Origin of the sequence: Acinetobacter kyonggiensis, assembly GCF_900107285.1 — a bacterium.
GTDB classification, from domain to species: domain Bacteria; phylum Pseudomonadota; class Gammaproteobacteria; order Pseudomonadales; family Moraxellaceae; genus Acinetobacter; species Acinetobacter kyonggiensis.
On the sequence record NZ_FNPK01000022.1, the window covers coordinates 1 to 45,190 of the forward strand.

The 45,190-nt window shown below is 40.7% G+C and carries 47 protein-coding genes and 3 pseudogenes; 47 read left to right on the forward strand and 3 right to left on the reverse strand.

Annotated features, from left to right (window positions below; all coding sequences use genetic code 11):
* The coding region (locus BLV99_RS14195; RefSeq protein ID WP_131725231.1) for a transposase at positions 1 to 236 on the reverse strand (236 nt) is incomplete at its 3' end.
* 211 nt (positions 237 to 447) lie between these two features.
* On the opposite strand from BLV99_RS14195, the gene BLV99_RS14200 reads away from it, so the two are divergent.
* From BLV99_RS14200 to BLV99_RS14410, 43 genes and pseudogenes are all read left to right on the forward strand, one after another.
* Complete coding sequence (locus tag BLV99_RS14200; protein WP_092691871.1) at positions 448 to 1,338, forward strand: hypothetical protein; 891 nt, start codon at positions 448 to 450, stop codon at positions 1,336 to 1,338.
* Positions 1,339 to 1,551: 213 nt separating this feature from the next.
* A complete protein-coding gene (locus BLV99_RS14205) occupies positions 1,552 to 1,905 on the forward strand; it encodes a hypothetical protein (protein WP_092691874.1) in 354 nt (117 codons plus the stop codon).
* A complete protein-coding gene (locus BLV99_RS14210; protein ID WP_092691876.1) occupies positions 1,902 to 2,237 on the forward strand; it encodes a hypothetical protein in 336 nt (111 codons plus the stop codon). Before BLV99_RS14205 ends, BLV99_RS14210 begins: the two co-directional genes overlap by 4 nt.
* Positions 2,221 to 3,660 (forward strand): lamin tail domain-containing protein, encoded by a 1,440-nt coding sequence (locus tag BLV99_RS14215; RefSeq protein WP_092691879.1) that lies wholly within the window; start codon positions 2,221 to 2,223, stop codon positions 3,658 to 3,660. The genes BLV99_RS14210 and BLV99_RS14215 overlap by 17 nt, the downstream gene beginning before the upstream one ends.
* A complete protein-coding gene (locus BLV99_RS14220; protein WP_092691882.1) occupies positions 3,648 to 4,280 on the forward strand; it encodes a hypothetical protein in 633 nt (210 codons plus the stop codon). Before BLV99_RS14215 ends, BLV99_RS14220 begins: the two co-directional genes overlap by 13 nt.
* A gap of 86 nt (positions 4,281 to 4,366) precedes the next feature.
* A complete protein-coding gene (locus tag BLV99_RS14225) occupies positions 4,367 to 4,825 on the forward strand; it encodes a hypothetical protein (RefSeq protein WP_092691884.1) in 459 nt (152 codons plus the stop codon).
* Positions 4,826 to 4,831: 6 nt separating this feature from the next.
* Positions 4,832 to 5,029, forward strand: coding sequence for a hypothetical protein (locus tag BLV99_RS18080; RefSeq protein WP_139243556.1), 198 nt, complete (start codon positions 4,832 to 4,834; stop codon positions 5,027 to 5,029).
* A gap of 12 nt (positions 5,030 to 5,041) precedes the next feature.
* Positions 5,042 to 5,287, forward strand: a complete 246-nt coding sequence (locus BLV99_RS14230; protein ID WP_092691886.1) for a hypothetical protein — start codon at positions 5,042 to 5,044, stop codon at positions 5,285 to 5,287.
* Positions 5,288 to 5,380: 93 nt separating this feature from the next.
* Complete coding sequence (locus BLV99_RS14235; RefSeq protein WP_092691889.1) at positions 5,381 to 6,298, forward strand: hypothetical protein; 918 nt, start codon at positions 5,381 to 5,383, stop codon at positions 6,296 to 6,298.
* A 2-nt stretch (positions 6,299 to 6,300) separates the two neighbouring features.
* Positions 6,301 to 7,107 (forward strand): hypothetical protein, encoded by an 807-nt coding sequence (locus tag BLV99_RS14240; RefSeq protein WP_092691891.1) that lies wholly within the window; start codon positions 6,301 to 6,303, stop codon positions 7,105 to 7,107.
* Positions 7,100 to 7,609 (forward strand): hypothetical protein, encoded by a 510-nt coding sequence (locus tag BLV99_RS14245; RefSeq protein WP_092691893.1) that lies wholly within the window; start codon positions 7,100 to 7,102, stop codon positions 7,607 to 7,609. The genes BLV99_RS14240 and BLV99_RS14245 overlap by 8 nt, the downstream gene beginning before the upstream one ends.
* Positions 7,610 to 7,718: 109 nt before the next feature.
* Entirely contained in the window at positions 7,719 to 9,713 is a 1,995-nt protein-coding gene (locus BLV99_RS14250; RefSeq protein ID WP_092691896.1) for a Hint domain-containing homing endonuclease, read from the forward strand.
* A gap of 60 nt (positions 9,714 to 9,773) precedes the next feature.
* Positions 9,774 to 10,607 carry a hypothetical protein gene (locus BLV99_RS14255; protein WP_092691899.1) on the forward strand — a complete coding sequence of 278 codons (834 nt, stop codon included), beginning with the start codon at positions 9,774 to 9,776 and terminating at the stop codon, positions 10,605 to 10,607.
* Between the two features lie 68 nt (positions 10,608 to 10,675).
* Entirely contained in the window at positions 10,676 to 12,241 is a 1,566-nt protein-coding gene (locus tag BLV99_RS14260) for a phage tail-collar fiber domain-containing protein (protein ID WP_092691902.1), read from the forward strand.
* Complete coding sequence (locus BLV99_RS14265; RefSeq protein ID WP_086184561.1) at positions 12,241 to 12,672, forward strand: hypothetical protein; 432 nt, start codon at positions 12,241 to 12,243, stop codon at positions 12,670 to 12,672. The genes BLV99_RS14260 and BLV99_RS14265 overlap by 1 nt, the downstream gene beginning before the upstream one ends.
* A gap of 104 nt (positions 12,673 to 12,776) precedes the next feature.
* On the forward strand, positions 12,777 to 13,046 hold the full coding sequence (locus BLV99_RS14270; RefSeq protein WP_092691905.1) for a hypothetical protein: 270 nt from the start codon (positions 12,777 to 12,779) through the stop codon (positions 13,044 to 13,046).
* 12 nt (positions 13,047 to 13,058) lie between these two features.
* Positions 13,059 to 14,165 (forward strand): hypothetical protein, encoded by a 1,107-nt coding sequence (locus tag BLV99_RS14275; RefSeq protein WP_092691907.1) that lies wholly within the window; start codon positions 13,059 to 13,061, stop codon positions 14,163 to 14,165.
* Positions 14,165 to 14,722 (forward strand): hypothetical protein, encoded by a 558-nt coding sequence (locus BLV99_RS14280; RefSeq protein ID WP_092691910.1) that lies wholly within the window; start codon positions 14,165 to 14,167, stop codon positions 14,720 to 14,722. The genes BLV99_RS14275 and BLV99_RS14280 overlap by 1 nt, the downstream gene beginning before the upstream one ends.
* A 21-nt stretch (positions 14,723 to 14,743) precedes the next feature.
* Positions 14,744 to 15,046 (forward strand): hypothetical protein, encoded by a 303-nt coding sequence (locus BLV99_RS14285; RefSeq protein ID WP_092691913.1) that lies wholly within the window; start codon positions 14,744 to 14,746, stop codon positions 15,044 to 15,046.
* 144 nt (positions 15,047 to 15,190) lie between these two features.
* Positions 15,191 to 16,954, forward strand: coding sequence for a hypothetical protein (locus tag BLV99_RS14290; RefSeq protein ID WP_092691916.1), 1,764 nt, complete (start codon positions 15,191 to 15,193; stop codon positions 16,952 to 16,954).
* 70 nt (positions 16,955 to 17,024) lie between these two features.
* Positions 17,025 to 17,717 carry a hypothetical protein gene (locus BLV99_RS14295; RefSeq protein WP_092691919.1) on the forward strand — a complete coding sequence of 231 codons (693 nt, stop codon included), beginning with the start codon at positions 17,025 to 17,027 and terminating at the stop codon, positions 17,715 to 17,717.
* Positions 17,710 to 18,891 (forward strand): BspA family leucine-rich repeat surface protein, encoded by a 1,182-nt coding sequence (locus BLV99_RS14300; protein WP_092691922.1) that lies wholly within the window; start codon positions 17,710 to 17,712, stop codon positions 18,889 to 18,891. The genes BLV99_RS14295 and BLV99_RS14300 overlap by 8 nt, the downstream gene beginning before the upstream one ends.
* A 134-nt stretch (positions 18,892 to 19,025) precedes the next feature.
* Complete coding sequence (locus tag BLV99_RS14305) at positions 19,026 to 20,327, forward strand: hypothetical protein (RefSeq protein ID WP_228144065.1); 1,302 nt, start codon at positions 19,026 to 19,028, stop codon at positions 20,325 to 20,327.
* Between the two features lie 20 nt (positions 20,328 to 20,347).
* The gene (locus BLV99_RS14310; protein ID WP_092691925.1) at positions 20,348 to 21,124 is read left to right on the forward strand and encodes a hypothetical protein; all 777 of its coding nucleotides are present in this window, start codon (positions 20,348 to 20,350) and stop codon (positions 21,122 to 21,124) included.
* Between the two features lie 114 nt (positions 21,125 to 21,238).
* Positions 21,239 to 21,886, forward strand: a complete 648-nt coding sequence (locus BLV99_RS14315) for a hypothetical protein (RefSeq protein ID WP_074947238.1) — start codon at positions 21,239 to 21,241, stop codon at positions 21,884 to 21,886.
* Between the two features lie 5 nt (positions 21,887 to 21,891).
* Positions 21,892 to 22,338 (forward strand): hypothetical protein, encoded by a 447-nt coding sequence (locus BLV99_RS14320; RefSeq protein WP_074947237.1) that lies wholly within the window; start codon positions 21,892 to 21,894, stop codon positions 22,336 to 22,338.
* Positions 22,338 to 23,234 (forward strand): hypothetical protein, encoded by an 897-nt coding sequence (locus BLV99_RS14325; RefSeq protein WP_074947236.1) that lies wholly within the window; start codon positions 22,338 to 22,340, stop codon positions 23,232 to 23,234. Before BLV99_RS14320 ends, BLV99_RS14325 begins: the two co-directional genes overlap by 1 nt.
* A pseudogene (locus BLV99_RS18670) lies at positions 23,231 to 23,491 on the forward strand (hypothetical protein); the annotation flags it as partial. The gene BLV99_RS14325 and the pseudogene BLV99_RS18670, both read left to right, overlap by 4 nt.
* Before the next feature lie 552 nt (positions 23,492 to 24,043).
* Positions 24,044 to 24,355, forward strand: a pseudogene (locus BLV99_RS18755) (hypothetical protein); the annotation flags it as partial.
* A 136-nt stretch (positions 24,356 to 24,491) separates the two neighbouring features.
* Entirely contained in the window at positions 24,492 to 25,469 is a 978-nt protein-coding gene (locus BLV99_RS14340; RefSeq protein ID WP_092691928.1) for a hypothetical protein, read from the forward strand.
* Positions 25,470 to 25,521: 52 nt separating this feature from the next.
* A complete protein-coding gene (locus BLV99_RS14345; protein WP_092691931.1) occupies positions 25,522 to 27,057 on the forward strand; it encodes a hypothetical protein in 1,536 nt (511 codons plus the stop codon).
* A 3-nt stretch (positions 27,058 to 27,060) separates the two neighbouring features.
* Positions 27,061 to 27,816 carry a hypothetical protein gene (locus tag BLV99_RS14350; protein ID WP_092691936.1) on the forward strand — a complete coding sequence of 252 codons (756 nt, stop codon included), beginning with the start codon at positions 27,061 to 27,063 and terminating at the stop codon, positions 27,814 to 27,816.
* Positions 27,817 to 27,890: 74 nt separating this feature from the next.
* Entirely contained in the window at positions 27,891 to 29,642 is a 1,752-nt protein-coding gene (locus tag BLV99_RS18535) for a defense against restriction DarA-related protein (protein WP_139243560.1), read from the forward strand.
* A 15-nt stretch (positions 29,643 to 29,657) separates the two neighbouring features.
* Complete coding sequence (locus tag BLV99_RS14370) at positions 29,658 to 29,972, forward strand: hypothetical protein (RefSeq protein WP_092691940.1); 315 nt, start codon at positions 29,658 to 29,660, stop codon at positions 29,970 to 29,972.
* Between the two features lie 58 nt (positions 29,973 to 30,030).
* Positions 30,031 to 33,075, forward strand: coding sequence for an LPD3 domain-containing protein (locus BLV99_RS18270; RefSeq protein ID WP_167356337.1), 3,045 nt, complete (start codon positions 30,031 to 30,033; stop codon positions 33,073 to 33,075).
* Positions 33,076 to 33,144: 69 nt separating this feature from the next.
* A complete protein-coding gene (locus BLV99_RS14380; protein ID WP_092691942.1) occupies positions 33,145 to 33,972 on the forward strand; it encodes a hypothetical protein in 828 nt (275 codons plus the stop codon).
* A gap of 5 nt (positions 33,973 to 33,977) precedes the next feature.
* Positions 33,978 to 34,679 (forward strand): hypothetical protein, encoded by a 702-nt coding sequence (locus BLV99_RS14385; protein WP_092691944.1) that lies wholly within the window; start codon positions 33,978 to 33,980, stop codon positions 34,677 to 34,679.
* Positions 34,680 to 34,710: 31 nt separating this feature from the next.
* On the forward strand, positions 34,711 to 34,887 hold the full coding sequence (locus BLV99_RS18275; RefSeq protein WP_167356338.1) for a hypothetical protein: 177 nt from the start codon (positions 34,711 to 34,713) through the stop codon (positions 34,885 to 34,887).
* Entirely contained in the window at positions 34,888 to 35,838 is a 951-nt protein-coding gene (locus BLV99_RS18540; RefSeq protein WP_244516326.1) for a hypothetical protein, read from the forward strand.
* 307 nt (positions 35,839 to 36,145) lie between these two features.
* Positions 36,146 to 36,520, forward strand: coding sequence for a hypothetical protein (locus BLV99_RS14395; RefSeq protein WP_092691947.1), 375 nt, complete (start codon positions 36,146 to 36,148; stop codon positions 36,518 to 36,520).
* Positions 36,517 to 37,134 carry a lysozyme gene (locus BLV99_RS14400; RefSeq protein ID WP_092691951.1) on the forward strand — a complete coding sequence of 206 codons (618 nt, stop codon included), beginning with the start codon at positions 36,517 to 36,519 and terminating at the stop codon, positions 37,132 to 37,134. Before BLV99_RS14395 ends, BLV99_RS14400 begins: the two co-directional genes overlap by 4 nt.
* A gap of 230 nt (positions 37,135 to 37,364) precedes the next feature.
* On the forward strand, positions 37,365 to 38,066 hold the full coding sequence (locus tag BLV99_RS14405; protein ID WP_092691953.1) for an amidase domain-containing protein: 702 nt from the start codon (positions 37,365 to 37,367) through the stop codon (positions 38,064 to 38,066).
* Positions 38,067 to 38,130: 64 nt separating this feature from the next.
* Entirely contained in the window at positions 38,131 to 39,171 is a 1,041-nt protein-coding gene (locus BLV99_RS14410; protein WP_244516327.1) for a hypothetical protein, read from the forward strand.
* Positions 39,172 to 39,691: 520 nt separating this feature from the next.
* Here BLV99_RS14410 and BLV99_RS14415 read toward each other — a convergent pair.
* Entirely contained in the window at positions 39,692 to 40,564 is an 873-nt protein-coding gene (locus BLV99_RS14415) for an NAD(P)-dependent oxidoreductase (protein WP_092691958.1), read from the reverse strand.
* 10 nt (positions 40,565 to 40,574) lie between these two features.
* Complete coding sequence (locus tag BLV99_RS14420; protein WP_092691963.1) at positions 40,575 to 41,666, reverse strand: alpha/beta fold hydrolase; 1,092 nt, start codon at positions 41,664 to 41,666, stop codon at positions 40,575 to 40,577.
* Between the two features lie 137 nt (positions 41,667 to 41,803).
* Between BLV99_RS14420 and BLV99_RS14425 the strand changes: the two genes are divergently transcribed.
* The 4 genes and pseudogenes from BLV99_RS14425 to BLV99_RS14440 all read left to right on the forward strand — a co-directional run.
* Positions 41,804 to 42,991 (forward strand): O-succinylhomoserine sulfhydrylase, encoded by a 1,188-nt coding sequence (locus BLV99_RS14425; RefSeq protein ID WP_092691960.1) that lies wholly within the window; start codon positions 41,804 to 41,806, stop codon positions 42,989 to 42,991.
* Between the two features lie 42 nt (positions 42,992 to 43,033).
* Positions 43,034 to 43,363, forward strand: coding sequence for a YbaB/EbfC family nucleoid-associated protein (locus BLV99_RS14430; protein WP_004651845.1), 330 nt, complete (start codon positions 43,034 to 43,036; stop codon positions 43,361 to 43,363).
* A gap of 12 nt (positions 43,364 to 43,375) precedes the next feature.
* Entirely contained in the window at positions 43,376 to 43,972 is a 597-nt protein-coding gene (gene recR, locus BLV99_RS14435; protein ID WP_086163949.1) for a recombination mediator RecR, read from the forward strand.
* Positions 43,973 to 44,196: 224 nt separating this feature from the next.
* Positions 44,197 to 45,096, forward strand: a pseudogene (locus BLV99_RS14440) (ribonuclease D); the annotation flags it as partial.
* Between the last annotated feature and the right edge of the window lie 94 nt (positions 45,097 to 45,190).

Below are 45,190 nucleotides of genomic sequence, written 5' to 3' on the forward strand. Positions count from 1 at the left end.
GCATGTAGTTTTTTTAGATCGATGGGTGGTTCTGTTGGAGCTTTTGATTGATCGAAAGCTTGCGAGGAAGCTGAAATCAGTTGATTTTTCCAGTCGATAATTTGGTTTTGATGAACATCAAATTCAGCACTCAATTCAGCAAGTGTTTTTTCTGCTTTAATCGCAGCAAGTGCTACCTTAGCTTTAAAATCATTTGAATGATTTCTTCTTGGTCTACGTGCCATAAAATACTCCATATATTGATGTTTATAACATCATTTGGGGAGCAAAATATCACTTATAAGTGTTGTTCAAATTTCCTGATCCACATCACAATAAAAGCCGTTCTAGTGCGCTAAATGCTAGAACGGCTTAAAATAAGATAATGATTTAGAAAGGATAAATCAAAGCATTTTGTATAAGGTGTATTATGTTAATTGTAAAAAATAAAGTTTTAATGAGTAGATAATGAGTCAGTGTAGATTATGTAAAAAACAAGTAAAGCTTGAAGAAAGTCATATTATTCCAAAATTTATAGGGAAGTGGTTAAGAAAAACTTCAGCAACTGGATATCTAAGGTCTATTGATAATCCAAATATAAGGCGCCAAGATTTATTTAAAGTAAAGCTATTATGTAAGTCATGTGAAGATCTTTTTTCAGATACAGAATCTTACTTCGCAGAAACTATTTTTCATCCATACGTGAATAGAGAAAATTTTTCTTATAACCTATCTTATAATCATAATTTAAGTAAGTTTTTCGCATCATTGTCTTGGAGAGTTTTAGTTTATTTGACAGAATTTTTAAACAATGAAACTAGTCCTGAAATTGAAAAATGCAAATCAAAATTAGAGGATTTTCTTCTAGGAATAGGGAATACTTCTAATTTAGATCAATATGAACAACATTTAATACCACTAGAAAGCGGCTCTCAATCGTTATTAAATACTAAGCATTCAAATATCAATTCTTACTTCTGTAGGGCTATAGATACGGACTTACTAAATTCAAAGTCTGGGTCTTTAATTTATATTAAAATACCTAACTTTATGATCATATCAAATATAAATTATAAATATATCAATAAGATGAGATCAAGTAGGGTTGCTTTAAAACATGGTGTTTTAGCACCCAAAGAATATATCCTTCCTATAGAAATGCAGCACTATTTAGATAACCGCTTAACTTTCATAAAAGAGAATATAACTAATGTAATTTCAGAGACTCAAAATGACAAAATACTTTCAACAATAAAAAATGATCTTGATAGATTCGAAAACTCTCACACTCTTAAGATAGTTGAGGCAGACTTATATCCCAATCAATTTATTTTCAGAGATAAAGGAAAACCTCTCTAATATTTATAAAACTATTACATAATATCCTCCATTTAATCTAACATAATGATGTTTATACGAAACGCGTATGTAAGCCCCAAGTAGAAATGTCCGCTTATAGGATATTCACTAGATCCAAAAAGACTGCTTAGGCGGTCTTTTTTATTGGAACAAGTACACTGACTGCAATCATAGAAATCTTACCCTAGGCATAAATAGCTTTAGGAGCGGGTAATGCTGAATTTTGGTTTGAATGTACTGCTGGTCATACTCTTTTTAGTGCATGTATTTTTTGCCTTTAAGGGCTTTCGTAACAGTAAATTACAGCTCATGCATCTATTGCGTCAGGGCATCGTTGATAAGGTTTTTAACCATTCACGGAAGATGCTGTATCTGCTTTTGATTCCGGCAGTTTTGATCACCGGCATTGCCACATGGTCATTTTACAATGTGTTGACTTACTGCGGCGCTTCAGCATTTATTCTTTATATTATTTTGGCTGCATTTGCCCTGTATTCCATGACGGTTCTTGCTGCCTTCCTATTCTGTAAAGTCATTCAATTGGCAGCACATAAGGCAGGGCTATGATCGATCGAAATAAAATACTCACCATGCTGGATCATTGGTTCAATTCCGAAATCAATGGCTATTTTGGATCGCCGTATGGACCGGACTTGAACAGTCTGCTTATGGGGCCTTTAGATTCTCCAGTGGCAAATGAATTCATCAACAAGATGAAGCAGGATATTCCGATTCTTCAGCAGCTCAGTGCAGATCAGCTTGCGCTATATAGCCAAAATGAAGGCTTTGAAACAAAGGTTATTTATCTCAAGGTCGGTGATGTGGCGATTAACTTAAATCAGATCAGAGACAGCCAGCTGACAATGCAAGGGGAGACATACGATGCTGACGCAAACTAATTTTGAGGCACGTATTGTTGCATCATTGGATGACTATGAAATTCAAGAGCGCTATAACGCGCAAGATCCTTTGGTCATTCAGCAGATCCGCTCTATTGCAGCATTCCTTTCCCTATTTAGTCAGGAAATTGATATTGCAGAACTGGAACCGTTCATTAAAACCCGCGATCGCTCAATTATTGCTGATGCGACCAACAAGGGGATTCTGCCGATCGCAATGCCTGCACAGCATATTATTGAAGTGCTCAACCGTTCGGGAAACAGCATTAGCTTAAGCCAAGGCCGTCAAATTGAAGATAACAGTGGTCGTCCTTGGCGGTTACTGCAATCTGTGACCGTATTGCCGGGTGAAACGGGGGAAGTACTTGCAGAGCAGAGTGAATACCGTGAGGTTCAATACCTTGTACAAAATACAGAGAACTTTCATCGTACACAGATTAAATTGCAAGATGATTTGTCATTAGCCGGTATTACGGTACGTGATGATCAAAACAATACCTATCTGCATAAAAAGCGCTGGATGAATGTCGCGCCGTTGGAATACGCATTCAACCTGACAACGGACAGTCTGCGCCGTATCTTTATAGAATTTGGTGATGATGAGCGAGCAGGATGCACCGCAAAAGCCAATCAGATATTTACCTTTGGTCTTTTGGAAACATACGGCGATGTCGATATTTCGCGTTTAAAAGATGCTTCACTGGTCGATGTATTCAATGCTGATGAACAGCGTGTGTCAGTGCGATTTAAGCAGAGCGGTGCGGTACGTCAGGGTGCAGATCCGCTAAATGTATCAGAGCTGCGCGTACTGTCCAGCTATCCATCGCTGTACGATGAAAACGCCGTGTTTCTGGGTAATTTCGATTATTCAGTTCGGGCTAAATTTATGCCACGCGCTAACTATCTGGCAGTATGGAACGAAAATGAGCATGACCGTTACTATGGTGCGACCTATCAAGATATCAATCATCTGCATATTGCAGTAGTCGCCAAAAACAGCGTGGAGCAGGCAACACTGGAACAGGAAATCATTCAGTACATTGGCCAGCTGGACAGCCTGTATAAAGACCGTGTTCGTGTGCATGCCGTTTTAGAAAAGCCTTTTGCAATAGTGTTAAATGGTCGCTTGGCCGCCGTGCATGATCTGGATGGAGTGAAAACCCAGATCAAAGGTTTGTTGGTTGACCGTTATGGTCAAACGAAATTGAGTTCAAGTCGTTGGTTAGTAAATGGTTTCAACACACAGGAAATCTCTACACAGCTGCGAAAAAACATTACAGCCTTTCAGGACAACATCAGCGATTTTTCACTCAGTGTTCCTACAGTCTCAAATAAACCACATGAATGGGTCTATGTTTCTGACTCCAGCATCACACTGAATCTACAACGTACCGCAGAGATGGGGGCCGCATGGGTAATGTAAGCTTTACGCGCCCCATTGATCAGCAAGTTAATAATCACCAAGGGTTGGAAACAGTATTGGCCAAGGCATTTAAGCAAGTCTTTGCCGATGTCTTTGAACAGCAAGTTCAGGACATGCTGGACTATGGCTGTCCGCACTTGGGCAGCAGAAAGGTCATTGAGCGGTTTTCTAAGCAGGATGGCCTAGTAGTACTACGCCGCCCACTGACTTCAGATACGCTGATGCGGGTAATCTATGCAAACTGGTCAAGTCTGGCCAGTGAGCGCGGTTTAGGTTTTTTAGAATTTGTACTGCGCATGATCTGGACGGATCAGTGGCAGATTAAGCGCCTCTGGCATCCAATCAAAACCTATTTGAATTATCCAGCACATATTACGGTTGAAGAAAAGCCTGATCATTTCCTCACAAGCCGTTTGCGCATTTCAATTGAGGACACAGTTGATACTTCTGAGATTGTTGAGCTTGCGCCTATTATACGGCGTTTAGTGCCAGCAAATATTGTGGTGAAAGTTCATGCAAAAGCTTTGGATGTTGAATTTGGCAATAAAGCAATAGGTGCAGCGGTGTATGGCAAGGTTTATCAGGTAATTGATTTCAGTGACCATGGCACCGTAAATTAGATGAAAATTATGTATTGGAACTGGCTAGACTGAAAAACATTTGAAAATGGTTTGATGTAATTCATCTTGAACTAAAGAGATATTTTATGTCTGCCAATACCGAAAACAGTACTATCGCGCTTACTGCTGATGCTGGAAGTGACCAGAACTTAATTGTTGAAGAATTTTTAGGACATGCTAAAGCTGATTTAGATCCGGCTGCTGTTGAGCAGGTACAGAACGGTGAACAGGTGGAAGGGGTAACAGCCTATGCCCGTGGTAATTATTATAAAATTTCTGCCAATCCAAAATCTCCAGACTATATCGAACCATTTGATATTCACCTTCATTTCCAAGATGGTCCAACCGTTTTAGAAGGCGTGAATGGTGCGACCAATGAAGCACTTTTAAAAGTGCTGATTCATCGTACTAAGATTTTAGACAGCCAGTTCCCATCTGAGCATAACAAAGAGGCCATTGCCGCATTAGAAAGCGCTCTGGCTGCATTTGATGCGCGGACAGCAGAACGGCTGGCACGTGGTGTTGAAGGCCTGAATGCGGAGTAGTTGCTAATGAAATTTAACCGAATCAGCGTGGCTCTGCTGGGAGCATTAGCTTGTGGTTTAGGAGTCGCCCATTCAGGCGGTTACTCAAGCCCTCACCAAGACAGAACGCCGTATGCTTTCACCCCTAAGCGTAAAGTCAAATCAAAGGCCAACAAAGTCAGTCAGAAGAAAAAGCGTCTGAATGCACGGCGTTTAGGACGTTAAGGAGAATATTCAATGCTTACTAAAATCCGTTGCTGTAAAAAAGGTAATGATCAGTTTATTAATCTACATGATATTTCATATATTGAAGTTTCCGACACTGACTATTGCGGTGGAATGAGAGGGTATGAAAGTAAATATGCCAGCGTCATTTTAGGCATGAAAAATGGTCACAGTGTTTTGCTAACAATAGAAAGAACCAAGCTTGAGGTACTTTCTACACCTCCAGCACAACCAGCACTTGTAGAATGGCCAGATTGATAACAATCTAGCTTTTTTTATTGGAACATTCCAAAATCTACATTGCGCCGTATTGCCACAATAGCCCTAATAATCACTTATTGGGGCTTTTTTATGGCTGATACAGCTCGAAAAACCAAGAAAATTAAATACAACTTATTTGAGCGTGGCCGCCAACATTCAGGTAAAAACCGCGCCAATGTTGATATGAAAGAAATGATCAATCAGATTAACCATCCGAGAGTTCAGGAAATGATTAAGTCGGGGACATTGTATGGCTATAACGGGCATGAGATCCGCCGCCGTTACGGTATGTTTCCGCCTGAATCAGTGATCATTGATGGCAAAGTGGTGTATTTAGAGTCAGCATTCAGAACACTTGAATCTTATGCCGATAAAAATGGTGATGTGACCCATGTATCAGAGTTTCTCGATAATGCAGCAGGGGAACATGCCCGTAAGCAGTATCTAGCCCGTGTAGGCGGTTTTAGTTCTGCTCAGGATTACCGTCGTTCTGGACTCGGTTTAGTACCAGTTAATTTCTATGGTTATGATTATGTCACGCAGCCGAACTATGTCACTAACGTAGGTGATGGCCAGCTGTTTGATGGCCTAGCAGTACCAGAACATCAAGAAGGACTTATTTCCTGTTTTGACAGTGCTACAGACGTTTCCTTGTTATCACCTTCGGAAGCCATGATTGCCAATATGCTTGAACAGCAGATTGTGCGGGATTTTGATCATATTCATGCCCAGATTCAGCTGCATCAATTCAATGAGCAGGCTTTAGATCAAGTGGATCAGCTGGCAAATCAGCTGGCTAAACGTGATCAGCGTGCCGCATTACAGGTTCAGCGTACACAGGATTTCTATACAGGCATGGTCGGGGAAATCCGCTCTTTTGATTCAGCGTGCGATGAAGCAGAGCAGCTGCTTACTGAAAGTGAAATTGCACGTATGCAGATCGACGGTGAAAAGCCAAAGACAAAACCTGTAAAAGCTAAAGGCTTTAAACTCTTTGGTTGGGGCTGATTATGAGCATGCCTAAAGATTCGCTTAAATGCATTCAAGATGCTTGGTATAAAATGCTGGTCGATTTTCGGGCATGGTATATGCCCGAGACCGTTCAGACGGATGAATGGAAAGCTCGGCAGATCAGCACAGCCATTAAGTCCTGTCCAAGCCGCCTCATGGATGATTCAGAATCAATGCTGTCTGAATACCGCAAAAGCCAAAATGCTGATGTTTTAGGCGGTGCAACGGCGTTTATGCCGATTATGCTGACCGCTACGGCGTTGATTGATCAGCCGCCCGATGTCAGTCAGCTTTTGCCAGTGCCATACTTTGTTCCTGTGGTAATCAAAGATCAATTAGTGAAAATTCGCTTAATTGCTAAGACTGTTCGTGCGCAAATTGCTTTTTATGCGACAAATTCACATGATGCGCGCTCTGTATGTGATCAATTCTGTGCCTATATGTTGGATGAGGATAAGCGCCGTATTGCGGTGCCTTTTGAAATGGCTGGCAGTCATATTGAGCACAGTACATTTACAGTTTTAGAAAATCAGTTGTTTCCATCACCAGTGCCCAGTGAAGCCATCAACCTGTCTATTTTTACCATTGATGTGCAGCTGATTGGTTATTTGCCACAAGTTCTAGGGCTTGGTGGACAGCATGATAACAATACTGACAATGGCTATAACCCAGATGGATCGGCAGTAGAAAAACCATTGGAAGATTTTGTGGTGATTCAAGCCGATAAATTTGCTGAAGACGGTCATGTTCGTGTTAAAGCAGATAGAGGTACTGGAGATATTACAGTGGAGAACATTCATGACTAAAATGATCCGTATTGACAGCCGTGTGACGGGTTTCTCTGATGAACCTATACGCTTATTGGCAATGTGCTATGAGGATACAGGTGAAATTCTGCTGCAAAAGACTGAGATTTTTACCGCCTTGGCCGTACCGCCAGATCTGCGTAAAAATACGGTTGTTGTGACCGACTCACCGAACTTGATTAAGAACTGGCAGCTGAAATTCGATGCACAGCAGCATCTTGAAGAAGTCATCCGTATTTATCAGGCAAGCTATCGTGGTGGTCTGGTTGAATTTGAAAATTCAATTACTCGCTATAACCCAATGAACATTCTTCAGGTACGGAAAATTGATAAGAAAGGTATGCAGCAGGAGTTTGACAGTAGTTCGCTGAATAATGGTCACATTGCAGCACTGCTGGCGATTTGGGCGAGTCATAAAATTGCCACTGCATATGGAGTAATGTCGAATCAGGTGCAGGAAGAAGATGATGTCGATCGGACAATGCTGCCTTTTAGTATTTAAAGCACTTAAGCGCTCTGCACATTGCACGGCGCGTCATTTTGGAACAGCTTAAAATTACAACAAATTGAAAAACTTAAAATAAAAATACAATCCCTCGTCTTTTTTGATAATGGCACTCCAACCTCTTAAAGAAATTCCAGAATGGTGGGAACTTTGCGTTCGGTATCGCTATGACATTTATGCATTTGCGGTCGAAGCGTTAGGTATAACTCCCACATGGCAGCAGGAACTTTTATTTGAGTCAATTGCATTTGACGGGAGTCGCACATCTGTAGCATCTGGCCACGGCTGTTTTGGCAAAGGCACCAAGATCCGCTTAGCGAATGGCAAGTGGAAGCGTGTTGAAAAAATAACAATTAATGACGCCGTATTAGGCAGTGACGGCATTATACCGCGGGAAGTGATCAGTACTGTTACTGGCTGGCAGGATTTATACCGTTTCGAATATGAAAACGGCAAAAGCCATGTCTATAACAAGTCGCATATCCTTTGTTTAATTGCGCTTGAAACAAAAAATGGCTGGAAAGCTGGCGATATGATGGAGGTCTTGGTTTCTAAATGGCTGGAATGGCCAGAGGAAACTAAGCATCAATTTGCTGCTTATGAGCTGAAGCATAAAAAATACAGTCCTATACGCATTAAGCGCGCCGTATCACTAGGTGAGGGTGAGTATTTCGGCTTCGTACTGGATGGCGATTCAACCTTCCTCACTGCTGATGGCATGGTGCATCACAATACGGGTAAAACCGCTTCCGCAGGCATTGTGGCGCTTTGGCACCTCCTGTTCTTTGATGAATCCATTACGATGTTTACTGCTCCACAGATTGGGCAGCTGAAGAAACAGGTCTGGAAAGAAATCAGTATTAACCTTGGGCGACTTAAAAGTGGTCCATTAGGATGGCTGGCGGATTATGTCGGCTATCAATCTGAACTGGTTTACATCAAAGGATCAAAAGAAAAATGGTATGTCTTTGCCAAGACAGCACCGAAGCACCAGCCGACCAACCTTGCAGGGAACCATGCCGATAATTATCTTTTATGGGGAGATGAGGCCAGTGGTATCCCTGATGAGGTTATGGACGTTGTTCTCGGTGCCTTAACCCATGAAGATAACCGTGCTGTTTTAACTTCACAGCCAACACGTAATGCCGGTCTCTTTTATGAAACCCATCATACGCTGAGTCATCGATCTGACGGTGTGTGGACAGCACTTACATTTAATGGTGAAGAATCACCGCTGGTTAGTAAGCAGTCTTTAGCAGAACAGCGCCAAAAATATGGCAGTCGTGACGATCCTCAATATCAAATCCGTGTACTTGGACAATTTCCTGACCGCGCTGATGAGTTTCTGATCACAAAGCGCAATGCAGAGAATATGTACTGTGGCGCTTCAATTCTTAAAGACCATCTGTTTGGCTATGTGATTACTGTCGATGTTGGTGGTGGTGTTGGCCGTGACGATTCTGTTATTGCGGTTTCTAAAGTGTGGGGTGAAGCACAGTGGGGAGATCGAGCACGGCGGGTTGAAGTGGTTGATATTCCGCTTTGTAAGAACAAAGATGATATTACTGAGTTGTTCGCTAAGATCCACGAATGCATTCTGAAGTATCCGAATGCCACACTGGTGGTTGATGATAATGGTGCAGGTAAAGGCTTAGGTCAGCTTTTAACAAAAAACGGCATCTGGTATATGCCAGTGCATTGGGGCGGTGCATGCTTTAATACTGACAACCGTAAAGAATATGTGAATAAACGTGCATTGGCCTATGTGGGACTCTATCGCGCAATTGATCAAGGCCGTTTCAAGATTAAAACGGTGAAGTTCAAGGTCAAGACTCAAGCTCAGATTATTAAAATTCCGTACACCTTTGACGAACACAGCCGCTATAAGATTTTTAGCAAAGATGAAATGAAGCGTATGGGCATCAAATCTCCCGATTTGGGTGATGTCTTCGCCTTCTTATTTTTGGAAAATATGTTCTATACCGAAGCATATGAAAATGTTGTTGTCTCAGATGAAAGCCCTGAAGCGCAGGAGCAGGCTGCAAAAAAATCACGTTTCAGTCAGTTAAAAGAGGCTGCCAAAAAAGAATTTGGAACATGACTCTTTTTCAGCATCATCGAGTTATTAGCATTTAGCTTTAAGTTGAGTGAATAATAGTCCATGACAATGAAGCGAGTTAATCAAGCTGTAAATGCTATAGCGTCAGGTGTTCGACTATTTAGTGATTTAAAAGAGCTGGTCAGTAATTTTAAGGCCAATGTGCGTCGTAACAATAAGGCTAATTTGCAACGTAACAAAATGGCCAATGTGCGCCGTAAAAATAATGAAAATCAGCCAAAATATAAGCCTTTATTCACCGATGAAATAATAAAAAAGGTGTATTTGGATCCTAAAATGAAACTGTCGGATTATGGCCACTTTATTATTGCAAATAGTAAATATATTGCGGTTGTAGCAGTACAAGGAAATACATCTGATTCAAGAAAAGTAGCCGTTGAGGGAAATATACCTGCTTCAAGAAAAGCAGTTGTTTTAGAGTTTAAAGAAAATAGTGCTATGAGTATTGACGATATTCTACAGCTTTTATCCACATACCCTGAAGCAACACTCATTGTTAATGATAATGGCGAGGGTAAATTCCTAGGCCAGTTATTAAAGAAAAATGGTATTTGGTATATGCCCGTGCATTGGGGTGGAAACTGCTTTAGTAATGACAATCGTAAAGAGTATGTCAATAAGCGTGCACAGGCTTATGCCTGCTTATCTTACGCAGTCAATACGCATAACTTTAAAATTTGTCATCCGCACAATAAAGAAAAAGTACTGAAAGAATTTTCTAGTATTCAATACAGCTATTTCAGCACTCAATACAGTTTTGGTGAGCTTTCACGCTTTAAAATCATGCCAGCATCTGAGATGCGAGAGATCGGGCTTGATGCTCCAGATATTGTAGATTTATTTGCGTATGTATTTCTTGAGAATACGACATATTGATTGGAACTAATCAGTCTTTAAATGGATTGCACCGCTAACAATACCTAAAGTGATTAATTGGGTGAATTATGGCTATTAAATTTTATCTGACCGATATTGGCCGAAATGCAGTATTAGAAGCAGCTAATATTCCAAGTTTAAAAATTGAGTTATCTCATATTGCTGTAGGCACTGCAAAATATAATGGAGCATCTGCTCAATCAAATACAACTTTGATCAACGAAATAGCGCGTTATCCACTTAATGGCGGAAGTGTAGATGAGTATTCTCACACATTGCGTTTTATTGCCAATATTGAGTCGACTGTTACGGCGGATATTTTTGAAATAGGGTTGTATACAGATAGAGGAGTTTTGTTTGCAATTGCGGCAACTGCAACAAATAACGAATTGATTCATTTGTCACTGGATATTGTTTCAATTTTAACTTTTGGTTTAGTACTGACTGATGTTGAGTTAAGTAAAATCGTAGTAAATATTGATTCGAATTCTCCAATTGCTGTGGCGCTAATGAATCAGCATTTGGCGCATTCAAATCCACATCCGCAGTATGCATTTTTGGAAGACTTTGAAAACCTGCGGGATGATCTTCTTGTCTGGGCAGAACTTGTGGATGGCAAAACTAATGATCTGCAAACTCAACTCTCTGATACAGTTGAAGCACTACAGCAGCAGCTTTCAAACCTTGCATCAGGATTAGCCTCTTTATATCCAAAAATTATTATGGCTGGTGTTATTAAGCCGGGACAACCTTGGGAAATTAACAAACCTGCTGGTAGCAACATCAGTTTTCTAGATACGCGCTATGCTATCCAAATCACACCAGAAGGCGGGCATGAAGCATGGAGTATCTCACGCCAAGATACTAAGATTGGCTTGAATATCTTTAATCGTTCAGGTACTTCCCGTGTCGGGTATTCAGGCAATATTTGTTGGTCAGTTATTCAGGTTGAAGGTCTAACCTCATCAACTGGTAATGGTTCATACGTTTATACAGGTACACCTGTAGTTTTTCCGATTCTTGCTGGTGAATCTAAAGCCTTCACTATTATTGGTGCTGGTGGCGGTGGTGGCTCTTCTCGTTACGATGATTTAAATGTGAATCCCAATCCTGCCACTTTAAAAGGACAAAATGGTCAAGATAGTTATATCTCGATAGATAACACGACGATTAAATTTACTGCTGGCGGTGGGTTTTCTGGAACAGGTGGTATTTCTGGTGATAACGGACAGAAAATCAATGGCATTGCTGGTGCTGGTGGTAATTGGTTATTAGAAGGTGAATATGTTTCTGCAAGTCGATTTACTGGACAGTCTGGTAATGCAACAGCAGCAGATCATACTGGCGCTTCATCGGATACAGAAAGTCGTGGTGCTGGTGGTGATGGAGCAGATAGCTCTGTTGATGCAGGTATTGCCTTTGGTGGTGGTGCTGGTGAGGGTGCACGCCTATCCATGATTTATACAAACAACTCATCCCAAACACAGTATGTACGCTTATACGTTGGTAAAGGTGGTACGGGTGAACGTTCGTTAATTACTACAAATGAAGAAGGCAATGACGTTACACCTGATCACTATGTTGTTGGTGAAGATGGCTCACATGGCTTTATTCGTGTTGCGAGTGCTATTTAATGATTAAGCATCTAAAAGATTACGTGTTAGATCATGAGATATCATCAACTTTTGTTTTAAATTCTATTGATCGTATTAGAGAAGTACTTTCGCGTTCAATTGATGGGTTGAATATTGTAGGGACATCACATCCTTACTTTGGTGTTCAAGTATATGGCTGGCAATCACCGTTACCGGATCATATTGATAAAACAGGTTATGTATTCATTATGCCTATTCACATTTCAACTGGTACTGATCGAATCATTTGTGCTGATACTAAATGTGATTTAAAAGTTGGGCATTTATATTTGTTAGATGATAAGAGACCACACCGCACAGAGGGTAATGGCAGTGTTATTGCACTATTTATGGGTTCATATAAAGCTAAAGCATTAAATGATGACTTATATCGACGCATTTTTAATGAGTTTACAGAGTACATAAAGTAGATATTTTAAGCCTCACATAACTGTGAGGCTTTTTAGTTTGGAATCATCAGAAATACGAATTTCAGCAGCCATTACCATATTTAAAACAGCTTGAAGCAGCAGCAATGATTAGCGAATACCGCAATGCCATCCGTGATCATATCAATCGCTTTATTGAGCAAGGCAAGCTCAATCAGTTGATTGTTTGGGACGTTCAACAGGATGAAGCGCAAGATCCAACACTATTGAGTTTAAGAGTGTATGGCTCAAGGGCATATACAGATGTCATTCAAGTGGCTTGTGGCACCAGCGGCATCTGGGAAAAATTACCTGAAAAACGAATAGCAGTGCCACTGATTGCAGACGTTCTCAAGCTACGCCGTGAATATCTGTAAGGAAAATAATTGATGGCTAATCCAACTCCAGACCAATTACAGCAAGCCCATAAGCAGATGCGTGAGGCGCTACAAAACGGCGGTTTGCGCCGTGATCTTCAAGGCCGTAGAAGTGCTGATAGTAAACAGCGTACTCAGGCAGATAAAGAATTTAACTTTGATGAGTTCGGCAGAAAAATTCCTAAGCCGACATTTTTGCGCCCTGAGAATATCGCAAAAGGTGAGAACTATGATGTAGAGCGGGTGCTCTATACAACGCTTGGACAGCAGAAGGGAGAAGTGCCAAGGAAGATTACCCGCGAAGATATCATGGCCTTTAAAGACAATATTGACCTATTGCGGGAACAGTATTCTACAGGCATCACCATTCAAAACATTGTCAATCTCAGCCATGCTGATGATATAGACCGTGCCAATGAGCAAATACATCTTGTCGTACCGTTGAGCAGAAAAGATAGTCTTGTGCATTTAATGACGAATGCTGGTCCTAAAAGCAAAGTAACCAACCATCATATTGAAATTGAGTTCAGCAGCTTCAGTTCATTGGTTTCAAGTACCAGTCAAAATGCCGTCAATCAAGTTAAGCGCTGGTTATCAGGCGGCAAGATCAAGTTTGAATGTGACTGTGAACGGCATACGTACTGGTATCGCTATATGGCCACAATCGGCGGCTATGGTTTAGGACGTAAGGAAAATGGCTATCCAAAGCTGAGAAACCCGTTGTTATCAGGTGTTGCATGCAAGCATGTGCTTAGAGCTGTTTATTGGATTCAATCACCTTCAGGCGTCGAGTACCTAAAAAAAGAAGTCAAAAAAGACCGGACCAAGCAGCTCAGTGTGCGAAAAAAACAAACTGATAAGCAAATTTTGGCAGAACTGGATCAGCAAATAAGTGGTTTAAACAAGGAAACCAAAGGCAAGATTCAGCCAAATATTCAGAAGGCCGAAAAGGAAATGATCCGCCGTGCTGCAAAGGTGGCGAAGGAGTATTTTGCGACTCAAGGAAAACAGACAAAACAAGTTCAGGACGCACAGGATAGAACGAAATACACGGAATGGCGTAATAGTGGAATTGTGACAGATGAAGTTTATCAGGAACTCATGCGGAGATTTAAATAATGCTAAATAGAGCAGTCAACCGTGTGGCGAATGGTCGGCATATGGCCGCGCGCCGTATTGTAATGAATACAGTGTCCAGCATTCCAGCACAGGTGTGGCGCAAGCGTATTGTGTACAGCAATCCAGTGGACGCTGGTAAGCCAGCAGATCCGCTGTCATTTGAAGCCAATGCGTTGTCTATGCAGGATGAGCCGAACTATGAATATGATCCGATCGGGCATGCTTTTGTGCTGGCGGACAAATTTAACGGTGGTTATATCCATAAGAACAACTCAATGAATAACCCTTCAGATCTGGCAATACTGGCTCAGATCGAAGTCTATGATGCAGATCTACCAACCTTAGCAGAACAGCTCTTACAGATTCCTGATACTCAATTAAATGAGGGAGATTTGCTGGGCTTGATGATTGATGAGGGTTTTATTTTGTGGTTTGAAATTGTTGGAATCAGCGGGCAAACATTGATGTCTGATTTCGGCAAAAAGTATGTATTGAACCGCCGTGATGAGATTGGGCTTGATCCAGTGAAAAGTGAAGTTGAATCACGTACACAGTAATTTTTTAAGTGAGTAAAAGTCATGTCATTTTTAGTTTTCAATAAAAAAGATAAACAAGTCGGCGATATAGGAATGGTAGGGCAATGCACTTCAGCTATTTTTAATTACCAGGTAATTGGATCTGGCGCTGTCGTTGAGTTTTCAGGAAGTAACAAACCTGATTGTGATGTATTAATAGAGCAACATTGGGAACCGATTGTCACAATTGAAGCGGGTACACCTGATTCAGAGCCATTTCGACAGCATGCATGGGATAAGATCCGCTATAAGGTCATTGCGGGCGCGGATGTGGAAATTTATGTATCTAGCGGTGTTAGCGGATAGTGATGTCTTCAGCTTTAAAATGAACCTGCTTAATAGCAGGTTTTTTTTATTTCAAAAATGCCTTTGGAACTCCCCACCTCTAGGTTTTTCCCTTCGTGCGAATCTATTTCTATCCAAGATTTTAGACCCACGACAGGTAAAAATATGTCTCTATCTGATGTACTAAAGCAACAATTCCAAGCGCAGCAGCTTGCCACACAGCAATGTCAGAACTATTTCTATAAAGACGGTGAAGAAACTGGCTTTGATAGCGCTATAGGTATGCCGGAAACTCGTCCACAGGCGCTGAATGATTTGCTTGATATCATAGGCTTTGACAGTGCGGTTGATATCGATGGTGCAATCAAGCTGGGTATCAGTCAATATCAATACTGCCATGGCGGTGATTTGCCTCATCCTTCTGTAATCGCATCTGCCTTAAACAATGGTGTGGCCATTGCAAAGAAAGTACATGGCTACAGTGCTTCAATTTCTCAAGGTTACTCTGATTTAGAAAAAGGCTTTGATGACATCAGTAATACGCATCAGGAATCGGTGAGTATTGTACCTGCGCTGTCAGTGACCACGATTGCAACAACCATTGCCTATGCATCGCCGATTGTGGCTTATATCCCGAACAGCAACGGTTCAAATGAAGTGCCGATCGTTGCAGCGCGCTTTGTGACTGACCGTGCATTCGGTGCCATGAATAAAAATGATTATCTGGATGGTGTTCAGGCAGCTAAGCCGTATGCTGAAGGTCGTTTCCGCTTTGCGCTCAGCAATAATGGATCAGGTGCCGTTTATACGGTGGTAGCCCATACGCATTACGCTGACTATGCTGCCAAAACACCAAATACCAATGCACCTTTGCTGCCATTCATCAGCGGGAATATTTCTATCCGTATTGGTGGAAAAGAAGTGGCACATACCCGCAACCGTAGTAAATCCAAACTGTCAGGTGTGATTTCTGCAATTGCTGAAAAGTCAGCAAAAATTGCGGGTGAAGAATATACGGTGACTGGAAGCAGTATTAATCTGGATACCAGCGCCATCTCAGTGACACTGAATGAAGCCCTGCCAGCAGGTGTGAAACTTGAAGTCTGCCTGATTGCTGATTTTGATGCCCGTGATACCTCCAATAAGTTCAAGATGGAACCTGTCGGCGTCAGTATGGAACCTGAGTACGAAACACTGGTCAGTGCGCCGATTATGACGCAAATCCGTGCCTCTAAACTGTTAGTCAATCAGATTTCAAGTGAACTGAATGTGGGCTTTGTTGGGACTGCTTTAGGGTTGATGCAAGGTAAAATCTATCTTGAACAAACCATCCGCCTGTTGGGTGAAGGTAAAGACCGCGCCATCTATAATGTACGCGAGTTTACCTTTGATGCTTCTCGCGGTGTAACTGGAAATTTGGCCGCTGCTTACAACACTTCAGGCGATTTGTTTGGCGAATTCATGAAGTATCTTGAAGCAGCCAAGTTAGGCATTATTCAGGACTCTGGCGCTGCGACCGTTGGTTTTGATTTGTATGTCGGTGATACGGCTAAAATCTTCTTTGCTCAGCTTTCATCAGACAAAATGCCAGTTAAAACTGGTGCAACCGCAGGTCATGGACAGATTGTGCGTATCGGCACACTAGCAGATGGCACTAATGTTTATCATGTCCCTAGCTCTGCGGGTGTATTGGCTGAAGCAGGTCAAGCCTTTGAAATGTTGGTGATTGGTCGTGGCAATGAGCCAGTGCGTAATCCATTTATTGGTTTCACTGAAATGCCATTGACTGTAAGTGAAGCGACTCCAGATCCGCGTGAACAGCTAATTGCATTAATTGGATCACAGGCAGCAGAGCTTAATCCGCTCGATCGTTATGCAGATCAGTTTGCATTGATCACCGCAGTCAATATGCCAAAACTTAAAAACTAAAATTCTGCAAATTAAGGCGCATTTTCCATGCGCCTTAATTCATTTCTAATTTGATAAAGGGTGACACACGATGACTCAAACAGATCAAAATACTCCTGCGACTGCTACAACCAGCAAACGAGTAACAAAGCCAAAAACAGCTGCTGCTAAAGCTGCGGCAGCTAATGAAGTACTTGCCCCTGTAGAAACGGAACCGTCTCCATCACTTGATGCAGCAGTCAATCAAGAGAAGACCTCATCACAGGCTGAATTACAGGGAATACAGAGCGATACCGCAGATCAGAGCCCAGTAGAAGATGTTGAGCCAGAACAGGCCACTGATAAAGAAGCTGATGCTATTCAATCTGATTCTGAACCTGAAAATAGCAATCAGGAAAACCCAGTAAATGGGTCAGTTGAAACTGAGCATGTGGCCTTTTTGGATCAATCAGTACCGTCTGCAGCTGTCGCCGTCCAACCTGATAAAAAAAATGATGGGGTACGGAACGGTGAAGCCAGTGGTGTAGAGCTGATTAATGCAGTACTTCCTGAGGTTCAAAGCCCGTCACCTGTAAAGCAGAGTACAGTAGTAAAAAGTGGCTTATTCGTGGTTGTTAAAAATACAGGTGTACAAACCGTATTTGAACCGCTGTCCAAGACTTCAATCAAGTCTGGTGAAACGGTAGAAATCCGCTGTAGTAATGGCCAGTTTAAGCACGATGTCCTGAATAACCTGAAGCAGTTTATTGGCTTGGGTAAAAATTTGGAGATCCAAAATGCATAATTTTGATGGTACAAATCCGCTACTTGAAGCACTGGGGGATGAACCAGAAATTAAAGAAATCACTTTAACGAACTCATCGGCATTCATCATTGTTGAACCCTTAACCCAAGTGCGTTTGCAGCCTTTTGAAAAGACAGTAATTCAGGTGATAGGAAATGCTGCATATGAGCATATTATGGCTAATATTAATCAGTTGAATGCATTGAAATCTGATGTGATTTCGATTGAAACTTCTGAACCTGAACCTGAACCTGAACCTGAACCTGAACCTGAACCTGAACCTGAACCTGAACCTGAACCTGAACCGGGACCATCAATATTTAAAACCAACGGGGTGGCTAATGATTCAGTTTACATCACTCATGATAGTGGCCCTGCAGTAACAATCGATTGGGGTGATGGAAGTGAGCCTACAGTAATCGAGCGTGTAAACAACTATAGACCATCAGCACAGCACAGATATCAGGACACTAATAAATACACGATCACCGCTACATCGGTGGGTGGATCAGTGTTTGCTGTACAAGGTGCTGTTGAAGAATTGGTGAGTTGGGGGAGCAACAATCCATATTTCAATCAAAATGGTAATAGTGTACAAACGGGTTCACTAATTAAAGTGCCTGAATTACTACCACCACATATAACTAAATTGAAATTCTCAGGTCAAAGCGCATTCAATCAAGATATAGCGAGTTGGGATGTTAGTCACGTGACTGACGTTGCAGGGTGTTTTGAAATGTGTTTAGAGTTCAATCAGTCTTTAAACTCTTGGTTTATGCCTCTGGTAACTGATTTAAGTAATCTGTTCGCCAATGCTCGAAAATTCAATCAATCTATTGCTGATTGGGATATTTCTAATATTGCCAATACGTCGGGTATGTTTAAAAATGCTTGGGCATTTAACCAGTCAATTAATACTTGGAATATGTCGAATGTTGTAGATGCCTCTAATATGTTTGCTAATGCGAGTGCATTTAATCAACCTTTAAACAACTGGAATGTAGCGCGTATTGAGTATATGGGCATGATGTTCGCTAATGCATATATGTTTAATCAAGATCTGTCTGGATGGTGTGTGAGCCTACAAGTACAGAAACCAATGATGTTTGATAGTAACTCATTGTTAGTTTTAGAACATTTACCAGTCTGGGGAACTTGCCCAAGCCCGTCCTGATTAATCGTCGTTTGAACGATACAGCATCATGAAAAAGCCCTGCAATAGCAGGGTTTTTTTATTGGAACTGATAAGAAGTCTATCTGGCCCGTCCTGCAAAAATAAACATAAGAATTTTGCCATAGGCAGCCACAATGATTTTAAGTTTAGATCAGCAAGGTATGTTGGCCGTTTCATCTTCACCAAATGAGGAAGATGCGGTTTTTGCCCTTGAATTTGAAACACACAGTTATCTAGCGGATACACAGCTGGAAGCAGCATTTATCAGTAAAGTTGCCAATCCTCAACTGTCAGATATTGTCATGCGCCTGCGTATTGTTGACTCAGTGAATGGTGATGAGGTTCTGAAGATTCAGGGAACGCTAGATGAAGATCCAGACAACTTGGCTTCAATTGTTGCAGTCGCGGATGCTACGAATGCATTTGAAGTATTTGAATTAACTTTGCATGAACTTGCTGGTGATGTTTTAGATGCTATTAAGCTTTCACAAGCCTTTAATGCTTCCAATAGCTTAGGGCGAAGCAAAACGGTTATTGAATTGCCAGACGAACAGACACCGCCATTTGACGGTGATGAGGTTTACAGCATTCTAACCAATCTTGTTGATGTACCCGCCTATATTGCGCTGCCGCAGACCAATGATTTACCGCTGTATGTTGCAGCGCTGCGTGCAGCGGAAAAGTTGAATATCCCGCTGGATGCTGAGATTGATCCAACCATTACGGCAGAGCAGGCAGCGGAGTTTGCTTTATCCATGGATGCGCAATCATATCGTGTCCAGTTTATCTGGTCGCCGAATCTCTGCCGTTCCCGTGATGCAGTTTCTTTAAGCGGTCGTAAAATTTCAGCGCCGTACATCGGGCAATATATCGGTGACAAGCTGCTGCGTAATGCACGTACCGATGCTAAAGGCTATGCACCGCTTCATGTTGGTGTGGCATGGAAGGATTTTCCATTCCGCAAGAAAGTTCTAAAAATACGTCCAGATGTTGTCCTTGATGAACCGACTTTAGAAATGCTGGCCAAAGCTAAAGTAAATGTCGTGCGTCCAATTAAGTTTAAGCAGGGTATTCGCTATGTGCTCAGTGATTTGTTGACTCAGTATCAAAGCAAAAATAGCGCATTGCGTCTGGTGCCAGCTGCTGAAATTGCAATGCGCACCTCGAACGAAGTGGTTTCAATACTGAAGGAACACATGCTGAAGCCGACTGATAACTATTTAAAGGATGCCAGTGCCGACATTGATAAATATCTTTCTGGTGCTGTGACTGCAGGTTGGCTAAAGCCAGCGGAGGATTTAGGCGGAAAGCCTTATGCATTCCGTTTAACTCCTGATAAGGATTTTCCGTTTGAGCGTGTGCGCCTCTACTTTGCACGACGTCCTGAAGGCGCAACCCGTGCTGCAATTTTTGATGAAGATGTTTTAGTTAAATAATTTTAAACAGGTGAACAATTATGTTTGGTTCAAAGAATCCATTAAATGCAAAAGCTCAGACTCTGGTTCTACGCGATTTTGATTCAGCTGCTACAGAAATTAAAACCTCTGTTACAGCATTAACCAGCTCTGTTCGTGAAGAACTGTCTTTTATTGAGCATGTCCGTGAACAAGCCCTGAATATTGTTGCGGATCTTGCCGATGCCGTAACAGATGGCACGCTTGAAGAAGGTGAGTTGCCTTCAGATCGTCTGGACTTTCTGATTTTGGAAGCCACTGATGGCGCAGATGATGATGAAAACACTTTAGAAAATGCTGTTTTAGAATCGATTGCCGATGCGTTTGCCACATTTGGCGTGGATGACTCAGTGATTGAGGAAATGATGGGTGACAATATTGACGCGGCTGATGCAGCAATTGAAGCAGCTGCCAGTACCGTGATTGCCAATATGCCAGATGAAGGCGATCCGCTTGATGACTTGGTACGTGAATTCATCTATGGTGAACCTGATGAACTGGAAAGCGGTTTTGATGCAGCGACAGGAAAAAAACTATCACGTGGTAAAATGAGTACAAAATCCTTTAATGGCAAGAAGATCCGCTATAAAGCCATTGCTGCGATTCGCAAAGGGGTGAAGACAATTGTCAATAAGCGTTTACCCGGACAAAAGGTGCGTTTATCGAGTGGCCAAAAGGCTGGCTTGAAAAAAGCGCGTCTGAAAGCTGTATCTGCAAATTCACTGCGCAAGCGCATGAAGTCTTTGCAAAAAGGTAAGAAGATTGGGCTTTATAAGTAATCAGTCCACAATTTTAGAAAGGCCGCATTTGCGGTCTTTTTTTTGGAACTCAACATATTTGCATATTGTTACCCGCTTCAAAATGACGGCATCACAGCATATTTGAGAATAATGATGCGTCAAGTTAATCCTGTTTTACTCAATCAATTAAGAGCTGATTACCTCGCAATTCAGCAGCTTGGATCACCTCTATTATCTTGCAAAGGTATGCTAGTACCTCGCGGCATGGAAGATTTCCGTTTTCTATTTAAGAGCTGTCCGCGTCCTATTGTCAGCAATGAAGATCCAGCTGAGGTTCAATATGCCGGCGGATTTACAGGTATTGCCGCTGGTGTACCGAAAACACACTACACAGGCAATCTACAAATGCTAGTAACTGAAGCTGGGCATGATCAGATATTTGCAGACTATATCGTTGCCAATGCTGGAATGATTGACTGTGATTATTACGATGGCCGTGTAGACAGCTACACTCGTGCATATTCATTGGAAAACTGTGCTATCCGCTTTGAAATGGCGGAATTTGATTCAGACAGTCGTTCTCAAGTCATGACGGTCTCTTGCCCGATTGATTTCAATTATTTTGGCAACTTTGCAGATATTGGAACGAACGGTACTGTTATGCCCGGGCATCTTCAGATTGCTGGAGTTGAGGGCCTTGTCAATCGTGTGCAGAAAGTCATCAATACTGCTCAAGCCGCGACAAATATTGGCCGTAATATTGGCAGCGTAGCGCGTCAGATTGGCTCACTTTTCGGGTAAGCACCATGCAATTATTGCCAAATGACGGAACCGGTAATTTTAGGGCAGTGGCAGGTACAATTTCTGAGCTTGCTGCGCTCTATCATCAGAAGCTGACACTGAAAGGCTATTCACTGCTGCAAGAAGAAATTCAAGCCGCATTTATTGAAGAAGTGAAGCGCTATGCAGGTTGGCAAAGTCTGACCTGCCAAAAGTCTTCAGCTGTACCGATCGCTGTGGATGAACATTTAATTCTTGAAGCCTTTGAATGGGTCATCATTGAACCTTGTGTAAAGGCCAATTGTGACCTGATTCAAGCCTCTCTGGTGGAAGCATCACGCAGCATGGGCGGAGATGGCTTCGGCATGTCAGTCAGCGAAGCCGAGCAGGCCTATGAAGCTGAGAAAGAGAAAATGCCGAAGAATGCTTTTGTCCAGCCGCCGTTCAGCTTCAAAACAGCTGGGGGTAATTAATGCAAATCGTCATTGCTGCATCCAATAAGTTAATTTCAGCTTCAGAATTAATGTTGGCCACACTGCGCAATGATCTTGTGCCAGTGCCGCTGAGTTTTGAATTTTCGGTGAAGGCGAACCGAGAGCTGGAGGAACAGCTAAAAGAAGGTGCTGAAATCTTAGTGGGGAATATTAGCCAGCCTTTTGTGATTGTTCTAGTACAGCCAGTCAAATCGCAAACAGTGAAAGATGACCGCAGGATTGGTGCTATATCCTGTATTGCGGTTTTATCGGGTTGTCAGAAACTCATTACGAATACAGATAAAGCGGTGATACAGAATGAGACTTCTTTTAATTCTGCAATTCGCGCCTGCGGTGCCAGAAATATCCGCTTAGGTGATGACCTACCGCTGCCTGAATTTATTTGCCTAAAAGGTCGTTTACCTACGGCAAGATTGGCACTGTATCTGCAGCAAGAAGCGGCGGTTATCTGCTTTAAGGATAATAAGATCTGTGCAATGAAACTGGATGCACTGTTTAAACAGGATGCGGTTTTAAAGCTCGATCCCAGTGAAGTGCATTGGCTGAACAGTGAACAGAAAACCAAACATCAGAAATCATCTTATGTATCGGTTGAGCAGGATGGTTCAACGGTAATTGGTGATGACACCACAACAGCGGGGCAAGCTGTTGTTCAAAGGGCCGGTCTTGATGCGCGTCAGCTGAAGAATCTAGAAAAAGTACTCATTCCACGCGGAACAATACAACGTCCGCTGAATATGGAACTCATGGCGGGTTCAGTTGTAGAAATTAGTCAAACTAAATATGTGATTTTGACTGCTGCCCATCATGTTGAAACAGGTGCGGTTGGAGGCAATGTCGGATCTACAACAAAACTATGGTTGGCAAATTTATGAACACGACAAAGATTTTAGGTGAAGCCGTTGGCATCCAACGACAAGACATTATTGACCGCACAGAAGAGCAAACTACGGACGGTCTGACAGGTGCTGTAATCTTAGGCCGCTTCAAGCGCGGTCGGGTTGATGCACCGATGGAAATCCATCAGGGTAATATTCGTGGCCAACTTGGATATGATCCAAAGAACCCAGACTACATCGCGGTGCAGGACTGTCTGGATACAAATGTTCCTAGTTTGCAAGTGTTGCGGGTGAAAGGTGGGGATAGAGAAATTAATTGTGCAGGGGCAAAGTCTTGGGCTAGGTTTAATAGCCTAGATAGTGGTTATGATATTAAATTGAACGATAAGTTTTACCCCACGGATGGAAATTTTCCTGACTTTATCAGGAATAACCTTGAAGGTGCCTTAGGTTGTACTAATGATGGAGCCTTTGAAATTTCTAATAACTCATATAGTGAATATCAGCGGATCGAATTAATCCCGAACCAACCACTTCAGGATAGAACTTTGGTGCAGATTGATACAGGGTCCAATATAACTCCTGTTCATATTGACAACATAACTGGGCATATTACTTTTTGTTTAAGTCCACAGGCTCCCATTTAACCATAAATGCTTACTTCAGCATTTATGGGGGAAATGAGCCACAGACGTTGTTTAGTTGTGCTCAATATTACTGGATAGCCTCATAACTAATATTGTAAAAAAAGCCCGAGTATTTCGGGTTTTTTTATTGGAACTTGAAATATTTCTTGTTAAGCCGACGGTGAGAATATTCTTAAATAAATCATTTGGAAAACACTGATGCTATTGGGATTCAAGCGGGCCAAGATTCTAAGCTATCACGCCAAAAGCCGAACGGCAAAAGTGCATATCCACGGCATGACGGATGGGGCAAGTGAAGGCTTGACCGCTACATTTGCGTATCCAGTCGGTGACAGTGACAAGGATACTGAGCGGGAAATTTTAGCTGGGGAAGATGTGTATGTTTTCTTTGAAAATGGCGAAGAGTCCCGCCCAGTGATTGCCTTCTTCAGCAGTCATGGAGAAAACGCAGTCATAGATACACGCCGTATACGTCAAGAAAATATTGAATTACTGGCACGAAGCAAGATTACAGCCAAAGCCAAAGTGATTGACGTTGAAGGGAGTGAAACCGTCAATATCCATGGCGCGGTACAGATCAATCTGACGTCAGAGGCGAAAGTCAGCATTTCAGCACCTCAGATCAGTATGAACGGAATGTAGTACTATGGCTCAATTCTGCATTTCATTTCCACCACCGTCATATCAAGAACTTTTTGACCAAATTAAGCATTTAAAACCTGATTTTTCCAAGCTTAAAAATCTAATTCCCCTGATTGGCCTACCTATTCCAATCTATATTGATATCAGCCAATACTCGAATGAAATCTCGCAAATGATCCAGTATTGGCAGAGCAGGCTATCAGTCAAAACGCTGATGGCGATGATTCGGCCAATGGCCAGCCTGCTGGGGCAAAGCTTGGCGGATTTGCTGCCTAAAATTCCATTCCTAAATATCAGTATTATTGAATTGATGGAAATGGATGCAAATGTGCTTAAGCAGAGGGTAAAAGATGCTTTAGATCGGTATGGCCAAGCATTTTTAGATGCATTGTCCGCCTTTTTGCCGCTACCGATCTATTTTGGCTTGAGCATCCCGTCATTTGAAATCAATGCAATGATCAAAGCACTTTATAATATGTGTACCAGTGGTCTGATGGAATTGGTCACGAATCTGATTGATCAGGTGCTGAGTAAGCTTAAAATTAATGCTGTTTTAACCTTACCTAAATTGCCGACGTTAAAAGAACTGCAAACCATGATCATAGAGATGATCAAGGCAAAGGCTGAAGCGATTGCAGGGCAAGTCATAGATGCTTTTACAAATGAGTTTGAAGCCATTCAGCATGCAATGCAGATTTTGAAAATGGATATAAATGCCATATTTGCAATGATCCAGTTTCCGCAGCTTCCAGCAATGAAATTCCCTTCACCCTTTTACCCTGATTTCAGCTGCTTAGCATTTGAGCTACGTGAAGCAATGCAAATGTACATGCAGGCCATGATGATGGCTGTTATGGAGAAAATTGTCAGCTTTGTAAAAGCTGTTTTAAGTATTTTAAATATCCAATTCCCCAGCATCTGTATTGATATACCAGACAAACTGGACATTCCAGACAATCCGAATGGAACTGAATATTTTTAAGCAGGCTTGGTTCAGCCAGAATCGATACTAATTTTAGAATCATGGCTTCGGTATGGCTGCTTCAGATATCCTTTCGTTATTGCTTGGACCGAGTGCCAACAGCATTCCTCAACAGCTGGCAAATGATAACCAAGAAACCATGGTGCAGATGTACGATTCATTTGCGCCATTTTCACTTGGCACCAATTCTACTCCACAGAACCGTAAACGAACCCGCAAAGAAATTTATACGAAATGGGAGCAAATGCTTCGTTTTTCGCCAGTAGCTGAAGGTATTGGGATTCATGTCACCGCTGCATTAGGTGGTGATACCCATAATGGCCAGCAAATTTTCATTACACCAGCTGAGCGCCTGCGCGGTGAAAAAGGTACATCTACCAAAGCGCAACTGGATAAGCTACAAAAACGTATCAAGCCGATGGAAACATTGATCAATAGATACATCACTAAGATCTGTTCTGATGGCATTTCTTTCGGTGATGCTTATGCGCGGATCTATGGTAAAAAAAGTAAAGGCGTTACAGATATGCTTTGTAATGAATTTACCCATCCGCCTCTACTGCAGGCATTTGAGCAGGGAAGTAAAACGGTCGCTTTCTTTGCCTTGAATCCTAAAAACTGGACCAAAACCATTACCAAACTGAGTTCAATGCAAATGGTTCGGCTAAAGATGCCCCGTATTGTCAATGTGCCTCAATTTGATTTAGTGGAAACGGGTCTGATTGTGCAAATGCTGGAGGGAGATGAACCCGACGATTTGCCGATTCTGCCTGCCATGGTGGGCGGTTCATTCTTGTTTGCAATTGAGAAAGCCTATGACGATGTGATGCTGTCTTTAACCACTATGAATAGCCAGCAAGTCGCAGATGCAGTCAATCAGATGTTTTTATCCTTAAATATGGCAGGTATGCCAGAAGCGCAACGTGAAGCATATAAGCGCGGATTGGAGGGGATGCTGCAAGATCATGAGAAGTTTGTGAAAAATGCGTTGGAAGGTGGCGAAGGCATTTGGAATACCAAATATCACGTATTGCCCACATGGGATGAAAAACAAATTCTAAACCCCGTCGGTGACATTAAAGGCCAGCGCAATTCACCCATTAATATTGAAACTTTCATGATTAATGTCCGTTTGCTAATGGGCGGTTTTGGTCTTGATCCATCCTTAGTGGGTTGGGCAGATATGCTTTCAGGTGGTCTTGGCGATGGAGCTGCGACCTTGACCTATTCAAGCCAAGTCATGCGCCGTTCTATGTGGATCAGACAGTCAGCAACTCAATTCGTCAATGACATCATGCATCTGGATTGGGGCTATGCATACAATGAACAGTTTGATCCGTTGGATTACCCTTGGCAGGTTGAATTCTCCAGTAGCCAATCAGCTGCTGTGACTGAAGAAAACAGCAATAAACAGACACAAATGAATACTTCATTGTTAAAAATTCAGGTGATTAATTCATTGAAAGAATCAAATTTGAGTGAAGAAACCATGCAGTATCTTTTAGAAAAAGATGCGGGGTTTAATTATGACGATGCTAAGCGTGTTGCAGCTGATATTGCATCCACTAGAGAAAGAGAGGTTGAGTAAGCCATGGCTAAATATAATCCTTGGGAAAATGGATCAGCTCAACTCAGTACAATTTCGCTTCAAGCAAGTGCAGAGACCTTCACTGGAATGTGGTCAGGCATGTCAGTTGATCAAGCAAAAGTAGAATACAGTAAACTTTATGCTTTAAGCACCTTATCAACCCTACATTTTGGTGTAAAACTGGAAGCATTTGATCCAAATGGGATCATTGCAAAGACTGAAATAAGTTTAATTAATACTTATGATTTAACACATCAGGAAGCTGGACGGTTTAGTGCTTTTGAAAATGGCCAAGATGGTTTTGTTCCTGAAGTTATTGAAACACGTATACCTCTTTTAGATGAGAGTTATAAATTACCTTGGCTATGTCAAAGCATCGATTTATCTGTGTTAGATGCTCAAAATGACAGTGTTAATATTGGCAGTTTTCAGCTGAATTTTTTGACAGGTAATAGTTCGGGTGAAATTTCGATTCCATTTATTGAGACTCGAAATGCCGCCATTTTAAATAGTGCTAGAGCTATAAAGGCCATTATGTTTCCAGATGGGGTAGACGGTGGTACTCAGGCTTTACCCAAAGACTATTTAATGCGTATGACGATTTATATTTATGACAAGCACAGCTATTCAACAAGAGTGTTTGAAATTCAGCATCTGGTCGCCCTACAGACAGGCAGTATCCCGCTTGATGCGACTAATCGAGGTGGTGTTGGGATCGTCACGCTTAATTTTATAAAAATGTTTCCAATGCTGGAGTGATTGGAACAGTTTAAATTGGCTCAATTCCTAAAGTGACAAAATTGCCTCAAGTATAAAAAGTTGAGGCATTTTTAATGCGTAATATTGATATTTTCAAACAGCATTGGGCACCGCACCAATCCCGTACCGTTACAGGCTTTGACTCAGTTGTAAACAGTGGAACGTGTTCAATTGGCATCATTCAAGGCACGTACCGGACTTTGAATGCAATTGTGACTGAAACAGCCACAGAGGATGATCAATGGCGTATTGTGAATTTAAAAGGCCATAAAGGTGATATTGCAGCGTTTGACTCAGTTGCTGTTTTGGGCGCCATCGATGATACGCAGGCTTCATCATTGGCAGTACTGCAGTTTGGCCGCATATTCGATTTTGATTCAGCTGTAGACAGCGTGCTTGAAACCAATCCGCAAGGCCTTATGCGCTACTTAGCAGTACCGCACTACCATAAAAATGAGAACATCATTCCGGAATGGCAGTTGTCGCAACTACAGGATGTAGTTTCCGCAACAGTACCGGGCTGGGACGGAATTAACTTAACTTCTCATGAAGGTCAAACGGCCCATTTAATGCTAGATATGCAACGTCATGATGACCATGGTGGACTGCTTCAGGAGTTTGACGGATTAGTGCCGCTGCTGGAGTCTATTGGGGCTGTGTATGCAGAGTTTGATTCAATCATTGTTGAATACCAGTATTTAGAAAAGCTGATGGGCATGCTGCACAAAGTCATGCAGAGCACTTCAAAAGGCGGTGTAAAAATTCTGAATGTTGAACAGAGTGAAAAGCCGTTTAAGCATAAAAAAGTGCTGAATATCGCCGTTTCCTATAATTTTGAAGACGGTCAAAGCATCACAATTCTATTTCACCATCCTGACCGTGAAGCTAAAAAGATTGCACCGCAGGATACGCTGATTTCATGGAAGATCCTCATGAATAGCCGTGATATTACTGGTGCAGTACAACCAAACCAAGGTGAAGGCATTGCAATGCCAGTTTTGGCTGGTCGTATCATGAAATTGGTCAATCAGAACAGTGCTCGCTTTAAACGGACACAAGCTAAAAAAGCTGAAAATGTACAAGCCTTAGCGGATGCAGAGCAGCGCCTGACTGATAAGCAGGGTCAAAAAGCAGCGCTTGAAGCTGAAATTCAGGGGCTATTGAATCAACTTGATGAACATCAGACTCAGCAATCAGAACAACAAAATGTAGAGCAAGCTTCTCAGAATGAGAATATTCCTGCTGAACCTGCTGAACCTGCTGAACCTGCTGAACCTGCTGAACCTGCTGAACCTGCTGAACCTGCTGAACCTGCTGAACCTGCTGAACCTGCTGAACCTGCTGAACCTGCTGAACCTGCTGAACCTGCTAAGATATATCCGCCTATTGAGGATTTAGGCGAAGGCTATTATCAAGCTTTCAAGAATGATAAAAAAATTGATTCTTGGACTGCACATGTGAATACAAGTGGTGAATGGGAAGTATCAGCCAATAATGCTCAGTCTCGGGCATGGAATCGTGGATTTGGTGCACCGAGATTCTTTAATACGATTGAGGAAATGATTGCAAAATATCCTGCCTTTGCAGAGCTTCCTGAAATGATTGGATCATTGGATGCCAGTAATGATAATTCTGCTGATTCAGATGACGCTGATTATTTAAATAAAATTATTAAAGGCGAGGTGGATTTCACCAAAGCAAACGAAATTGAAACGCAGCTTGAAGAAATAGGAAACCGTCTACCAGCTGATTTAAGTGATTTGTTTGAACAAGCAGTTTCATCTTATTCAGTCTACCAAGTTGGCCAAGCATCAAAAATTCACTGATAGGAAAATATGACGATGGATGCAATGGAAAAACTAAAGCTGACTAGAGAGCTGCGCCAGCTGGTAGATGTAATTCCAGTTCAGAAAGGCATGGAAAAGCTTCATAGTACAAAACGCCTGCGTGAACTGATTGAGCTTTTAAGTGGAAAGGTAGCAGAAGCTGTAAACGAACTGTATCAGTCTATTATTGACGGCAAGGCAGAAGCATCTGTTGAACTGTTGATGAAGGTACGGGCTGAAGCGGAAAAAAACCTGCAAGATCCTTTGCTGATTGATGCGGTCAATGTACTGATTGTTCAAGTGAACGAGATGGTTGGAACAGCGGATTAAGTAGCCGTACCGTATCTTTCAAAATAGCCCAATTAAGGGCTGTTTTTTTGAGTGTGTGATGAGTGATTTTGCAAAAATTGACAGTATTCAGAATGAATCTGAAGTGTTAAAAACCATCGATGAGCTAATTTATAAAATTGAGAATAATGAGATTGTTGAATGGGACAGTGAACAAGCTGAAAAGCAGTACCGTGAATATTTATCCAATCTCGATAAATACGATGGTAAATCGATTGCAGCATCAAAAGCTTATTTTAATGACTATCTGAATGGAAAATTGGTAAAAACAAAAATTGGACTGGTCCGTATTAATTCCAAATCAAGAGGCAAGGTTCATGACCGGATGCGAGATATTAAGTATCTCGCAATTCCATATATTCCTGAAGTATTGATGACTGGGGATGTGAGTGAGTTAGTACCATTAAATAAAGAGCGTACTGATAGCGTAGAAGGGTATTATAATTTTGAAAAGTCAAAGCAGCTGAATGATTACACGCTAAATATTACGTTGAAAGTGGCTTTAGATTCTGAAGGGCATTTATTATATTATTTAGGCGCATCAAAAGAAAAAAGCCAACTTACACCTATCTCACAGGTCGTTAACCCCATAGGCTTGGAAGCTGGCTTTGATTCTATTCAATCACGATATGAAGACGAAATCAATATTGATGTACAAGTTTTAGACAAAGATGGCAATGTCCTATCTCAAGCGAATGCCTTGAAAGCATTATTAAAAAAATACGGTATTAATAATATTGTAAAAGGCCGTACCAATAAGGTTAAAACGGCAAAAGGAACTCAGGTTTCAACCGTATTTGCATTACTCGAGTCAGATGAAATCATTGCTTCACATACTTCTACAGGTGCCGAAAATCCTAATTTTCCTCAAGAGCTGCAGCCACGCGACCGCAGCCGTGAATCATCACAGGCTTGGGTTCAAAAAACCTCAAATGGATTAGATCCTGAAAGTCTTGGCCGTTCTGGTCGTGCTGATACTGGTGCTCCAATTGTGGGGGATGATTTGGTAGTTGAGTCCGGCAATGGACGCATCATGGCCATACAGCTGGCATATGAGCGTGGGCAAGCTGAAGAATACCGTGAATGGCTGATTGAAGAAGCTGAATATTTTGGTTTTTCAGCTGATCAGGTTGAAAATTTCACAGCACCTATTTTGGTACGTATCCGAACTTCTGAAGTAGATCGGGTTCAATTCACGGTAGAAGCCAATCAAGACGATAAACTCTCATTCAGTGCTACTGAGCGCGCTCGATCTGATGCCAAGCGTTTGGATGAAAACCTATTGGCTTTATTTACTCCTGGTGATGATGGGGATTTACTGACTGCAGGCAATCAGAAGTTTATACAAGGCTTTTTGAAATCAATTGGCGATACAGAAGCAGCGCAGTACCTCACTACAGAGGGTAAGCCAACTCAGGCCCTTGTAACACGGATCAAAGCAGCTATTTTCAGTAAGGCCTATAACGATGACCGGTTGCTGGAAATGATGGCGGACCAAACAAAACCAGATCTGCAGAATATGCTGAATGCCTTAGGTGCAGCAGCACCCAAGTTTATCGAAGCTCAAGCCGTTAGCCGTGGTGATATTCAGGATGTCTCCAGCTCAATTGTAGACGGTATAGAGCAGGCGCTAGATAAACGTGTTGCCAATGCCATTATCGATGCGGCAAATACGATTATAGCTGCAAAGAGAAATGACCAAGATATTACAGAGTTTGTTCAGCAACAGGGTTTATTTGGCGACTTGGGAGAGGGTGTCCCAGAACTGGCTGTATTCCTGTCCAAGAATAGTCGAAGTGCTAAAAAGATGAGTTTACTCTTTAAGGCAATGGCGGAATTTGCGGAAAAACAGGCTTTAGATCAGCTGAATATAGGACTGTTTGGTGAACCTGAGCCAGTCAGTATTCAAGATGCAATCAATTATGCAGTATCAGTGATCAATGAAAACTATAGTGATAATGCCACGATTAGTATGTTTGATTCAGCCAATGATTCATTTACGCTGATTGATAAACATGCCCATCAAGCTGCCACTTCACCCTACAATCGTGCCAAGTTGCCTAATCAGGATAGTCTGATTGCTGGTGATTACAGTAAAGGTGCCGTGAAGATTGGTGAACTGGATATCGCAATTGAAAATCCAGCAGACTCCATCCGCTCAGGTACTGATCCTAGCGGTAAAGAATGGCAAGTCAAAATGCAGCATCATTATGGCTACATTGAAAATACAATGGGTGCCGATGGCGATGAAATTGATGTATTTGTTAAAAATCACTTAGATTCAGATCCAGAGCATGCCTATATAATCCGTCAATTGGCTTCAGATGGCACTTTTGATGAGCATAAAATCGTTATTGGCGCTGAAACTGAGGATGAAGCTAAAGAGATTTACCATTCAAACTTTGAAGCGGGCTGGCAAGGCTTTGGAAGTATTGAGCGGATTGCTATGGCGGATCTACCAGCGAAATTTCAGCATACATGGTCTGAGTTTGACTCTATTGACAGTATTGTGACGAAAGACAATGTACTGGATGTGATTGATCAATTGATTGATGTTTTCGACCATTTGGGCGTCCAAGAAAATCAGCCTAAAACTGTATTGGAAAAGATGGCAGTTAAACTTACACGGTTAGAAGATGAATTTAACACCATATTTGCCGATCAGCCCTTTATGGGGCATGGGGGAACGCCGTTTGTTGATAATTCCAAAGGCCGACAGATGAGGCGTAATCATGAGAAACGTCAGGAGCGTTTACAAGCCAAGCAAAAAGAAATTGAGCAGCAAAAAGACAAAATTCAGCAAATGGAATGGCGAATTGCTGGTCGTAATACACAGACCAAAAAGAGTGCAAAGTTTATCGAAAAAAATCCAATTCATTTAGGATTATTTGAATTGGAAAAACAGGGACTCGTAAAGCAATGGAAACGTAATCCGCAGTATTTCTTTGTCAATGGTTTGGATAAGGTGGCATTGGCAACTTTTAACGGCAAGATAGGTTTAGCCAATCGTTTCACTGCTAAGACTCAGGCTGAATTGGAGAGAGTGAAAGAGTTGGCTGCTTTGGCAAATGAGTTGGTAGCGTAATTGGAACTCATCTAAATTCTAAGGTCATATTTCATCAAAAATAGCTCTGTATATAACAGGGCTATTTTTATGGGTAATGATCTTGCAAAAGTGCCAGCCGCTAATGCTCCCGTAGCGGTTCAACCGGAACGGATGAATGCCGATCCTTTTTGGGGAACAGTTTCAAAGCATAAGTTTGCTGAATTCAATATCTGTACCGTTTCACGTGACGAGAATAATAATGAGGTCATCACTGTAGATTCAAATCAACCTACGGTTCGTGCTTTTTTAGTTGATGGCGACAAGACCATGGAAAGCCAATGGCAGACGCCTTTTGAAAACAGTAATCCTGAGCTGAAAATGCCGATGCTGATGGCGGGTTTACAGACTGGTCAAACCGTTATTTCTATGGGAGCCGCAGCACCTGCAATTTTAGGCGAGACGGCTTTAGCTGTTACCAAATCTGCCATGCAGCCAATCGCCGATTTTGTAAAGTCCGTACAGGGCCATACCAATCTGAATAAAGTGAATACAACTCAGGTTTTTCTTTCCACTGCTTCAGTCCGTCTTAACCTCAGTCTTTTTTTTATTGCTTTAAGTGATGCAAAAATTGAGGTTGAAGAAAAAATTATGCGATTGGAATCATGGGCAGTGCCTGCCAAGCTTTCACAAGGCACCGTACTTACAGATGTAATTGAGCAGGGGGTTGCTGGCCTGTTTTCAGGGATTATTCCGCCGTATATCTCGCTGACGACACACGGTAAAACCTATTGGCCTTTTATTTTAGAAAGTGTCTCCGCGCCGATTGTTACGCCGATTGATGAACATGGAAACCGCTTAAACCTCGCCGTAAATCTGAGTCTGATGAGTCGTACCGCATGGGATGCGGATGATGTCCGTAAACTTTATGGGAATTAATAAAGATGCTTAGTTTTGATCCTGTGCCTATTGGCAATAACACGTATCAGCTACAGGAAATTGTATTTAATGATGCTTTGAAAGTAGCAGCCATTAATCAACGACTGAATGAGAAACGTATCAGCGCATTTTTATCACATGCACTGTGTAATAAAGAACAGCCTTTAAATATGACGATTCAAGAGCGTTATTGTTTGATGCTGAAGTATGTAGAAAAGCAGTCAGGCACATTATTTTCCACCGATGCTGATTTTTCGAAATGCTATTTGCACTCAGATGCAAACTGGCAGTCTGAAATTACCCGAAATGGTATTACTGTACGGCAATTAGTTGGTAGGGAAGCAGAGTACCTTGAAGAGTATTGTGCCAATGCTGCGGAATGGATCGCATGCATGCTGGCTTTTCAAATTAGTTACAGTGGGCATGAAGCATTAGCTGAATTGCCGAACCGTAGTTCTAATGATACCGATTTTTTTAAGCAGTTTTCTGACCGACTGGCGTATTTAAAGCAGCGTCCTCAAAGTGATTTTGACTTGATCTATCAAGATTTCATTGCGCTCAATAACCAATTATTTACGATGATTCATTTAAATGTCAGTAATCAGGGCCTAGTCATTTCAAGAGGTGCAGATGACGCGCCGCTTCGATTTCGCCCCGCTGCCGCCTTTTTCGGAATCATCAAAGAATTGGACCAATCATTTGCTTAGCACGGCTCAGGATCTGGCCCAGCATTGCAAGATGTCTTTATATGAAGCGCTAAATTTACCTGTAAGTTTTGAGGCCTTTTTTTATTCATCTGACGCATGGGAAAAAAGAAAGTTAGAACTTGAAACTGAAGCACAAAAGCATAATGCCCTCATCAAACTGGGGAATGAAATAATTAAAGTAATCAGTAATTCGGGAAGGAAAAAATAGATGAATACGACAAAGATTTTAGGTGAAGCAGTTGGCATTCAGCGTCAGGATATTATTGACCGCACGGAAGAACAAACTGCGGATGGTCTAACAGGTGCTGTAATTTTAGGCCGCTTCAAGCGTGGCCGCTTGGATGCACCGATGGAAATCCATCAGGGTAATATTCGTGGTCAGTTGGGCTTTGATCCGAAGAACCAGGACTACATCGCCGTGCAGGACTGTCTGGATACAGGTGTTCCCAGTGTGCAAGTGTTGCGGTTGAAAGGCGTTAATCAACCACTCATTTGTAATTCAATAGATGATACAAATCAAAATCGCATATTTATTGTAACTCCAGATTTACCAATTAATTTGCTTGATCCCGCTTTTAACGCAGCAGTTGACACACTAATAGAATCAGGCATATTTAGTTTCAATGGTCTGGAATATAGATTGAGTGATGGGCTATATAATGAAAACATGGGGATTATTACGCTATCCACGAAAATGCCACAAATGGGTGAGTTTTCAGAAATCAAATTTTGTGCCTCAACTCCTTTTATCTTTCAATCTGAGCCTGAAGTGGTAGACGTTCCTGATACGAGTGATAGCACATGCCGTATATTAGATAGTTATTTTGTGAATCAGACTATTGAGAGACAATCTGGCGGATCGGCATTTATCAGTAATTACACGCCTTCAGCGCCTATAACAGCAATAATAGTGAATGGTAAAATTTTCCCTGTAAGTATGACAGGCTTTAGTACGTGGCATAGTGCAGTTACAGCAGCCTATCAGAATAGTGATGAGTTGCGTGGACTAATAAGTTTTTGGATTAATCCCAATTACGGGGATACAGCTTATCAATTAGTTAATAAAACCTATTCAACGATGACAGTTGGTTTATATTCTGATCCAAATAATTTAATGGCTCCTCACTTTTGTTTTAAATTAAAACCAAGTGAAGAATAATATCTTCTAGAAAGCTGTAGAAAAAATGAGTTTAATCTTGTTTTTGTTAGAGCCTGCTTAATTAAATCTTCCAACTTTTAGGGTGCATTTCATATAGCAGGTTTTTTATTGGAATATTAACAAAACCTCGCCGTGCAATCACTCAAAATAGACATAACTTCAATAGTTAGGCACAGCTATGACTTACACAACAGAATTTTAGCAAATGAAGCCCGAATTTTTCGGGCTTTTTTATTGGAACATGCTTTTTTCTCTATTCATCTGCAGCGCCAAAATACCTATATAGAAAATCATAGGTAATTAAGCCATGCAGGAAAATACTATTCCTTGGATTATTAAAATAATTCCAGCCATTGTTGGGGCCATTCTTGCCCTTGTCTTAAGTGGGGATATTGATAAGAAGGGAAAAATCCAAGTAACCGTCAGTGTTATTGGTAAATTTGCAGCAAGTGTAACGGTGAGCTTATATGGTGGTTCAGCATTCATTGAGCATTTTGAAATGCTGAAGACTTCAACCATGTATCAGGGCTTCATCATGCTGATGTTTGCTGTATTTGGGCTTTTAGCGATCGGCATTGTTTACCAAGCTGTAGCAATGTGGAGAGGCAAAACCTTACCTGAAGTTATTGCTGAAATCAAAGCTGCATTTCTTGCCATTCTTGGTAATGGGGGTGACAAGTGAGTATTGATCAATCGCAACAAGTTGCTCAAGCATATTCTTGGCTCCGTGCTTTATCTGGTGGGAAATTATCAAATGCACAAGTGATTGCTGGCGATAAAGTTATTGCCATGCATGGACTGCCAGTATTCGCAGACATTATCGGATTTAAACTAAATGCCTTAGTTTCGGGTCTGCGTGATATTTCGGAAAAAGGTTTTTCCATCATTCGTGACGCAGAAAGCCTTAAATTGATAGCCTACTTGGATACTGGTGGCGTATGGACCATTGGATACGGAACAATTAAATATCCTAATGGTGTGCGCGTTAAGAAAGGTGATGTATGTACCCGTGGACAAGCGGAAATTTGGCTTAAAAACGATTGCCTGTGGGTTGATGCTTGTCTTGATAAACACGTAAAAGTGGCGGTAAGCCAAAACCAATTTGATGCACTGGCATCCTTTGTTTATAACATTGGTGAATCTGCCTTTATTAAAAGCACGATGTTAACGCTAATAAATAACAGTAATTTTTCTAGTGCTGCATCTCAATTTGATCGTTGGATTTACGACAACGGCAAAGAAATAAAAGGGCTTGTTAATCGACGAGCTAAAGAGAAAACTCTATTCCTAAGCTAAGACTAATAAGCCTGTAGAAAAGCCCTCAATTTAATCTGCACCCCAAAAGTTGGACACATAGTCTGATTTGAAGGGTGCATTTTTAATTTAAAGTGGGGTTGTTATTAGCATCTTCTATGAGTTCTTTTAATAATTCTGATTGGGTATAAATATTATATTGAATATTATGGTTATTTTAAGTAATTAAGGTAAAATTAAATCTTAATTATTTTTAATAAAAGGTAAATTTTATGAAAAAATCTAATATTTTTATATCCTTATTTCTTGTACTAATTACTAGTTCTGCTAGCGCTGCCTATACACCTTCAACAGCTATCAGTTATGCCGTAAATAACTATAATTTGCCCTACAATACAACATCAAATCCTTTTATTAATGTTTCAGGTGTTGGAGGTAATTGCACTAATTTTGCAAATCAAACAATATCTGGTGGATTATTAGGAATAACAAATGCTAAGACATTGAATCAAAATTTAATTTCTCAATCTACTGCAGTTAAAGCTGTTCAAAATACGAGTGTATTCTATAAATGCAATACAGTAGGTAATACTTGCCAGACTATAGCTTGGCGTGGTGCACAACCAATGTTCACATACTCAGCGAACAGTACAAGCCTACAATCTAAAGGAGTCCGATTGAATCTGGCTACTAAGACTACACTGGTAAATGGAACTTTATCACCACTTGATCTATCAAAAATTAGAGTTGGAGATATTGTTTATTTAGATTTTGATTTTGTTATTGGGGGCTCAAGTAATTCTGTTGATCATACGGCTGTAGTAACCGCAGTCAACCCAGAATCTTGGTATGATGTAACTCAAACAATGAAATACAATAATATTAAACTTACTTATCAATCAAACAATACAACCAATAAAGGCTTAGGTGATATGAATGCACCTGCAATCTATATATATCGTCCTTTCATCTGATTTAGTTATTAACTGCTAATAAAAAGCATCACTTATTTATATAAGTGATGCTGGAGCAATAGTTTTGAAAAAATTAATTTTTACTTTAATAGCATGCTTAATTATTTTAATTTCTCTTTATTTTTATCTTAAGCCAAATAATAGTCAGTCCATTGCTGAACTTCAGAAAGAAAGTGTAAGTAATTCTAGTGAGAATAGTGCGGAACAAAGTATTCAGACATCTTCCAACAACACCGATATGATAGCCCCATTGAAGTTACTCAAAGCTTTTATTGAAAAGGCTCCTTTCAAACAAGAAGATACACACTCAATATTGGCGCAGAATCCTGAAAATATTCAAAATTATCTAAGTGAGTTTTCTAGTTTAATTGATACAAATATAATGAAAAACAATAAATTGAGTGCTGATCAAAAAGCTAAAATACTATGGAGTATGTTCAAAGAATACAATTGGCTTGGGGACGATAATGCCTTTAAAGCAATAATTAAAGATAATTTAATGTATCTAAGAAATCCGTATTTAATTCCTGAGATCATGAAGACCTATGGTGATATTTCTTCTTTGGGTGAAAAGAGTGCAAATTCACGCCATGATCTATTAGAAATTATAAACTCCATAGATATTAGTCCTCAGAATCCAAATAATAAGCTAGTTGTTGATACCTTAAGATCGGAATTAAGATCAATCAATAGTCGAAGCGAAGCCCAAAATTTAAGTGATATGGCCACAAAAATACTTTATGAATATGGTAAGTCTACTGGGATTGATGTTATTCCAGATATTATTCAAGCAGCGAATACTAATACACAGGCTAGTTTAAGCTACGTAAATAATGTCTTAAAGTTGACTTTATCAGATAATAATACGACTCAACTTCAGAGTCTTATACAAAGTAATATGTCTCAATCTACTAGAGATGATTTAAATAAAGCAATTTCTTTTAATTTAAAAGAAGATGGAAACATTGCGATTAGCAGTTTGAATAAAGAATCATTAGCTATATTGGATCAATATTTAGGAAAAGAATTTTCTAATAATCCTGAGTTCGAGAAAAATACTGAGTTAAAGCAAGTTTATGGAAAAATCAAATCAGCATTAGAGTGATTTTTTGAAAATTATTAGCTAACACTTAATTTAATAAAGAAAAAGTCCAATAACTCTTGCAAGTTATCGGGCTTTTTCTTAAATTTGGTGGTATGCAGTTATTTGGTTTTAGCACATTAAGGTAGTGATATCATGTAGATATAGACACTTTAATTGGGTTGTAAAAAGTGCGTTTCGTATAATAGTCATTATCTTAAATGCAGGGGAAAAGCTCTTTGTAAGAATTGATATAATGGCAATATTTATTAAGTACAAAAGAGCTAAGTTAGTGAAATACTCAAAAGAAAAAATAGTAAAAGCCTTATAATTTCTAATCGATTGGGAGGGCTTGGTTGAAACCAAGATACACTGCGTTAGGCAAACCTCAGACCAGAGCTGTATCTTAAATTTGAGGAATTAAATCTTTGTGCAATAAAGCCATTGCAAAAAAAAGCTTCTAACTAAAGAAGCTTTTTATTACACCTTATTTACGCCTTGAAAATACAGTGTATCCCTAAGTATTTGATTGTAATTGTAAAATTTATTCTATTGTAATTTTACTCCATGATTCATACATTTTTACAGCACTGGAAAAGTCACTGTCTTTTTCTGATAAATCGCTAGAAGCTTGAATTAAACTTTGAGTTAAAGCAATGACAGGCGCAGAGAGTTTCGCTTCACGAACCAAGTCTAATGCAATACCTGTATCTTTGGCTAATAATGGTAGTGCGAAGGTCAGTGGAAAACTACGGTTTAAAATGCGCTGCGGTAAAACTGTTTCGGTCACACCGCTTTTTCCGCTTGAGGCATTAATACAATCAAGGGCTTCATGCAGGTTTACACCGTGGGCTTTAAGGGCGGTAAAACCTTCTGCAACAGAACATAAATTTACGGCCAAAAGCATGTTATTTACAGCTTTAACTGAAAATCCTGCACCAGAACCCCCCACATGTTTAATCAGTTTGCCAAAAGCTTGCATCGCAGGTAGAGCTTTTTCAAAAGCAGCCGATTCGCCACCAACCATAACCGTTAAAGTTGCTGTTTCTGCACCAATGGTTTGCCCACTAACAGGTGCATCAAGAAAGTCGATATTGTGTAATTTTAATTGTGTTGCTAGATTTTTGGCAGATTCAGGTACACCACTGGTGCAGTCTATCCAGATGGAACCTGATTTTATTGTTACAGTGGCAATCAGTTCTTCAACATCTTTGCTGGTCGGTAAGCAAGAAAAAATAACATCGGCTTGAACGGCTTGCGCAAGTTCTACTGCTTGGGTGCCATATTCAGTTGCATGTTGTTTGGCTTTTTCAAAATTACGATTCCATACATATACCGTATCAAAATGTTGAGGTAAATGTGCTGCCATGCGGTAACCCATAGCACCTAGGCCGATAAATGCAACTGACTGAATCATGGTATATCCTTTATATTTTGCTCGATCTCTGTTTTAGCCAAGTGGTCATCAATGGCCAGAACTCATTTGCACTTGATTGGCTCGACATTAGGCCTAAATGCCCACCGGGGATAAGAGTAAACGTGACATCTTGGCTATTTGTCAATTCAATTAAAGGCTTAACAGCCTCTGCCGATACGATCTGATCGCTACGACCTGCGCCAATCAATAAAGCGCATTGAATATTTTTTAATTCGATATTCTTATCTTGTAATTGTATAACGCCATTTTTCAGCGGATTTTGTAGCCAAACATTAAAAATCATGTCTTGATTGATGCCACCAGGATAATCAATCATTTTGTTGAGGAAATTCCCCATGGTGGCATGTTCGTATAAGGCTTGAGTGTTATCTAAATTCAAAAAAAGCCGCTTTTGGCTGTGAAACCAACCTTTTGGATCAATGATTTTAAAGCCAATAGCATTAAGTAAGCCTGAGGTGTGAATAAAGCTTTTTGGCACAGTTTCAGAATAAATTTTGTTTTGTAGTGTTTTATTTTTAGCAATAAGTTGATTCACCTTTTGAAAAAGTTTACCGGTACGACCAGAGGCATAACTATCTACAGGACTACCCAATACGATCAAATTTTTGACAAAATTGGGTTGCCGCAAAGCACAATAGAGCACCACGAAAATACCTGCCATGCTCCAACCATGTAATGAAATTTCTTCACTGTTTGAGTGCTTACGAATCTGCTCGATACAATGGGGAATGGCATCATCAATAAAAGACATAAAATTTAAAAAACGATCTTTATAGTTATATTGTCCCCATTGCACCAAATAGACATCAAAACCACTATGCTGAAAATGTTTGACCAATGAGCGATAAGGGTAGAGGTCATAAATGGCCATGTTGATTGCAAGCGGGGCAACAAAGACCAGCGGTTCTTTATATTGTTTATTGGGTGATGCGTAATAACGAATACGCGTTTGTTTATATTCGGCAATAACGTCATACGCCGTTGTTTGCGATAAAACCAGCGAGCTTGAATCAAACAAACGGGTTGATAAGTTTTTTAGTTTATTTTTATGTTTTGCAATTTTATTTTTAACGTGAAGCATGGCTGCTTGTACTCGCCCAAGAGTGGATTGATCGAAGTGTAGGCGATATTTATGCATTATACCTTGACCTTAAATACCATAGACGCTCAAAATGTTGGCAATTATTCGCAACGGCAACTCAGGACTGGGTAATAAAGATGAGCCAACAAGACGACATTGAATACCAATTAGACACTTTAGCCATTCGTACAGGTCATACACGTAGTTTTGAAGGTGAGCATGGTGAGCCAATTTTCCTCACTTCATCCTTTGTTTATGAAAATGCAGCAGAGGCGGCAGCTAAATTTTCAGGTCAAGAACCGGGAAATATTTATTCACGCTTTACCAATCCAACTGTCGCCATGTTTGAAAAGCGTTTAGCAGCTTTAGAAGGGGCTGAACGGGCTGTTGCAACAAGTACGGGTATGGCTGCAATTATGGCTGTTGCAATGTCGTATCTAAAATTGGGTGACCATGTTATTTGTTCGCGTGCTGTGTTTGGTTCAACCGTATCTTTATTTGAAAAATACGTGGCTAAATTTGGTGTAAGTGTTGATTTTGTTGATTTGACAGATTTAGCGGCATGGAAAAATGCCATTAAGCCTGAAACCAAGTTACTGTTTGTTGAATCTCCATCTAATCCACTGTCTGAAATTGCAGATATTCAGGCTTTGGCTGATATTGCACATGCCAATGGTGCATTACTCGCGATTGATAACAGTTTCTGTACACCAGTTCTGCAACAACCGATTAAATTTGGTGCAGATTTAGTGGTTTATTCAGCAACCAAATATCTCGATGGTCAAGGTCGTGCTTTAGGTGGTGCTGTAGTAGGGAATCACCAACTGCTTGAAGATGTATTTGGTTATGTGCGTACCACTGGTCCTTCAATGAGCCCATTTAATGCTTGGGTATTCTTAAAAGGTCTGGAAACGTTACGTTTACGTATGAAAGCACACTCTGAAGGTGCGAAAAAACTTGCTGAATTCTTAGATACGCATGCGAACGTTGAAAAAGTTTACTATGCAGGTTTACCAGCACATGTTGGACATGAGCTTGCTGCGAAACAACAAACAGGTTTTGGTGGTATTGTATCATTTGAAGTCAAAGGTGGTCGTGAAGGGGCTTGGAAAGTCATCGACAATACCCAATTTATTTCAATTACGGGTAATTTAGGTGATGCAAAATCAACAATTACTCACCCAGCGACCACAACTCACGGTAAACTCTCAGCCGATGCCAAAGAAGCAGCGGGTATTCGTGAAGGTTTAATTCGCGTCTCTGTTGGTTTGGAAGATATTGATGATATTATCCGCGATATTAGTCGTGGTTTAGACTTAATTTAATTTATAGATATTGATTTAGAATTTATTTGTTCGGAGATTTTTATGAACATTAATATGTTAATGCAACAAGCTCAGCGTATGCAAAAAGATGTTGAAGTCAACATGAAAAAGGCAAAAGAAGAACTTGCTCAAACTGAAGTGCATGCGGAAGCAGGCGGTGGTTTGGTTAAAGTTACTATGACGTGCCGTAATGTGGTAAAGCGTATCGAAATTAGTCCTGAACTGCTTCAAGATGATGCCGATATGATTGAAGACTTAATCGCGGCTGCAATGAATGATGCTGCGCGTCAAGCTGAAGCGGTTTCTGAAGAAAGAATGAAAGCTGCTAACTCTGGTATGGGCTTACCACCAGGTCTTGCAGGTTTATTTTAAGGAATACGTTTAGTGTTTAGTGATCGATTTGATCAACTGGTGCAAGCTTTACGTATATTGCCAAGCGTTGGGCCGAAATCGGCTCAGCGTATGGCATTACACCTGATCATGAAAAATAGAGAAGGTGCGATAGGGTTGGCACATGCTTTAAATGAAGCAACGACCTATATTCATGAATGTAGCGTTTGTCATTCGCTGACTGAAAATGAAATTTGTGATATTTGTCTTTCACATGAACGTGATGATCAAATTTTATGTGTGGTTGAATCACCTGCGGACGTGATGGCGATTGAACAAAGTGGTAGTTTTCGTGGTAAATATCATGTATTAGGTGGACATTTGTCACCGCTTGATGGTATTGGCCCTGAAGAGATAGGCATTCCATATTTGGTGCAGCGACTCAATGAAGGTAAAGTTGCAGAAGTGATTTTAGCAACCAATGCGACAGTAGAAGGTCAGGCAACAGCCCATTACTTGGTTGAAGCCACCAAGCATTTACCTGTGCAAATGACGCGAATCGCTCAAGGGGTTCCTCAAGGGGGAGAACTTGAATATGTGGATAGTCATACTCTAAGCCAAGCTGTACATAATCGAATGCGAATGAAATAAGTGCAATGCTCCTTATTTCATTCATTATGTAATATTGAAAGATGGGTAAAAGGTGTATTAATCACGTTTAAACTTATATAAAAAAGATATAAAAACTCATTGTATTTTCATTTAAATGCCAAAAACACAGTGAATAGATGCTATAGAAGTAAAATTTGTTATATCTAAATGTTATATATAGGTTAATATGCTTTTAAAGAGAATCTGATTTTAGACTCAGTAATATGTTTCAATTCATTCAGCAACAACCAGACTTAGAAAATATTTTACATTTGATGAGTCAAACGTCCATTTATGGATTAGACACAGAATTCATCAAAGTAGATACCCTATGGCCTAAATTGGGTGTATTTCAAATTAATGTTGCAGATCAAGTTTTTTTACTTGATGGGGCAAGTTTAGATTTGTCTATATTCTGGGAAAAATTATTTCAAGCACAGCAAAATATATTTCATGCCTGTAGTGAAGACATCGATTTAATTTATCATTATGCACAGCAAAAAACTTTAACCAATGTTTTTGATACTCAAGTCGGAATGTCTTTTTTGGGACATGGATTGCAAGTGAGCTATCAAAATGCATTAAAACAAATGCTGAATGTTGATATTGATAAAGATCAGACGAGATCTGATTGGTTAGCACGTCCGCTGAGTCCAGAACAACTCGCTTATGCAGCCAATGATGTACTGTATTTGATGAATTTGTCCAATAAGATTCAAAATGAATTAGCTGATAAATATTTACTTGATTTTGCACTCGAAGATTGCCGTCATTTGACTTATGAAATTGGTCAAGAAACGCCGTTAGAACGGCTTTACCATGATATTGGGAATTATCGTCATTCACGCCGTCAATTGATGCAGTTACAACAATTAGCCGCATGGCGTGAACAGATCGTAAAAGCGTTGAATTATCCACGTAGTTTTATTCTGAAAAGTTCAACCATGATTGACTTGGTCGAAAAAAATCCATGCAATCACTTCCAGTTATCAGGCATTCGAGATATTCGTCAAAATATTGTGCGTGATCATGGTAAAACCATTTTAGATTTACTTAAGTTTTTGCCAGAACAGGCAGAATGGCCACTTCGTATGGCACGTCCAATTCGTCATTCATCAAAAGAGGCAGAGTAAAACTTGAAGTGCGACATAAACCACCTAATTAATTTAAAGGGTTTATGGAGTATATAAAATTGTCATACCATCATCTTAACTTTGA

What these genes read in the sequence shown, in the direction of transcription:
- BLV99_RS18270 (WP_167356337.1), top strand. Translation starts at nt 30,031, where the DNA reads ATGAGTGATTTTGCAAAAATTGACAGTATTCAGAATGAATCTGAAGTG.
- BLV99_RS14220 (WP_092691882.1), top strand. Translation starts at nt 3,648, where the DNA reads ATGGGTAATGTAAGCTTTACGCGCCCCATTGATCAGCAAGTTAATAAT.
- BLV99_RS14380 (WP_092691942.1), top strand. Translation starts at nt 33,145, where the DNA reads ATGGGTAATGATCTTGCAAAAGTGCCAGCCGCTAATGCTCCCGTAGCG.
- BLV99_RS14395 (WP_092691947.1), top strand. Translation starts at nt 36,146, where the DNA reads ATGCAGGAAAATACTATTCCTTGGATTATTAAAATAATTCCAGCCATT.
- BLV99_RS14305 (WP_228144065.1), top strand. Translation starts at nt 19,026, where the DNA reads ATGATTTTAAGTTTAGATCAGCAAGGTATGTTGGCCGTTTCATCTTCA.
- BLV99_RS14385 (WP_092691944.1), top strand. Translation starts at nt 33,978, where the DNA reads ATGCTTAGTTTTGATCCTGTGCCTATTGGCAATAACACGTATCAGCTA.
- BLV99_RS18275 (WP_167356338.1), top strand. Translation starts at nt 34,711, where the DNA reads ATGTCTTTATATGAAGCGCTAAATTTACCTGTAAGTTTTGAGGCCTTT.
- BLV99_RS14270 (WP_092691905.1), top strand. Translation starts at nt 12,777, where the DNA reads ATGATTAGCGAATACCGCAATGCCATCCGTGATCATATCAATCGCTTT.
- BLV99_RS14350 (WP_092691936.1), top strand. Translation starts at nt 27,061, where the DNA reads ATGGCTAAATATAATCCTTGGGAAAATGGATCAGCTCAACTCAGTACA.
- BLV99_RS14285 (WP_092691913.1), top strand. Translation starts at nt 14,744, where the DNA reads ATGTCATTTTTAGTTTTCAATAAAAAAGATAAACAAGTCGGCGATATA.
- BLV99_RS14420 (WP_092691963.1), bottom strand. Translation starts at nt 41,666, where the DNA reads ATGCTTCACGTTAAAAATAAAATTGCAAAACATAAAAATAAACTAAAA.
- BLV99_RS14295 (WP_092691919.1), top strand. Translation starts at nt 17,025, where the DNA reads ATGACTCAAACAGATCAAAATACTCCTGCGACTGCTACAACCAGCAAA.
- BLV99_RS14300 (WP_092691922.1), top strand. Translation starts at nt 17,710, where the DNA reads ATGCATAATTTTGATGGTACAAATCCGCTACTTGAAGCACTGGGGGAT.
- BLV99_RS14320 (WP_074947237.1), top strand. Translation starts at nt 21,892, where the DNA reads ATGCAATTATTGCCAAATGACGGAACCGGTAATTTTAGGGCAGTGGCA.
- BLV99_RS14240 (WP_092691891.1), top strand. Translation starts at nt 6,301, where the DNA reads ATGAGCATGCCTAAAGATTCGCTTAAATGCATTCAAGATGCTTGGTAT.
- BLV99_RS14345 (WP_092691931.1), top strand. Translation starts at nt 25,522, where the DNA reads ATGGCTGCTTCAGATATCCTTTCGTTATTGCTTGGACCGAGTGCCAAC.
- BLV99_RS14425 (WP_092691960.1), top strand. Translation starts at nt 41,804, where the DNA reads ATGAGCCAACAAGACGACATTGAATACCAATTAGACACTTTAGCCATT.
- BLV99_RS14415 (WP_092691958.1), bottom strand. Translation starts at nt 40,564, where the DNA reads ATGATTCAGTCAGTTGCATTTATCGGCCTAGGTGCTATGGGTTACCGC.
- BLV99_RS14325 (WP_074947236.1), top strand. Translation starts at nt 22,338, where the DNA reads ATGCAAATCGTCATTGCTGCATCCAATAAGTTAATTTCAGCTTCAGAA.
- BLV99_RS14275 (WP_092691907.1), top strand. Translation starts at nt 13,059, where the DNA reads ATGGCTAATCCAACTCCAGACCAATTACAGCAAGCCCATAAGCAGATG.
- BLV99_RS14225 (WP_092691884.1), top strand. Translation starts at nt 4,367, where the DNA reads ATGTCTGCCAATACCGAAAACAGTACTATCGCGCTTACTGCTGATGCT.
- BLV99_RS18080 (WP_139243556.1), top strand. Translation starts at nt 4,832, where the DNA reads ATGAAATTTAACCGAATCAGCGTGGCTCTGCTGGGAGCATTAGCTTGT.
- BLV99_RS14255 (WP_092691899.1), top strand. Translation starts at nt 9,774, where the DNA reads ATGACAATGAAGCGAGTTAATCAAGCTGTAAATGCTATAGCGTCAGGT.
- BLV99_RS14265 (WP_086184561.1), top strand. Translation starts at nt 12,241, where the DNA reads ATGATTAAGCATCTAAAAGATTACGTGTTAGATCATGAGATATCATCA.
- BLV99_RS14205 (WP_092691874.1), top strand. Translation starts at nt 1,552, where the DNA reads ATGCTGAATTTTGGTTTGAATGTACTGCTGGTCATACTCTTTTTAGTG.
- BLV99_RS18535 (WP_139243560.1), top strand. Translation starts at nt 27,891, where the DNA reads ATGCGTAATATTGATATTTTCAAACAGCATTGGGCACCGCACCAATCC.
- BLV99_RS14370 (WP_092691940.1), top strand. Translation starts at nt 29,658, where the DNA reads ATGGATGCAATGGAAAAACTAAAGCTGACTAGAGAGCTGCGCCAGCTG.
- BLV99_RS14310 (WP_092691925.1), top strand. Translation starts at nt 20,348, where the DNA reads ATGTTTGGTTCAAAGAATCCATTAAATGCAAAAGCTCAGACTCTGGTT.
- BLV99_RS14215 (WP_092691879.1), top strand. Translation starts at nt 2,221, where the DNA reads ATGCTGACGCAAACTAATTTTGAGGCACGTATTGTTGCATCATTGGAT.
- BLV99_RS14235 (WP_092691889.1), top strand. Translation starts at nt 5,381, where the DNA reads ATGGCTGATACAGCTCGAAAAACCAAGAAAATTAAATACAACTTATTT.
- BLV99_RS14405 (WP_092691953.1), top strand. Translation starts at nt 37,365, where the DNA reads ATGAAAAAATCTAATATTTTTATATCCTTATTTCTTGTACTAATTACT.
- BLV99_RS18540 (WP_244516326.1), top strand. Translation starts at nt 34,888, where the DNA reads ATGAATACGACAAAGATTTTAGGTGAAGCAGTTGGCATTCAGCGTCAG.
- BLV99_RS14230 (WP_092691886.1), top strand. Translation starts at nt 5,042, where the DNA reads ATGCTTACTAAAATCCGTTGCTGTAAAAAAGGTAATGATCAGTTTATT.
- BLV99_RS14290 (WP_092691916.1), top strand. Translation starts at nt 15,191, where the DNA reads ATGTCTCTATCTGATGTACTAAAGCAACAATTCCAAGCGCAGCAGCTT.
- BLV99_RS14340 (WP_092691928.1), top strand. Translation starts at nt 24,492, where the DNA reads ATGGCTCAATTCTGCATTTCATTTCCACCACCGTCATATCAAGAACTT.
- BLV99_RS14250 (WP_092691896.1), top strand. Translation starts at nt 7,719, where the DNA reads ATGGCACTCCAACCTCTTAAAGAAATTCCAGAATGGTGGGAACTTTGC.
- BLV99_RS14260 (WP_092691902.1), top strand. Translation starts at nt 10,676, where the DNA reads ATGGCTATTAAATTTTATCTGACCGATATTGGCCGAAATGCAGTATTA.
- BLV99_RS14210 (WP_092691876.1), top strand. Translation starts at nt 1,902, where the DNA reads ATGATCGATCGAAATAAAATACTCACCATGCTGGATCATTGGTTCAAT.
- BLV99_RS14200 (WP_092691871.1), top strand. Translation starts at nt 448, where the DNA reads ATGAGTCAGTGTAGATTATGTAAAAAACAAGTAAAGCTTGAAGAAAGT.
- BLV99_RS14245 (WP_092691893.1), top strand. Translation starts at nt 7,100, where the DNA reads ATGACTAAAATGATCCGTATTGACAGCCGTGTGACGGGTTTCTCTGAT.
- BLV99_RS14430 (WP_004651845.1), top strand. Translation starts at nt 43,034, where the DNA reads ATGAACATTAATATGTTAATGCAACAAGCTCAGCGTATGCAAAAAGAT.
- BLV99_RS14315 (WP_074947238.1), top strand. Translation starts at nt 21,239, where the DNA reads ATGCGTCAAGTTAATCCTGTTTTACTCAATCAATTAAGAGCTGATTAC.
- BLV99_RS14280 (WP_092691910.1), top strand. Translation starts at nt 14,165, where the DNA reads ATGCTAAATAGAGCAGTCAACCGTGTGGCGAATGGTCGGCATATGGCC.